55 protein-coding genes and 1 riboswitch (2 of these 56 cut by a window edge) are annotated in these 54927 nt (G+C 65.5%); of the genes, 25 read left to right on the plus strand and 30 right to left on the minus strand.

Annotated features, from left to right (window positions below; all coding sequences use genetic code 11):
- Positions 1 to 122 carry the final stretch of a cupin domain-containing protein gene (locus IB274_RS04070; RefSeq protein ID WP_081516238.1) on the plus strand. It extends 226 nt beyond the left edge of the window, so the window shows 122 of its 348 coding nt (coding positions 227–348); its start codon lies off the left edge, out of view; it ends in the stop codon at positions 120 to 122.
- A 97-nt stretch (positions 123 to 219) separates the two neighbouring features.
- On the opposite strand, the gene IB274_RS04075 is transcribed toward IB274_RS04070, so the two are convergent.
- From IB274_RS04075 to IB274_RS04095, 5 genes are all read right to left on the minus strand, one after another.
- Positions 220 to 987, minus strand: a complete 768-nt coding sequence (locus tag IB274_RS04075) for a crotonase/enoyl-CoA hydratase family protein (protein WP_192430759.1) — start codon at positions 985 to 987, stop codon at positions 220 to 222.
- Between the two features lie 124 nt (positions 988 to 1111).
- Positions 1112 to 2023, minus strand: a complete 912-nt coding sequence (locus IB274_RS04080) for an SDR family oxidoreductase (RefSeq protein ID WP_192430760.1) — start codon at positions 2021 to 2023, stop codon at positions 1112 to 1114.
- Between the two features lie 111 nt (positions 2024 to 2134).
- Positions 2135 to 2428, minus strand: a complete 294-nt coding sequence (locus IB274_RS04085) for a hypothetical protein (RefSeq protein ID WP_192430761.1) — start codon at positions 2426 to 2428, stop codon at positions 2135 to 2137.
- 98 nt (positions 2429 to 2526) lie between these two features.
- Positions 2527 to 3405 carry an alpha/beta fold hydrolase gene (locus tag IB274_RS04090; protein ID WP_192430762.1) on the minus strand — a complete coding sequence of 293 codons (879 nt, stop codon included), beginning with the start codon at positions 3403 to 3405 and terminating at the stop codon, positions 2527 to 2529.
- Positions 3405 to 4187 carry a class II aldolase/adducin family protein gene (locus IB274_RS04095; protein ID WP_192430763.1) on the minus strand — a complete coding sequence of 261 codons (783 nt, stop codon included), beginning with the start codon at positions 4185 to 4187 and terminating at the stop codon, positions 3405 to 3407. Before IB274_RS04095 ends, IB274_RS04090 begins: the two co-directional genes overlap by 1 nt.
- Before the next feature lie 421 nt (positions 4188 to 4608).
- On the opposite strand from IB274_RS04095, the gene IB274_RS04100 reads away from it, so the two are divergent.
- The gene (locus IB274_RS04100) at positions 4609 to 5322 is read left to right on the plus strand and encodes a WbqC family protein (protein ID WP_318652844.1); all 714 of its coding nucleotides are present in this window, start codon (positions 4609 to 4611) and stop codon (positions 5320 to 5322) included.
- A 7-nt stretch (positions 5323 to 5329) separates the two neighbouring features.
- Here IB274_RS04100 and IB274_RS04105 read toward each other — a convergent pair whose 3' ends face one another.
- Positions 5330 to 6016: an LrgB family protein gene (locus tag IB274_RS04105; RefSeq protein WP_192430764.1), complete on the minus strand. Its 687-nt coding sequence runs from the start codon at positions 6014 to 6016 to the stop codon at positions 5330 to 5332.
- Positions 6003 to 6380: a CidA/LrgA family protein gene (locus IB274_RS04110; RefSeq protein ID WP_192430765.1), complete on the minus strand. Its 378-nt coding sequence runs from the start codon at positions 6378 to 6380 to the stop codon at positions 6003 to 6005. Before IB274_RS04110 ends, IB274_RS04105 begins: the two co-directional genes overlap by 14 nt.
- Before the next feature lie 113 nt (positions 6381 to 6493).
- Between IB274_RS04110 and IB274_RS04115 the strand changes: the two genes are divergently transcribed.
- Positions 6494 to 7390, plus strand: a complete 897-nt coding sequence (locus tag IB274_RS04115) for a LysR family transcriptional regulator (RefSeq protein WP_192430766.1) — start codon at positions 6494 to 6496, stop codon at positions 7388 to 7390.
- Between the two features lie 131 nt (positions 7391 to 7521).
- On the opposite strand, the gene IB274_RS04120 is transcribed toward IB274_RS04115, so the two are convergent.
- The 3 genes from IB274_RS04120 to IB274_RS04130 are packed head-to-tail and all read right to left on the minus strand — an operon-like array spanning position 7522 to position 9525.
- Positions 7522 to 8586, minus strand: a complete 1065-nt coding sequence (locus IB274_RS04120) for a hypothetical protein (protein WP_192430767.1) — start codon at positions 8584 to 8586, stop codon at positions 7522 to 7524.
- A gap of 10 nt (positions 8587 to 8596) precedes the next feature.
- Positions 8597 to 9070 (minus strand): cupin domain-containing protein, encoded by a 474-nt coding sequence (locus tag IB274_RS04125; RefSeq protein ID WP_192430768.1) that lies wholly within the window; start codon positions 9068 to 9070, stop codon positions 8597 to 8599.
- Positions 9070 to 9525 (minus strand): flavodoxin, encoded by a 456-nt coding sequence (locus tag IB274_RS04130; RefSeq protein WP_081516248.1) that lies wholly within the window; start codon positions 9523 to 9525, stop codon positions 9070 to 9072. Before IB274_RS04130 ends, IB274_RS04125 begins: the two co-directional genes overlap by 1 nt.
- 145 nt (positions 9526 to 9670) lie before the next feature.
- Here IB274_RS04130 and folM point away from each other — a divergent pair, with 145 nt between their 5' ends.
- The 5 genes from folM to IB274_RS04155 all read left to right on the plus strand — a co-directional run bounded on the left by folM (position 9671) and on the right by IB274_RS04155 (position 12149).
- A complete protein-coding gene (gene folM / locus IB274_RS04135; RefSeq protein ID WP_192430769.1) occupies positions 9671 to 10396 on the plus strand; it encodes a dihydromonapterin reductase in 726 nt (241 codons plus the stop codon).
- A gap of 32 nt (positions 10397 to 10428) precedes the next feature.
- Entirely contained in the window at positions 10429 to 10989 is a 561-nt protein-coding gene (gene folE, locus IB274_RS04140) for a GTP cyclohydrolase I FolE (RefSeq protein WP_192430770.1), read from the plus strand.
- A 1-nt stretch (position 10990) separates the two neighbouring features.
- Positions 10991 to 11362 carry a dihydroneopterin triphosphate 2'-epimerase gene (folX, locus tag IB274_RS04145; RefSeq protein WP_081516251.1) on the plus strand — a complete coding sequence of 124 codons (372 nt, stop codon included), beginning with the start codon at positions 10991 to 10993 and terminating at the stop codon, positions 11360 to 11362.
- Positions 11363 to 11486: 124 nt separating this feature from the next.
- A complete protein-coding gene (locus IB274_RS04150) occupies positions 11487 to 11798 on the plus strand; it encodes a DUF1244 domain-containing protein (RefSeq protein WP_081516252.1) in 312 nt (103 codons plus the stop codon).
- A 12-nt stretch (positions 11799 to 11810) separates the two neighbouring features.
- Positions 11811 to 12149 carry a HopJ type III effector protein gene (locus IB274_RS04155; protein WP_192430771.1) on the plus strand — a complete coding sequence of 113 codons (339 nt, stop codon included), beginning with the start codon at positions 11811 to 11813 and terminating at the stop codon, positions 12147 to 12149.
- 375 nt (positions 12150 to 12524) lie between these two features.
- On the opposite strand, the gene trxB is transcribed toward IB274_RS04155, so the two are convergent.
- On the minus strand, positions 12525 to 13469 hold the full coding sequence (gene trxB / locus IB274_RS04160; RefSeq protein WP_192430772.1) for a thioredoxin-disulfide reductase: 945 nt from the start codon (positions 13467 to 13469) through the stop codon (positions 12525 to 12527).
- 419 nt (positions 13470 to 13888) lie between these two features.
- Here trxB and IB274_RS04165 point away from each other — a divergent pair, with 419 nt between their 5' ends.
- The 3 genes from IB274_RS04165 (at position 13889) to IB274_RS04175 (ending at position 17938) form a co-directional block, all read left to right on the plus strand.
- Entirely contained in the window at positions 13889 to 15820 is a 1932-nt protein-coding gene (locus IB274_RS04165) for a diguanylate cyclase domain-containing protein (protein WP_192430773.1), read from the plus strand.
- 97 nt (positions 15821 to 15917) lie between these two features.
- A complete protein-coding gene (gene cysZ, locus IB274_RS04170; protein ID WP_192430774.1) occupies positions 15918 to 16658 on the plus strand; it encodes a sulfate transporter CysZ in 741 nt (246 codons plus the stop codon).
- Positions 16659 to 16741: 83 nt separating this feature from the next.
- On the plus strand, positions 16742 to 17938 hold the full coding sequence (locus tag IB274_RS04175) for a glycosyltransferase family 4 protein (RefSeq protein ID WP_192430775.1): 1197 nt from the start codon (positions 16742 to 16744) through the stop codon (positions 17936 to 17938).
- Positions 17939 to 17940: 2 nt separating this feature from the next.
- Here IB274_RS04175 and IB274_RS04180 read toward each other — a convergent pair whose 3' ends face one another.
- The 4 genes from IB274_RS04180 to IB274_RS04195 all read right to left on the minus strand — a co-directional run bounded on the left by IB274_RS04180 (position 17941) and on the right by IB274_RS04195 (position 21944).
- On the minus strand, positions 17941 to 18900 hold the full coding sequence (locus IB274_RS04180; protein ID WP_192430776.1) for a DegV family protein: 960 nt from the start codon (positions 18898 to 18900) through the stop codon (positions 17941 to 17943).
- Between the two features lie 306 nt (positions 18901 to 19206).
- Positions 19207 to 20319, minus strand: coding sequence for an NADH:flavin oxidoreductase (locus IB274_RS04185; protein ID WP_192430777.1), 1113 nt, complete (start codon positions 20317 to 20319; stop codon positions 19207 to 19209).
- 69 nt (positions 20320 to 20388) lie between these two features.
- Entirely contained in the window at positions 20389 to 20979 is a 591-nt protein-coding gene (locus tag IB274_RS04190; protein WP_192430778.1) for a TetR/AcrR family transcriptional regulator, read from the minus strand.
- 74 nt (positions 20980 to 21053) lie between these two features.
- Positions 21054 to 21944, minus strand: a complete 891-nt coding sequence (locus IB274_RS04195; RefSeq protein WP_081516262.1) for a LysR substrate-binding domain-containing protein — start codon at positions 21942 to 21944, stop codon at positions 21054 to 21056.
- 107 nt (positions 21945 to 22051) lie between these two features.
- Here IB274_RS04195 and IB274_RS04200 point away from each other — a divergent pair, with 107 nt between their 5' ends.
- A complete protein-coding gene (locus tag IB274_RS04200) occupies positions 22052 to 22459 on the plus strand; it encodes a tautomerase family protein (protein ID WP_192430779.1) in 408 nt (135 codons plus the stop codon).
- Here IB274_RS04200 and IB274_RS04205 read toward each other — a convergent pair.
- From IB274_RS04205 to IB274_RS04215, 3 genes are all read right to left on the minus strand, one after another.
- Positions 22446 to 23186: a nitroreductase family protein gene (locus IB274_RS04205; RefSeq protein WP_192430780.1), complete on the minus strand. Its 741-nt coding sequence runs from the start codon at positions 23184 to 23186 to the stop codon at positions 22446 to 22448. The two genes, IB274_RS04200 and IB274_RS04205, sit on opposite strands and share 14 nt — an antisense overlap.
- Positions 23187 to 23299: 113 nt before the next feature.
- Positions 23300 to 23785: a glutathione peroxidase gene (locus tag IB274_RS04210; RefSeq protein WP_192430781.1), complete on the minus strand. Its 486-nt coding sequence runs from the start codon at positions 23783 to 23785 to the stop codon at positions 23300 to 23302.
- 218 nt (positions 23786 to 24003) lie between these two features.
- Positions 24004 to 24489, minus strand: a complete 486-nt coding sequence (locus IB274_RS04215) for an FKBP-type peptidyl-prolyl cis-trans isomerase (RefSeq protein WP_192430782.1) — start codon at positions 24487 to 24489, stop codon at positions 24004 to 24006.
- Here IB274_RS04215 and IB274_RS04220 point away from each other — a divergent pair.
- From IB274_RS04220 to IB274_RS04235, 4 genes are all read left to right on the plus strand, one after another.
- Positions 24458 to 24790, plus strand: coding sequence for a DUF3565 domain-containing protein (locus tag IB274_RS04220; protein ID WP_192430783.1), 333 nt, complete (start codon positions 24458 to 24460; stop codon positions 24788 to 24790). The genes IB274_RS04215 and IB274_RS04220 overlap by 32 nt on opposite strands.
- 2 nt (positions 24791 to 24792) lie before the next feature.
- Complete coding sequence (locus IB274_RS04225; RefSeq protein WP_192430784.1) at positions 24793 to 25983, plus strand: acetate kinase; 1191 nt, start codon at positions 24793 to 24795, stop codon at positions 25981 to 25983.
- A 61-nt stretch (positions 25984 to 26044) separates the two neighbouring features.
- Positions 26045 to 28171, plus strand: coding sequence for a phosphate acetyltransferase (gene pta / locus IB274_RS04230; RefSeq protein WP_192430785.1), 2127 nt, complete (start codon positions 26045 to 26047; stop codon positions 28169 to 28171).
- Positions 28172 to 28252: 81 nt separating this feature from the next.
- Positions 28253 to 29161, plus strand: coding sequence for an acyltransferase (locus tag IB274_RS04235; protein ID WP_192430786.1), 909 nt, complete (start codon positions 28253 to 28255; stop codon positions 29159 to 29161).
- Positions 29162 to 29369: 208 nt separating this feature from the next.
- Here the strand turns inward: IB274_RS04235 and IB274_RS04240 are convergent, their stop codons facing one another.
- From IB274_RS04240 to IB274_RS04250, 3 genes are all read right to left on the minus strand, one after another.
- Positions 29370 to 30083 (minus strand): OmpA family protein, encoded by a 714-nt coding sequence (locus tag IB274_RS04240; RefSeq protein WP_192430787.1) that lies wholly within the window; start codon positions 30081 to 30083, stop codon positions 29370 to 29372.
- Between the two features lie 85 nt (positions 30084 to 30168).
- On the minus strand, positions 30169 to 30810 hold the full coding sequence (locus IB274_RS04245; protein WP_192430788.1) for an MBL fold metallo-hydrolase: 642 nt from the start codon (positions 30808 to 30810) through the stop codon (positions 30169 to 30171).
- Positions 30811 to 30893: 83 nt separating this feature from the next.
- Positions 30894 to 31913, minus strand: a complete 1020-nt coding sequence (locus IB274_RS04250) for an AraC family transcriptional regulator (protein WP_192430789.1) — start codon at positions 31911 to 31913, stop codon at positions 30894 to 30896.
- A 121-nt stretch (positions 31914 to 32034) separates the two neighbouring features.
- On the opposite strand from IB274_RS04250, the gene IB274_RS04255 reads away from it, so the two are divergent.
- Positions 32035 to 32874 carry a metal-dependent hydrolase gene (locus tag IB274_RS04255; RefSeq protein WP_192430925.1) on the plus strand — a complete coding sequence of 280 codons (840 nt, stop codon included), beginning with the start codon at positions 32035 to 32037 and terminating at the stop codon, positions 32872 to 32874.
- A 330-nt stretch (positions 32875 to 33204) separates the two neighbouring features.
- Here IB274_RS04255 and IB274_RS04260 read toward each other — a convergent pair whose 3' ends face one another.
- The gene (locus tag IB274_RS04260; protein ID WP_192430790.1) at positions 33205 to 34143 is read right to left on the minus strand and encodes an alpha/beta fold hydrolase; all 939 of its coding nucleotides are present in this window, start codon (positions 34141 to 34143) and stop codon (positions 33205 to 33207) included.
- A 163-nt stretch (positions 34144 to 34306) separates the two neighbouring features.
- Between IB274_RS04260 and IB274_RS04265 the strand changes: the two genes are divergently transcribed.
- A complete protein-coding gene (locus IB274_RS04265) occupies positions 34307 to 35179 on the plus strand; it encodes a hypothetical protein (protein ID WP_192430791.1) in 873 nt (290 codons plus the stop codon).
- Positions 35180 to 35305: 126 nt separating this feature from the next.
- Here the strand turns inward: IB274_RS04265 and IB274_RS04270 are convergent, their stop codons facing one another.
- From IB274_RS04270 to IB274_RS04285, 4 genes are all read right to left on the minus strand, one after another.
- Positions 35306 to 38032: a LuxR C-terminal-related transcriptional regulator gene (locus tag IB274_RS04270; protein ID WP_192430792.1), complete on the minus strand. Its 2727-nt coding sequence runs from the start codon at positions 38030 to 38032 to the stop codon at positions 35306 to 35308.
- Between the two features lie 231 nt (positions 38033 to 38263).
- Complete coding sequence (locus IB274_RS04275; RefSeq protein WP_192430793.1) at positions 38264 to 39631, minus strand: DUF1329 domain-containing protein; 1368 nt, start codon at positions 39629 to 39631, stop codon at positions 38264 to 38266.
- A 166-nt stretch (positions 39632 to 39797) separates the two neighbouring features.
- Positions 39798 to 41720, minus strand: coding sequence for a DUF1302 domain-containing protein (locus IB274_RS04280; protein ID WP_192430794.1), 1923 nt, complete (start codon positions 41718 to 41720; stop codon positions 39798 to 39800).
- 207 nt (positions 41721 to 41927) lie between these two features.
- The gene (locus IB274_RS04285) at positions 41928 to 43610 is read right to left on the minus strand and encodes a fatty acid--CoA ligase (RefSeq protein WP_192430795.1); all 1683 of its coding nucleotides are present in this window, start codon (positions 43608 to 43610) and stop codon (positions 41928 to 41930) included.
- Between the two features lie 333 nt (positions 43611 to 43943).
- Here IB274_RS04285 and IB274_RS04290 point away from each other — a divergent pair, with 333 nt between their 5' ends.
- Positions 43944 to 45119: a thiolase family protein gene (locus tag IB274_RS04290; protein WP_192430796.1), complete on the plus strand. Its 1176-nt coding sequence runs from the start codon at positions 43944 to 43946 to the stop codon at positions 45117 to 45119.
- Positions 45120 to 45225: 106 nt separating this feature from the next.
- On the opposite strand, the gene IB274_RS04295 is transcribed toward IB274_RS04290, so the two are convergent.
- Both IB274_RS04295 and IB274_RS04300 read right to left on the minus strand, forming a co-directional pair.
- Complete coding sequence (locus IB274_RS04295; RefSeq protein ID WP_192430797.1) at positions 45226 to 45855, minus strand: LysE family translocator; 630 nt, start codon at positions 45853 to 45855, stop codon at positions 45226 to 45228.
- Positions 45856 to 45884: 29 nt separating this feature from the next.
- Positions 45885 to 47225 (minus strand): DUF1266 domain-containing protein, encoded by a 1341-nt coding sequence (locus tag IB274_RS04300; RefSeq protein ID WP_192430798.1) that lies wholly within the window; start codon positions 47223 to 47225, stop codon positions 45885 to 45887.
- 327 nt (positions 47226 to 47552) lie between these two features.
- Between IB274_RS04300 and IB274_RS04305 the strand changes: the two genes are divergently transcribed.
- The 6 genes from IB274_RS04305 to IB274_RS04330 all read left to right on the plus strand — a co-directional run bounded on the left by IB274_RS04305 (position 47553) and on the right by IB274_RS04330 (position 53291).
- Positions 47553 to 48518: a 2-hydroxyacid dehydrogenase gene (locus tag IB274_RS04305; RefSeq protein ID WP_192430799.1), complete on the plus strand. Its 966-nt coding sequence runs from the start codon at positions 47553 to 47555 to the stop codon at positions 48516 to 48518.
- Positions 48515 to 49279, plus strand: a complete 765-nt coding sequence (locus IB274_RS04310; protein WP_192430800.1) for a DUF1835 domain-containing protein — start codon at positions 48515 to 48517, stop codon at positions 49277 to 49279. Before IB274_RS04305 ends, IB274_RS04310 begins: the two co-directional genes overlap by 4 nt.
- Before the next feature lie 53 nt (positions 49280 to 49332).
- A complete protein-coding gene (locus IB274_RS04315) occupies positions 49333 to 50334 on the plus strand; it encodes a class I SAM-dependent methyltransferase (RefSeq protein ID WP_192430801.1) in 1002 nt (333 codons plus the stop codon).
- 119 nt (positions 50335 to 50453) lie between these two features.
- Entirely contained in the window at positions 50454 to 51911 is a 1458-nt protein-coding gene (locus IB274_RS04320) for an amino acid permease (protein WP_192430926.1), read from the plus strand.
- 44 nt (positions 51912 to 51955) lie between these two features.
- Positions 51956 to 52159: riboswitch (yybP-ykoY riboswitch) on the plus strand.
- Between the two features lie 6 nt (positions 52160 to 52165).
- A complete protein-coding gene (locus IB274_RS04325) occupies positions 52166 to 52747 on the plus strand; it encodes a TMEM165/GDT1 family protein (protein WP_081516290.1) in 582 nt (193 codons plus the stop codon).
- 100 nt (positions 52748 to 52847) lie between these two features.
- Positions 52848 to 53291, plus strand: a complete 444-nt coding sequence (locus IB274_RS04330) for a ketosteroid isomerase-related protein (RefSeq protein ID WP_192430802.1) — start codon at positions 52848 to 52850, stop codon at positions 53289 to 53291.
- 187 nt (positions 53292 to 53478) lie between these two features.
- Here the strand turns inward: IB274_RS04330 and IB274_RS04335 are convergent, their stop codons facing one another.
- Both IB274_RS04335 and IB274_RS04340 read right to left on the minus strand, forming a co-directional pair.
- The gene (locus tag IB274_RS04335) at positions 53479 to 54462 is read right to left on the minus strand and encodes an NAD-dependent epimerase/dehydratase family protein (protein ID WP_138216039.1); all 984 of its coding nucleotides are present in this window, start codon (positions 54460 to 54462) and stop codon (positions 53479 to 53481) included.
- Between the two features lie 92 nt (positions 54463 to 54554).
- Positions 54555 to 54927, minus strand: partial view of a M48 family metallopeptidase gene (locus IB274_RS04340; RefSeq protein ID WP_192430803.1) — the 3' end only. The gene runs 449 nt beyond the window's last position; the window shows 373 of its 822 coding nt (coding positions 450–822); its start codon lies beyond the right edge, outside the window — the gene reads right to left on this strand; its stop codon occupies positions 54555 to 54557.

Here is a 54927-nt window from a genome sequence, read left to right on the forward strand (position 1 = left end):
ACGGCGGCGAGCCGATCGCCTTCCAGGCCGGCGACGCCTTCCTGCTGCCGCAGAACAGCCTGGGCATCTGGGACATCCAGGAGACCACGCGCAAGACCTATGTGATCATCGAGCGCGATTGATCTGCTCTTTGTAGGAGCGAGCTTGCTCGCGAAGCGGATTCACCGGCGACACCAATGCTGGGCGGGTTCGCGAGCAAGCTCGCTCCTACAGACAGAATCAAAACTCCCCGTGCCGCCCTTCCCCGCCGGCGAACCGCTTGGCTCCGTCCACCGTCTCTCCGCTTTCGATCACTGCCATCCCGCCCTGGAACTCGTTGGCCAGCGCCACATCGAACGACAGCTCCCATTGCGCGAACACGCTCGCCCGGTCAGCCAGCATGCACATCTGCGGAAACTCGGCGATCTCCCGCGCCAGCTCCTCGGCTGACTCCAGCGCCTGCCCGCTGGGCACCACGCGATTGGCCAGGCCCATGGCGAAGGCTTCCTGCGCGCCTACCGGGCGACCGGTGAGGATCAGGTCCAGCGCCCGGCCTTGGCCGACAATTCGCGGCAAGCGCACGGTGCCACCGTCGATCAGCGGCACGCCGAAGCGCCGGCAAAACACTCCGCACACCGCGTCCTCGGCCATCACCCGCAAATCCGCCAGCAGCGCCAGCTCCAGGCCACCGGCCACGGCATAGCCCTCGATGGCGGCGATCAGCGGCTTGGACAGCTGCATTCGGCTCGGTCCCATGGGCCCGTCGCCTTCGGTTTCCAAGCGGTTTCGCCGCTCGCCGCCCTCAGCCACCGCCGCCAGGTCGGCGCCCGCGCAGAAGGTTCCACCGGCGCCGGTGAGCACGGCGACGCGGGCCTCCTCGTCCTGTTGGAAGTCGCGCAGGGCATCGGCCAGCGCCTGGGCGGTCGGCAGGTCCACGGCGTTACGCACCGCAGGGCGGGCGATGACCAGGGTGGTCACCGGGCCGTTCTTCTGGATTATCACGCTCATGGCGAACTCCTCGGGCCTGGAAGCGGAAAGCAAAAGGGCCGGCATTGAGCCGGCCCTTTCACCTTACTGCGTTCACCACCGTGGAACAGCCCCGCTGGCCGTTCCACCGGTCAGGCTGGCCGGATCAGCCGGCGTATTTCTGCAGGTTCGCCATCATCTCGCGCAGCGCTTCGACGTTGTCCTTGGGGTGCACGGCGTTGTCGAAGTTGCAGATCTGCGCGAAGTTCGCCGCCACGTCCTCGACGCTGTAGCCCTCGCGCGGGTCGAAGCCCACGCCCAGGCTGCGCTCCCAGCGCACCTTGCCGATCCAGCCGCCACCCACTTCGAACAGGCCGGAGGTTTCCTGGCAGGCTTCGCTGCCCAGGTACACCACCAGCGGACTGACCAGCTCAGGCTTGAGCGCCTCGAACACCTGCGGCGGGATCAGGCCTTCGGTCATGCGGGTGCCGCCGGTAGGGGCGATGGCGTTGACGAAGATATTGTTCTTGCGGCCTTCAATGGCCAGGTTGCGGGTCAGGCCGTAGAGGCCCAGCTTGGCCATGCCGTAGTTGCTCTGGCCGAAGTTGCCGTAGATGCCGGAGGTGGACGAGGTGAAGATCACCCGGCCGTAGCCCTGCTCGCGCATGAACGGCCAGGCGGCGCGGGTCACCTTGTAAGCGCCTTCGACGTGGACCTTGTAGACCAGATCCCAGTCGGCGTCTTCCATCTTGTGGAAGGTCTTGTCGCGCAGGATGCCGGCGTTGTTCACCACCACATCGATGCGGCCGAATTCCTCGACGGCCTGGCGGACGATCTTCTCGCCGTCAGTCACCGAGTCATGGTTGGCGATGGCGGTGCCGCCGGCTTCACGGATTTCCGCGACCACGCGGTCGGCAGCCGAGGCGTTGGCGCCTTCGCCATGGGTGCTGCCGCCCAGGTCGTTCACCACCACCTTGGCGCCGTGCTTGGCGAACAGCATGGCGTGGGCGCGACCGATACCGCCACCGGCTCCGGTAACGATCACGACTTTTCCGTCGAAACGCAGGGCATCACTCATGATTGGGACTCCAGGCAGGATGGTTTTTCCCGGAGTGTCTAGCAGTCGCGATCCGGTCACAACCAAGACGACCGAGGCGAATGGTGTCCGATAAGGCCAAGGGATGATTCGTCAGCGCATCGGCAAGTTCAGCTCTGAGCGTGGGCCCAGCTTGAACAGCCACCAATCGTACTCGCTCCAGAACAGAAGCAGACCGACGGCCGGGGGCAGCGCCAGCGCGCCCAGGGCCGCCGGCACCCAGTTCTGGGTGATCCAGGCGCAATAGCCACCGGCCGCGAAGACGACGGCCAGCAGCACCAGCAGGAGAATGGCGACAGCGGCGAAGTCCCGGCGCAGGTACAGCAGCGCCCGGTACAACCACGAACCCTGCGGCTGGCGAACGGGAATGACGGATCTGAGTGGCATGGCGACGGCCTCCGGCCAAGAAAAGCCGGGAAGCTACCGCTGCCACTCAGGGCCGATCTATCAGGCAGTTCCGAATCTGCGCGCGGATCGGTCCTTACTTACGATGCGCGTTCCTGTCGGAACACCAGATAGTGCTGCAACACCTGCTCGGGCGCCTCGACCTGCGGGTAGTGGCCGATGCCGGGCAGTTCGACAGTATCCGGTTGCGGGATCAGTTCCCGGTAACGAACCACCATGTGTGCGCCAGAGATCGGGTCTTCCGGCCCGTCGATCAGCCGCAGAGGCACGGACGTGCGCTGCATCGCCCCGAGCCAGCGCTCGCGGTGCTGGCGGCGGTCGAGGATGTAGTGGATCAACCGGTGCATGACCCGTGGACCATCGTTGTGGCGGATCAGCTCCCAGAAAGCGTCCAGCTCCGCTTCGGATGGCTGGGTCTGCGGGCCGAACACTTTGGCGAAGTTCTGCGCCAGGCGCTTGCGGTCGAAGAGCCGGCCAAACAGCGAACCGAACGGGCCAAGCAACAGCTTCTGCGATAACACCGCGCGGTGGGTTTCCGGGAACAGCCCACCGTTGAGGAACACCAGCGAAGCCAAGGCGAAACCGCCCTCCTCGTGCCGTGCCAGCAGTTCCTGGCCGACGCTGTTGCCATAGTCGTGTACCAGCAAATGAACCGGCTCGCGTACGCCCAGGTGATCCAGCAGCGCCTGCTGCAGGTCGGCCTGCTCAAGGATGCGGTAGTCATGCCCCTTGGGTTTGGCGGAATCGCCGAAGCCCAGCATGTCGCAGGCGATCAACCGGTAGTGCTCGGCCAGCGGTTGCCAGAGGTAGTGCCAATCCCAGGAAGCGGTGGGGAAACCGTGGACCAGCAGCAGCGGAGCGCCGCTGCCTGCGCTCCAGTAGCGGATAGCGTGCCCACGGAAGGTGAAATCGCTGCCCTGCGCGCGCCAGTCGCGCAGGGCGATGCCGGCCAGCGCCATCAGTCGCGGTAACCGGGGTTCTGCAGGTCCAGTTTGCGCAGCAGCGCCGGCCACGCCAGCGCGCCGCCCATGCCCTGTTTGCTCTTGGTCACGGCGGCGGCCATGGCGCGGGCGCCATCGAGAATCTGCTGCGGGATCATGATCAGTTCGGCGCCGCCGCCCTGGGCCAGTACCTGGATTTCGCAGGCGCGCTGCAGGGTGAACATCATCAGGAAGGTGTCGGCGATGGTGCCGGAGCAAGTCAGCAGGCCGTGGTTGGGCAGGATCATGAAGTTGGCTTCGCCCAGGTCCGCCTGCAGGCGCGCCTTCTCGTCATGGTTCAGCGCGACGCCCTCGTAGCCGTGGTAAGCCAGGCTGGAGAGCACGAACAGCGATTGCTGGGAAATCGGCAGCAACCCCTGCTTCTGCGCGGAGACGGCGATGCCGGCGGCAGTATGGGTGTGCAGGACACAGGCCACGTCATGGCGCACATCGTGGATCGCACTGTGGATGGTGTAGCCGGCAGGGTTGATGTCGTAGGGGCTGTCCATCAGCTTCTTGCCCGCGGCATCCACTTTCACCAGGCTCGAGGCGGTGATCTCGTGGAACATCATGCCGTACGGGTTGATCAGGAAGTCCTCGGTGCCGGGGACCTTGGCGGAGATGTGGGTGAAGATCAGGTCGTCCCAGCCCTGCAGGGCAATCAGCCGGTAACAGGCGGCAAGATCGACGCGGGTCTGCCATTCGGCAGCGGAGACCTGGTCCTTGACGTTCACGGTGGGCAGCGGGTGAGCGGCGTGCATGGTCGGTAGCCTCTTCGTTGTTGTTGTTCGATGGCGCAGTCTAGTCAGCGCGGCGGCGTAACGACTGTCACTGAACTGACAATTTCCTCTGGCAGCGCCTGGCGAATGTTCCCCTATAAGCGCAGGCCGACAACTCGGCTTGCGTCAGCAATTTCCCCACCTATAGTGGCGGTAGTCGCTCCCAGCGGTGTTCGATTTCCCCGGCGCCCGGCGGCTCCCTCCAAAAGCGCTATCCAGACAGTGCGGCAGCCAGTTCGCACGTCAGGGCTGGCGGAAGCGTGCCCGATCTCCACCCCTGCCCCGGCGCCCTTTCCGGCGTCTCCCAGCCATCTGGAAACATTTCGCAATATCTTTCGCAACATTCCTCAGTAGTACCCGGGAGTCGGGAGGAGACTCCAGTTCGGCCAACGAGGCAGCCGACGTGAAACGAACCGCCATCATGCAGCCCTACTTCTTTCCGTACCTGGGCTACTTCAGCCTGATCAAGCACACCGACCTGTTCGTCCTGTTCGACACCGTGCAGTACATCCACCACGGCTGGATCGAGCGCAACCGCATCCTCAATCACCAGGCGGGCTGGTCGTACATCCGCGTGCCGCGGATCAAGCACCACCGCCAGACGCTGATCAAGGACGTGCGCCTGGACAACCGCCAGGACTGGCGGCGCAGCCTGTTCTCCCAGCTGGACGTGTACCGCAAGGTCGCGCCTTATTACCGCGACGTGAGGGAGATGATCGCCGCGTCGCTGGATCACCCCTTCGACGACATCGTCTCGGTGAACAAGACCACCCTGGAGGCCACCTGCGCCTACCTGGGCTTCCCACGGACGATGCCGGTGCTGTCGCGCATGGAGCTGCCGATGGAGCGACCGACCGCACCGGACGAATGGGCGCTGAACATCTGCAAGGCGCTGGGGGGCGTGGAGGAGTACTGGAACCCGCCGGGCGGGCAGAGCTTCTTTGACCGCGGCAAGTACGAGGCCGCCGGGCTGACGCTGCGCTTCCAGGAGCCGAAGCTCACGCCCTACGAACAAAAGCGCCCGACCTTCGAGGCGGGTTTGTCGATCATCGACGTGATGATGTTCAACTCCCCCGCCGCAACCTCACAGATGCTCGATGCCTACGAGCTGAGCTGAATGCCCTTTACAGGCACCAGACCAGGACGGGCGCCAGCAGCAGGTTGAACAGCCCGGTCAGGACCATCAGCAGCCCGGCCGCCGATCCCTCTTCCCCACCGAACTCGTAGGCCCGGCTGGTACCCGCGCCATGGGCGCCAACGCCCAGCAGCGCACCACGGGCCAGGGCGGAACGCAGCGGCAGCAGCTTCATCAGCACGCCGCCGATCATGGCGCCGAATACCCCCGTGATCATTACGAAGGCCGCGGTCAGCGCCGGCACGCCGCCCAGGTCGTGGGACATTTCCATGGCGAAGGGCGTAGTGATCGAGCGCGGGATCAGCGACAGGGTCACCTGGCCGTCCAGCGCCAGCGCGTGGGCCAGCGCCCAGGAACTGCCGATGGCCATGGTCGAGCCAGCCAGCATGCCGGTCAGCAGCGCCGGCCAGTGGCGGGCAAGCAAGGCGCGCTGTTGCCAGATCGGGATAGCGAAGGCCACGGTGGCCGGGCCGAGAAGCGCCACCAGCCAACTGGTGTCTCGGGCGTAGTCTGCGTAACGAACCTGCAGCGGGATAGCCAGGGCGAACAGCAGCACCGGCACGAAGACGATGGGCGACAGCCAGTACTGCTGGAAACGGCGGTAGAGGGTACGGCTGAGCAGGTAACCGCCCAGGGTCACGGCCAACCAGAACAGGGCTTGCTTATCGAGGCTCATGGCGCGATCTCCAGCGGCACATCCACTCCACCGCCAGGGCGGTGGAGAGCATCACCATCACGGTGCTGGCGGTGATCACCAGCAGAATCTTCCAGCCCTCGCTACGCAGCAGCGGGCCGTAGTCGAGCAGGCTCATCAGGGCGGGGATGAAGAACAGCAGCATCTCCGCCAGCAGCAGGCCGGCGCCACCCTGCAGCAGGGCCGGGCGTATCGCCCCGCAGGCGAAAAGCACCAGCAGCAACGCCAACCCGATGACGCTGCCCGGTACCGGCAGTCCGGTGAGGGTGGCGATCCAGCCGCCGAACCACCAGAAGGCGGCGAGCACGGCGAGTTCAAACATCAGGCGGGCGGCACGGCGGAACATGGCGGCGATCTCGGTGCGTGGGGCGGATGAAGAAAATCGGTTGGTGTGGTGCAAAGCCTACTCCCGCACCTATCATCCCCAAAGCGAATAGATCGAATCGGAGCCATTCCAGAATGGAATTCAAGCAGCTGCGCACCTTCGCCGAGGTCGTGCGCCACGGTAGTTTCACCCAGGCGGCGGTGTATCTGAACGCCAGCCAGTCGGCGGTGAGCAAGCAGGTCGCGCAACTGGAACAGAGCCTGCGCGTGCAACTACTGGAGCGCAGTGGCCCGCATATTCGCCTGACTGCCGCAGGCGAAGTGGTGTTGCGCCGCGCCGAGGACATGCTGCGCCTGCGCCGCGAGCTGCATACCGAACTGGACGATCTCACCCAACTGCACCGCGGTGAGCTGCGCCTGGGCCTGCCGCTGCTGGGCGCAGACGCACTGTTCGCCGGACGATTCGCCGAGTACCGACGGCGCTACCCGAACATCGATGTGCACCTGATCGAGGGCGGCAGCAAGACCATGGAAGAAATGGTCTACAGCGGCGAGCTGGAGCTGGGCGGCGGCCTGACACCGGATGACTCCGGCTTCGAATGGCAGCCCTTCTGCAACGAGCCGCTGGACGTGCTGCTGCCCGACGCGCATCCACTGGCCGGGCGCGACAGCCTGGAACTGGCGGAACTCTCCGACACGCCCTTCTTGCTCTATCAACAAAGCTTCACCCTCAACGACCGCCTGCTGCGCGCCTGCCGCGAGGCCGGTTTCGAGCCGAAGGAAGGCGGCCGCAGCGGCCAGGCGGACTTCCTCGGCGCTCTGGTCGCCGCCGGGCAAGGCGCGGTGCTGCTACCGCGCGTGGTGGCAAAGGACTTGGAGCGACCGGGGCTGGTGCGCGTGCTGCTGAGCCGGCCGGACCTGCGCTGGGACATCAGTTTCATCTGGCGTCGCGACGCGTACCTGTCGAATGCCGCGAAGGCCTGGCTGGGGCTGATGGTCGAGATGCCACTGCATCCGCCGGGATCGGAGTGAGGCGAGTTCGCGAGCAAGGGCTGGGCGCCCCATCGGTCCTACGAAGAGCGGATCGGCGCCAAGGCCTTTACCCCGATAGAACGGAGAAGATGCGCTCTCGCAGGATGCTTCTCGCTCAGACGCTGCCCAGCCTACGAACCCGAATCCTCAGGTGAGAAGTCGAAGGTGTCGAAGACGATCACGCCGGCCTGATCGTTGGGCAACTCGCCCTCGATGCGTCCGTCCGGTTGCTGGACCACGGTCATGCCTTCGGCAATCGTCCCGCCGTCCGCGCGCCTGGCCACCTTGCCGGCCACGGGCGTGAACAGCCACGCGCCTGGAGCGCGATCGCGCAGGGTGCGGTTGACGGATTGGAGCTGCGTCCCGGCCGGATAGCTTATCTCACCCAGGGTGAAGTCTCGCGCCAGGTTGGCACTTTCGAAGCCGTACAGCTTGCGCTCGCTGTCCAGCAGCAGCGTGACGCCCGACAGCGGTAGCTGCGCCAGTTGCAGCGGCGCGTGCACGTCTATGCGCCAGACGTTCGGGTCGCGCAGGCCATCGCCGTAGGAGGTGGTGTAACGCATCAGTTCGCTGCCCGGCGGGATGTCCAGGTCGGCAGCACGATTGTCCTCCGCAACCTGGCAACCCATCAGCAGGATCTCCGATTCCGCCCGCACCGCCAGGCGCAGGGGCGCCTGCGGGCTGCAGTGCCAGCCGTCGATCGTGGCCAACGCGACGATGCGCAATTCGTGGACGGGAATTTCCACCGAACTGCCCGGCGGCGCCTGATCGTCCCAGGTCGAGCTGAAGCGCACCGCGAGCGCGGACACTCCATGGACCCGCGTCGGCACCGGGAATACGACCTCTTCGGCTGCCTGCCAGTCATGGGAGCCGGGCAACGACAGACGCGTGCCAGCCGGCACGTCGAGACCACGGATGCGCGCGGGCTCGGTGAGCGTCGGATGACGGGCAGCTTCTTCCTGCCGCATCTCCTCGCCTACCACATGCCAGATGTAAGCCATGTAGGCCTGCGGAACACAGAGCACCAGCAGTAAGACCAGCAGGCTCCAGCAGGCAAGGCGATGACGCCCCCACCACTGTCGCGCGGAGCGGAACAGCACCAGCATCAGCAGCCACAGCAGCAGCACCAGCACAGCCAGCGAGGAAACTCCGAGCACGACCAGGAAGGTCGTGGAAAACAGCGGTACCGGGATCATCCTTGGCCCCTCAGATCAGATCGTTGAACTCATATTCCATCAGGCGCGGCCACTGCCGCTGCGCCTCGACATCATCGGCCAGCAGCCCGAAGCCGGCGAACTCAAAGGCCGGCGAGACGGTGCATCCCACCAGCACGTAATCGCCCAGACAGCGTGCGGCCTGCCAGGCATGCGCGGGCACGGCCCGTTGCGGCAGGCTGCCCTCGCTCACCGGGCCGAGGATTTCGCGGTGCACGTCGGCATCGGGTCGATCGGCGGTCAGCAGCTCCAGCGGACTGCCTTCGTGAAAATGCCAGAGCTCATCGGCGTCCACGCGGTGCCAGCGGCTGACAGTGCCGGCGGGCAGCAGAAACAGAATGGCCGACGACTGCGGCCGGCCATCGGCGCCCACCAGGTCCGATTCGAACACTCGCCGGTAGAAGCCGCCCTCGGGATGCGGGGCGAGCTGCAGGATGTCGATCAGATGGCGGGCGCGGGGATGCATCAGGCCTTCAGCGCGGCGATGAAATCGGCCAGCCAGGGTTCGGAGTCGGTCTCCTGATCCACCGTCTCGCTGCCGTCCAGGCGCAGCATTGGCACCACTTCCTGCACGCCCAGTTCAGCGTACAGCTCGCGCACCTGCTCACCGCCGCCGCAGTAGGTATCGCCGTAGCTGGAATCGCCCAGCGCCAGCACGGCGCCCGGACGACCGCGCCACTCGCCCGGCAGGCGGTCGCGGATGGCATGGAACAGCGGCTGGAAGCTGTCCGGCAGGTCACCCATGCCGGTGGTGGCGGTCACCACCAGGAAGGCCTCGGGAGCGAACTCAAGCATGGCGTCCAGGGTGGCGCGCGGGTCGTACCAGGCTTCGAAGCCGGCGGCTTCGAGCAAGCGCTTGGCGTGGCGCGCGACTTCTTCGGCGGTGCCGTAGACCGAACCGGACACGATGGCGACTTTCATGTTCACTCCCACAAGGCAAGACAAGGCCGCCCATTATGCCCCATCCGTGCCGCACCGCGCCGGGGCTGGTATAGTTTTGCCCTACCCGGCCGCTAGGACATTGTCCGCCGCGGCGCTCCCTGAAGTGGATTTTCGCGAGGCGCGCATGGGCCAGACCCCAGCCCCCATCCTGATCACCGGCGCCAGCCAGCGTATCGGCCTGCATTGCGCAAAACGCCTGCTGCTCCAAGGCCAGCCGGTCATCGTGACCTATCGCCAGGACAAGCCCGGCATCGCCGAACTACGCGAACTGGGCGCCACCTGCCTGCACGCCGAACTGGCCGATGAAGCCGGCATCCTCGCCTTCATCGACGAGCTGAAGTCCTGCACCGACCGGCTGCGCGCGATCATCCACAACGCCTCGGCGTGGATCGGCGACAAGCCCGGCGAGGAGGCCCAGGCCTTCGAGTCGCTGTTCCGCCTGCACATGCTCGCGCCCTACCTGATCAACTTGCGCTGCGCGCCGCTGCTCGAACGCGACGCCGCCGAGCGCGGCGCCCCAGCGGATATCATCCACCTCTCCGACGACGTCGCCCGCAAGGGCAGCGCCAACCGCATCGCCTACTGCGCCAGCAAGGCCGGCCTGGACAACCTCACCCTGTCCTTCGCCGCGAGCCTTGCGCCACGCATCAAGGTCAACGGCATCGCGCCGGCACTGATCCTGTTCAACGAAGGCGACGACGACGCCTACCGCGCCCGCACCCTGGCGAAATCCGTCATGGGCATCGAGCCGGGCCCGGACGTGATCTACCAGAGCGTGCGCTACCTGCTCGACAGCCCCTACGTGACCGGCACTACCCTCACCGTCAACGGCGGCCGGCACCTCAAATGACCCGCCCGGCGCGGGCGCGAGGAACTCCCACCATGATTGAAGACCTGTCTCACCACTACCGTGAGATTCTCCAGGGGCTCGGCGAAGACCCGACCCGCGAAGGCCTGCTGGACACGCCCAAGCGCGCGGCCAAGGCCATGCAGTACCTCTGCCACGGCTACGGGCAGACGCTGGACGAGATCGTCAACGGCGCGCTGTTCGCCTCGGACAATGATGAAATGGTGATCGTGAAGGACATCGAGCTCTACTCGCTGTGCGAACATCACCTGCTGCCCTTCATCGGCAAGGCACATGTGGCATACATTCCCACCGGCAAGGTGCTGGGCCTGTCGAAAGTCGCGCGCATCGTCGACATGTTTGCCCGCCGCCTGCAGATCCAGGAAAGCCTGACCCGGCAGATCGCCGAGGCAGTCCAGCAGGTCACCAGCGCCGCCGGCGTGGCGGTGGTGATCGAGGCGCAGCACATGTGCATGATGATGCGCGGGGTAGAGAAGCAGAACTCGGTAATGAACACCTCGGTGATGCTCGGCGCCTTCCGCGCCTCCACCAATACCCGCCAGGAATTCCTGCAACTGATCGGACGGAGCAAGTGAAATGACGCAATTGCAGCCGGGCATGGCGCGAATCCGGGTCAAGGACCTGCGCGTGCGCACCTACATCGGCATCAAGGAAGAAGAAATCCTCAACAAGCAGGATGTGCTGATCAATCTCACCATCCTCTACCCCGCCGGCGATGCGGTGCAGGTCAACGACATCGACCACGCGCTGAACTACCGCACCATCACCAAGGCGATCATCGCCCACGTGGAGGAAAACCGCTTCGCCCTGCTCGAGCGCCTGACTCAGGAACTGCTCGACCTGGTGATGGCCAATCCGGCCGTGCACTACGCCGAGGTGGAAGTGGACAAGCCCCACGCGCTGCGCTTCGCCGAGTCGGTATCGATCGCCCTGGCCGCCCAGCGCTGAGCCGCGCCTTCGCTTGCACGCCCGTACCAGTCGGCCAACGGGCGTTGCTGGCAGATCGCCCGCCTCTTAGAATCTCGCCAGCCCCGCCATGCGCCTCCGATGCGCCCTTGTTGAGAGACCTGCCATGACCGAGCCGATGAACCTGACCGACGAGCAGCGCACCGAACTCGAAGCCGCCGCCTTCCGTACCCTGGTGCAGCACCTGCGTACCCGCAAGGACGTGCAGAACATCGATCTGATGAATCTTGCCGGGTTCTGCCGCAACTGCCTGTCCAAGTGGTACAAGGCCGCAGCGGACGACATGGGCCTGCCAGTCAGCCCGGATCAGGCCCGCGAAGAGATCTACGGCATGCCTTACGCCGAATGGAAGGCCAAGTACCAGACGGAAGCCTCGCCCGAGCAACAGGCGGCCTTCGACCACGCGAAGAAACACTAAGAGTTTGCCTTGATGACCCTCAACGATTTTCGCTCGCGCCTGCGCAGCGAGCAGCACCTGTTCACCGACACCCTGGCGTACATCGCCGAGCACTACAGCTACACCCCCAGCGCCTTCACCAACGGCAGCGTGGAAAACCCCGCCGGGCAGAACGAAGGTTCCTGCAAGACCCTCGGTTTCGCGATCCTCGAAGGCCTGAGCCAGGAAGAGTCGCTGCTGGCGTTCGGCGAGCACTACCGCGCCGTGCGCGAGAACCCCGAGGGCACCGACCACGCCAATATCCGCGCCCTGATGGTCACGGGCCTGGCCGGCGTCAACTTCGAGCGCCAGCCGCTGTCGCGCCGCGGCTGAGGTTAGCCCGCTCCATGAAAAAGCCCCGCATCAGCGGGGCTTTTTCTTAGGGCTGTGCGCCGGACTCACCCTATAGGAGCGAGCTTGCTCGCGAACCGCACTCTGCCGCCATCGCCGGCAAATTTTTTTCGCAGGTGGGTGGAGCTTGCGATAGCCATGCTGCCCCACACGTCGCCAGCGATGGGTTTCGCTGCGCTCCACGCCATCCTACGTTCGAACTCCGCCGTAATATCGGAGGGATGAGCGTCCGGGAGGTTCGCGAGCAAGCTCGCTCCTACGAAAAGCCCCACCTGCGAAAAGCACCCGCCTCGCTGAGCGGGAAAGAAAAAGGCCCCGCAAGCGGGGCCCCTTCCTGCACGCCGGCACTTCGGGCCGTTACAGGGAATCCAGGTAACGCTCCACATCCAGCGCGGCCATGCAGCCGGCGCCAGCGGAGGTGATCGCCTGGCGGTAGACGTGGTCGGCCACGTCGCCGGCGGCGAAGACACCGGGAATATTGGTCGCAGTGGCATTGCCGTCACGACTGCCGGTGACCACCAGATAACCGTCCTTCAGCTCAAGCTGGCCTTCGAACAGCGAGGTATTGGGCGTGTGGCCGATGGCGACGAACAGGCCATCCACCTTCAGTTCGGAAACCTCGCCATCGTTGTGGCGCAGGCGCACGCCGGTGACGCCCATGTCGTCGCCCAGCACTTCCTCCACCTGGGCATTCAGGCGTAGTTCGATCTTGCCTTCAGCGATGCGCGCTCGCAGTTTGTCCTGCAGGATCTTCTCGGCGCGGAAGCTTTCGCGACGGTGCACCAGGGTGACCTTGCTGGCGATATTGGCCAGGTACAGGGCCTCTTCCACGGCGGTGTTACCGCCGCCGACCACCGCCACTTCGCGGTTGCGGTAGAAGAAACCGTCGCAGGTGGCGCAGGCGGACACGCCCTTGCCCATGAAGCTCTCTTCCGAGGGCAGGCCCAGGTAACGCGCGCTGGCGCCGGTGGCGATGATCAGCGCGTCAGCGGTGTAGGTGCCACTGTCGCCCTTGAGCACGAAAGGCTTGCCGGCCAGGTCAACGCCATGGATGTGGTCGAAGACAATCTCGGTCTCGAAGCGCTCGGCGTGTTCCTGCATGCGCTGCATCAGTGCCGGGCCGGTGAGGCCATGGGGATCGCCCGGCCAGTTGTCGACTTCGGTGGTGGTGATCAGTTGGCCGCCCGCCTGCATCCCGGTGATCAGCAACGGCTTAAGGTTGGCGCGGGCAGCATAGACCGCGGCGCTGTAGCCGGCCGGCCCGGAACCCAGAATGATGACGCGCGCGTGACGATCGGACATGACAGTCTCCAGTGCTGAGGTGGATGAGTCGGGCAAAGAAAAGGGAGCTGCCAAAGCACCAGGGGGAAGGTTGGGAGGGCGGCAGCTCCACGTAAAAGTTTCTTGCGCGAACCGCATGGCCCGGAGACCGTGGGCAATGCGGTGTGACCCAGGTCACAATTCGCATTGTCCTGCAGAACGCCGGGAATCCCTTGAGATAAGTCAGGGATTTCCGCAGTCGCCCCGGACTCTTTGAGATAAGTCAGGGAGCTGCGGATCGACCCTCGAACTTGTTCGATAGCAGATGGCGCGCAGCTTACCGCCGCCGCTGCGTCCTGCTGAAATGTCCAATCTCAATTCCCTTCATAGACTGCCCCTATGCAGCGGGCACCCACTGCCTGGATGGCTAGACTCAAGAACAAAAGGTCACCCGTATCACCATGAACCTTCGCACCCGCCTGCTATGGCTGTGTCTGCCCCTGTTCATCGCGAGCCTTGTCGGGGTCTGGCTGCTGTCGGACATGATCCTGCTCGACCGCTTCGATCGCGGGGACCGCCAGCACCTGGCCGACGAGGTGCGCATCGTCCACAACCGCGTTGCCTACGAGAAACAGCGCAACCTCGACATCGTCCACAGCTACGCGTGGTGGGACGCCAGCTACCAGTTCATGCACCTGCCGCAGGCACGCTTCGTGGAGGACAACCTGGACCAGGACCTGCTGGGCATCCTCGGCTTCGACTACGTGCTGTATGTCGACCGTGACGGGCACATCCTCGCCCAGCAATGGAAGCTCGATGGACTGTCCAAGCGCTTCCCCCGCCAGCAAGTCCCGGACGCCGAGCAACTGCGTCGGAGCATCCTGGCCACCGCGCTGCAACTGGGCGCGCTGGATATCGACGGCGACCCGCGGCACAGCCTCGACCAATTGCTGCAGATCGAAGGCATCCCCCAGTTGCTGCTCAGCTACCCCATCAGCAATAGCGCCGGAACCGCCGAGCCGGCTGGCGTGGTCATCGCCGGCGTGCTGCTCGACGGCGCGCGCATGTACAGCCTGCAGACCCAGATGGGCGCGAGCCTGCGCCTAGTCCAGGACGAGGTGAAAGGCACTGACTGGCGCACCCTGAACATTCCCACCGGGCGCGGCGCCACCCTGCTCAGCCCACGACGCCTGCTGGACGAGAATAGCCAGCAGATGTCCCTGCTCTACCTCGACTCCCGTGGCCGTCCGCAACTGCGCCTGGAACTGACCAGCCCGCGGCCGCTGTACCAGCAAGGCCAGCAATCAGTGCGCCTGTTCCTCTACCTGACCCTGGCGCTGCTCGGCGGCGCCACCCTGCTCGCCTACGTGGCCCTGGAATTCCGCATCATCCGCAGGGTTTCCACGATGAACCGCGAAGTCGCGGGCATCGGCCAGGACGACACCCCCTCGCGCCTGAGCCCGCAGGGGCAGGACGAACTGGGCCTGCTGGCCAGCGAGATGAACCATATGCTTGACCGCCTGGAACAGAGCGAGGCGCGCGACCGGGCTATCCTCGACGCGATCCGCGACGGCTATTTCGAGATGGACACCCGCGGCATCATCCGCACGCTCAATCCGGCGCTGTGCCGGATGCTCGGCTACAGCGCCGAGCAGCTCGACGGCCAGCACTTCGGCATATTACTGCAGGAAGCGGACCTGCTACGCGCTCGCAGCCTCTACGAGCAAGCCCGCGACGACGAACAGGAAACCACCTTCTCCGCGCCCTTCAAGCGCCGCGACGGCAGGCTGGTGAGCTGCGAGACGCGGCTCTCGGCGATCCGCGACGGCCAGGGCGAGTTCCAGGGATTCCGCGGCATCCTGCGCGACATCAGCGACCAGGTGGCCTACCAGAAGCAGCTCATCGACCTGGCCTACCGCGACACCCTCACTCAACTGGGCAACCGCAAGGCGTTCAACGAACAACTGCACCGCGCCGTCGTGCACAGCAACCGGGTGGCCCTGCTGTACATCGACCTCGACCGCTTCAAGCAGGTCAACGACCGCTTTGGCCACGCCCTCGGCGATGCCCTGCTCAGCACGGTCGGCGAGCGCATGCGCAGCAGCCTGCGCCAGCCCGACCAGGCCTTCCGGCTGGGCGGCGACGAGTTCGCCGTGCTGCTGGAGAATGCCGAGCCGGATCAGGCCGAAGCCCTGGGCATGCGCCTGCTGGCCGTGCTCGGCGCCGAATACCACCTGGGCGGCCAAGTGATCGACTTCGTCACTCCCAGCATCGGCATCGCCTTCTACCCTCAGGATGCCGACGACGCCGACGCCCTCACCCGCGCCGCCGACATCGCCATGTACCAAGCCAAGCAGGAACGCAACCGCTGCTATCGCTACACGGCCGCCTGAACGCCGGTCCGCGAACACATACCCGGCAAAACAGACAGCTCGCCGGCCGTTCGCCGGGTCTGCTAAGGTCGCCTACGGTTCAACCCTGGAGAGTCCGATGTCCACCCTGAACGGCCCGCAATACCTCAGCGAAGGCCTGAAACTGATGATGCGCCCCGGCCTGCGACTGTTCGTCCTGCTGCCCCTGAGCATCAACATCCTGCTGTTCGTCGGCCTGATCGGCTTCGCCATCAACCAGTTCAGCCATTGGGTCGACTGGTTGATGCCCAGCCTGCCGGACTGGCTCAGCTTCCTGCAGTTCATCCTCTGGCCGCTTTTCGTGGCGCTGGTGCTGCTGATCGTGTTTTTCACCTTCACCATGATCGCCAACATCATTGCCGCGCCCTTCAACGGCTTCCTGGCGGAGAAGGTCGAAGTGGTAGTGCGCGGCACCGACGATTTCCCCGAATTCAGCTGGGGCGAGCTGATGGCAATGGTGCCCCGGACCATCGGTCGCGAGCTGCGCAAGCTCGGCTACTTCCTGCCGCGCGCCATCGGCCTGTTCATCCTCAGCCTGATACCCGGCCTGAACCTGATCGCCGCGCCGCTGTGGCTGCTCTTTGGCGTGTGGATGATGGCCGTGCAGTACATCGACTACCCGGCGGACAACCACAAGCTGGGCTGGAACGAGATGCTCGCCTGGCTGCGCAGCAAGCGCTGGGCGTGCATGGGCTTTGGCGGCATCACCTACCTGGCGCTGCTGATCCCGGTGGTCAACCTGGTCGCCATGCCCGCCGCCGTGGCCGGCGCCGTGCTGTTCTGGGTGCGCGAAGGCGGGGACAAGGCGCTGGTGAAGTAAACAACGGCACTGCCCGAGCGCCTGTCACCTATCGATCATCGCTCTGTCATCGGCGCGCCACCGCGCGCCGGGACACTGCGAGCATGACTACGACTCCTCTGCGCATCGCGCTGATCAGCGAAACCTTTCCGCCGGAAATCAACGGCGTTGCCAACACCCTGGGTCGACTGGCCTCTGGGCTGTTACGCCTTGGCCACCAGATTCAGGTCGTGCGCCCGCGCCAGCAGGGCGATGAAGGCCGTCACAGCGATGGCGAGCTGGTGCTCACCCGTGGCTGGCCGCTGCCGGGCTATCCCGGCCTGCAATGGGGCCAGTCCTGCCTGCACAAGCTGCTGCGCCACTGGAACAGCACCCGCCCGGACGTGCTCTACATCGCCACCGAAGGCCCGCTCGGCCTCGCCGCCCTGCGAGCCGCGCGGCGCCTTCGGATCCCGGTGATCAGCGGCTTCCACACCAACTTCCAGCAGTACAGCGCGCACTACGGCTTCGGCCCGCTGATGCGCCTGGTGACGCTGTACCTGCGCTGGTTCCACAACCGCACCCAGCAGACCCTGGTGCCCAGCGCCAGCCAGTCCATGGAACTGCAACGGCGCGGTTTCGAACGTCTTGCGCAACTCTCGCGCGGCGTCGACAGCAAACTGTTCAACCCCGCCCGGCGCGATGAAGCGCTGCGCCGCGAATGGGGCCTGGGCGAGCGCGACATCGCCGTGCTGCATGTAGGTCGGCTGGCGGCGGAGAAGAACCTGTCGCTTCTGGGCAACAGCTTCCGCGCGCTGTGCGCGGCGCACCCGCAGCTCAAGCTGCGTCTGGTGATAGTCGGCGACGGCCCGCAGCGCGCGCATTTGCAGAAGGAACTTCCCGAAGCGATCTTCTGTGGCCTGCAGCGGGGCGAGGAACTGGCCCGGCACTACGCCAGCGGCGACCTATTCCTGTTTCCCAGCCTGTCGGAAACCTTCGGCAACGTGGTCCTGGAAGCCTTGGCATCAGGGCTGGGCGTGGTGGCTTTCGACCAGGCAGCCGCCGGCCAGCACATTCGCCACGGGCACAACGGCGTGCTCGGCGTGCCGGGGGAAGAGCAGAGCTTCTTCGAAGCGGCGAGCTGGTTGCTGAGCGACCCGGAGCGCCTGCGCCGGGTGCGCCTCAACGCGCGCCACCACGCCATCCATCAGGCGTGGGACACGGTGGTCGAGCGTTTCGAGGGCTATCTGCAGGCAGCCTGCCGCACAGCCTTGCCGGGGAAGAACCCCGGCGGCCTGGGGCACCCTGAAATCCACAAATAGGATCAGGTGAAGGGCTTGGGCTCGGCGGCGAAGGACAGGCTCATGGCACCCGCGCCGAGGTTGATGCCCCCCGTGGGGCTGAGCATCGCCAGGTGTACCTGGATGCCTTTTGCCTCGCAGGCATCCTCCAGCGCCGCAAAACCGGGCAGATCGCGCAGGGCGGAAGGATCGCCGGCGTAGCTCAGGCACATCTGCGGCGCCAGCAGCTCGCCCGCCTCGACCCGCGCACGGGCGAAGTTGAGCAGCCGCTCGGCGGACTTCTCGTAGTTCGGCGACACCGATACCGGCTTGTCCTCGCCCTGTACCAGACTCAGCACCGGTTTCATGTCGAGCATCGAGCCCAGGCCGAGGAAGGCACCGCGCAGGCGGTCGCCGATGCTGCTGCGGTCGCCCTTCTGGAAGCCCCGGCGGCGGATGTGCCCCAGGTCGCTGGCGACCAGGAAGGTGTTCATCTGCTGGCTGAGCTGTTCCAGGCGGGTACGCACGGCGTTGGGATGCTGGTCTTCGCCGAGCAGGCGCACGCCTTCGGCGGCCAGCACGGCAAGGCCGGCGAATACGGTCTGGCTGTCGATCACCCGCAATGCGAACGGCCCGGCGATGCCCGCGGCGGCGCGGCGCTCCTTGTAGCTCTGCAGCAGGCTGAACGAGGCCTGGGTGGCGTGCTCGAAGATCGGGCTGCGCTGGCTGGTCACGGTCAGGCAGATCACGTAGTCGAAGTCGGTGACCAACTGCTCCAGGAACCAGTCGTGGGTCTGCGCCGGCGTCAGCGGTTCGCTGCCGTCCTCCGGGCCGACCTTGGGCAGGTCCTGGGAATAGAATTTGAGGGTGGTGTCGGGATCGCGGTCATCGACGATGCGCCGCTCGCCCACGCGGATACCGATGGGCAGCACGCGAATGTTGTGGGCAGCAAGGAACTCGGGGGGAAGGTCGCAGGTTGCATCGACTGCCAAGCCGATCCGCATGACTTACTCCTATGGCCGTCTCCCGGCCTATTGTTGTGTGAACGCGTTCATACTCTGCCCGTTTCGGACTGGGAAGTCAGCATGCGGAAAGGTGGGTCTCGGAAAAGTTTTGTAAACGCCTAGGACGGTGCTTTCAGACCATTCAGACAATCAATACTCCGCCATCATCGAGACGCATCTCTAGGAACGAGATTGCTCGCGAACATCGCCCCCAGCGGGGTCCGTTCGCGAGCAGCCGCGCTCTAACGAAGAGCAAAAAGCCCCTGGCACCATCGGCGCCAGGGGCTTTTCACATCCGCTCGCGGATCAGGCCAGCGACATCAGCGCATCGCGGCTGAAGGGCTTGATGTCCGCCAGGCGGCCATCGCGTACCTTCACTGCCCAGTCCGGGTCAACCAGCAGGGCGCGGCCAACAGCCACCAGGTCGAACTCTTCCTTGTTCAGGCGCTCCAGCAGACCGTCGATACCCGACGGCTGGGCGACTTCCTCAGTGTTGCCGAAGAAGGCGAGGAACTCGCTGCCATCCAGGCCGACGTTACCGACGGTGATGGTCGGCTTGCCGATGAGTTGGCGGGTCCACCCGGCCAGGTTGAGGTCGGAGCCTTCGAATTCCGGAATCCAGAAGCGGCGGGTAGAGCAGTGGAAGATGTCCACGCCGGCATCCGACAGCGGCTTGAGGAAGGCTTCCAGCTCTTCGGCGGTCTGTACCAGGCGGGCGCTGTAGTCCTGCTGCTTCCACTGGGAGAAGCGGAAGATGATCGGGTAGTCGGGGCCGACGGCCGCGCGCACGGCCTGGATCAGCTCGATGGCGAAGCGCGAACGGTTGGCCAGGCTGCCACCGTATTCGTCGGTGCGCTTGTTGCTGCCGTCCCAGAAGAACTGGTCGATCAGGTAGCCGTGGGCGCCGTGGATTTCCACGCCGTCCATGCCGATGGCCTTCGCGTCGACGGCGGCCTGGGCGAAGGCGGCGATGACATCCTGGATGTCCTGCCTGGTCATCTCATGGACCAGCACGGTGCCGTCCTTTTCCTTGCCGCTGGGACCGTAACCCGGAACGCTGGCGTCCGGCTCGGTACCCAGGCGGCGCACGGCGCCGACGTGCCACAGTTGCGGGACGATCTTGCCGCCTTCGGCATGCACGGCGTCGACCACCTGCTTCCAGCCGGCCAGGGCGTCTTCACCGTAGAAGCGCGGTACGTTCGGGTAACCGTTGGCGGCCTTGTGGTTGACCGTGGTGCCTTCGGTGACGATCAGGCCGACGCCGGCAGCCGCGCGGCGACGGTAGTACTCGACCACCTGGGCATGGGGTACGCCGCCCGGGGTGAAGTTGCGGGTCATCGGCGCCATCACGATGCGCGTGGGCAGTTCCAGGCCGCCCAGGCGGAAGGGCGAGAACAGGGTGTCTACGGATGCGGTCATTGAGGTCTCCATGACGACCAGGCGACCGGTCGTCTCGTTTTTGGAAAGGAAAATGATGACTCAGGCAGATCAGGCCTGAAGCAGGTGCTCCAGGCGTTCGATAAAGCGCTCCACCGGTTTGAGCGAGGCACTGACTTTCATCCGTGCCAGCACGCCCTGCCAGGCGTTGCCGATGAACTCGGCGAGGGATTCGGCGTTTTCCGCTGCCGGCAGCTCACCAGCGCGCTGGGCGTCGATCAGGCAGCCACGCAAGGTGTCGATGGACTGCTGGAGGATGCCGTCGACCCGCTCGGCGATGGCCGGCGACAGTTCGGCCATCTCGAAGCTCAGGCTGCCGATGAAGCAGTGGTATTCGAGCTTCTCCTGGCGGGCGAAATGCGCCAGCAGTTCGCGGTAATAGGTGAGGATGCGCGCACGCGGGCCCAGTGCCGGGTTGCCCAGCGCCTCGGCGTAGCGCGCCAGGCGCGGTGCGTACAGGTGCTCCAGGGCCTGCAGGGCAAAGTCTTCCTTGCTCTCGAAGTAGTGATAGAAGGAGCCCTTGGGGATGCCGGCGGCCTGGACGATGTCCAGTACGCCGGTGCCGTGGTAGCCGCTGCGGGTCATCGCCAGGGAGCCCTTGGCGAGGATCAGGTCGCGTTTGTCGAGTCGGATGCTGTTCATGGGCGCAAGAATATGACCGGTCGTCTCGCTTTTTCCAGCACCATTGATCGCAGTGATTTTCCTCCAGAAACGAATCAGCGAATCGCCGGGCTTTCCAGCAGCTCTGCCAAGCCTTCCTGCAACAGTTCGCGCAGGCGCTCCACCACTGCTTCCGGCTCGGCTTCGCTGCGATGCAGGCACAGGCCCAGCGGCGCCATCAACGGCAGGCCGGCGCGCTCGGCGTCCAGCCGTTCGACGCTGGCCGGCAGACCGATCGGTGTGCGCAGGCCGACGCCCAGCCCGGCGCCGACTCCCGCCCAGATGCCGGACAACCCGGCACTGGTGAACGCCACGCGCCAGGGGATACCGGCGCGATCCAGCGCCGCCGTTGCCGCGCTGCGCAGCAGGCACGGCGCCTCCAGCATCACCAGTGGCAAGGGTTCCGCGCCGGGAGATGGGAGTGCGTCCGGCGCACCGATCCAGCATTGCGTCACGGCGCCGACGCGCTCCATGTGCGGCGTGCGTTCGCCGGTTTCCCAGGCCAGCGCCAGGTCCAATTCACCGTTGCGCACACCTTCGATGAGTTGCTGATTGCGTGCCGTGCGTACCTCGATGCGCACCTTGGGGTGGGCGCGGGCGAAGCGTGCCAGCACGGCGGGCAGCAGGGTTTCACCGAAGTCTTCCTGCAGACCAAGGCGCACCCGGCCTTCCAGCGAGCCACCGCGCAAGGCGCCGGCGGCTTCGTCGTTCAACTCCAGCAGCCGGCGGGCATAGGCCAGCAGCGTCTCGCCCGCCTCGGTCAGCGCCATGCCACGCCCCTCACGGCGCAGCACCGGAGTGCCGGCCTGCTCTTCCAGCTTCTTCAGCTGCGCGCTGACGGCGGAAGTGGAACGCCCCAGGCGATCCGCCGCGCGGGCGAAGCTGCCCAGCTCGATGCCGGTGACGAAGGTGCGCAGCACGTCGAGGTCGAAGTTGATGCGGGCCATGGCAACCATCCTGATTATTCGAACTATCGGTCAAATATTTCCCGATTTTCCGAATCAAATTGCCGGGCTAGCCTGAACTCGTCAATCACTCACCGAGGAACGGCGCCATGCCTACCGTCCGCATCTCCCTGCTCAAGGGCAAGCAGCCCGACTACCTCCGCGAACTCGCCGACACCGTCTACGACGCCATGCACGAGGCCTTCAACGTGCCGGAGGGCGATCAGTTCGTGATGATCCACCAGCACGAGGCAGAAGAGTTCGTGTTCAACCGTCACTACCTGGGAGGGCCGCGGAGCAACGACTTCGTGCTGATCGCCATCACCATTGGCCGCCCACGGGACTCGCAGATCAAGCAGGCACTCTACCGCCGGCTCAACGCGCTGCTGGGCGAGCGACTGGGATTGGCCAGCGAGGACGTGATGGTGCAGATCACCACCAGCGAGGCGGACGACTGGTCCTTCGGCGGCGGACGCATGGGCGTGCTGACGCGCCCCGATGCGGTCAGTGCCAGCTGACGCGCTGCTCCAGCGGGAAGCGCAGGCGCGGGTTGTAGACGCCGTTGTCGGCAGCCCGCCCGACGGCCAGCAGCATGATCGGCACTGCGCGCCGGGGAATCTGCAGCACCTTGCGCAGCCGCACCTCGTCGAAGCCCTCCATGGGGCAGGTGGCAAAGCCGTGGCTCTGCAAGGCGAGCATCAGGTTCTGCGCCGCCAGCGAGGTGGACTTCACCGCCCACAGCCGCATCTCGGCGTGGCTGTTGGGTTGGCGCATCAGCGCGCGGCGCAGGCCGACCACCGAGTAGAGCGCACGCTTGAACAGCCCGAGAAGGCCGAACGCGCCCTGGTTGTACTGGAAGGGCGCGGTGCGCTGGTAGAAGTCGCGCACCTTGTCCGGAACGTTAGCTTCGGGCCACTGATCGAGGATCGCCGCGCAGGACTCGCGCCAGGTATCCGGGCGCGCCAGCACGGCGATCAGCACCGGAGCCGTGCGCGCCGCATTCTGCCCTAGGCACACTGGCGCCAGCCGGCGGCGCAGCTCGGCATCGCGTATCACCTGGAAGCTCCAGGGCTGCAGGTTGCAGGCATTGGGCGCCAGCACCGCCTGTTCCAGGCAGTCGCGCAGCACGACATCCGGCACCGGCTCGTCGAGGAAACGGCGCACCGCGCGGCGCTGTTCGATCAGGGCGCGCAAGGCATCGGGCGTGGCGGGCAGGCAGGCGGACTCGACGGCAAAACGGCTCATGGCGGGCTCCGGAAGCAGGTCGCCCGATTAAGCCGCCACCATCGGCGTGGAACAAGACGAAAGGGAGAAATGCCGGCGGGATTGGCGCATGCGCCCTCTCCCGCCGGGAAAGATCAGGCGCCCAGCGCCTTCTCGATAGCGTGGATCAGCGCCGGATCATCCGGCGTGGTGCGCGGGCTGAAGCGGGCCAGCACACGGCCATCCGGGCCGAGGAGGAACTTCTCGAAATTCCAGGTGATGTCGCCGGGGAACTCGGCGCCCTCGCCCGCGAGCAGACGGTACAGCGGGTGGCGCTCGGAGCCGTTCACCTCGAGCTTGCCCGACATGGGGAAGCTGACCCCGTAGTTCAGCGAGCAGAACGACTGGATCTCGGATTCGCTGCCCGGCTCCTGCCCGGCGAACTGGTTGCATGGCAGGCCCAGCACCACGAACCCCTGATCCTTGTATTGCTGGTAGAGCTGCTCCAGACCGGTGTACTGCGGAGTCAGGCCGCATTTCGAGGCGACGTTGACCACCAGCACGACCTTGCCCTTGAGCGGGGCCAGCGGCAGATCCTGGCCGTCGAGACCATGCAGCGTCAGATCGTGAAAAGCGCTCATTGCTTGCTCCTTGAAGAGGTAGGCACAAAGTGCCCGCGCAGGGAGCGGACAACGCGTCCGTCGTGCTGCGCAATCCCAGTCGATACGGGAAAAATGCCCTGGCATTCTTTGCAGTTACAGCGACTTGCATGAGAAAGGCGCCCGAAGGCGCCTTTCACGATTGAGCGTAGCAGCTCAATGATGGCTGCACCCGGTCGAAGGCGACCGAGTGACGGCAATCAGTGGTGGTGACCACCTTCGCCATGCACGTGGCCATGGGCGACTTCTTCGGCGGAAGCGTCGCGGATGTCGACCACTTTCACCTTGAAGTTCAGGCGCTGGCCGGCCAGCGGGTGGTTGCCGTCGACGATCACGTCATCGCCTTCGATGTCGCGGATGGTGACGATCTGCATGCCGCCGTCCGGCGCGGAAGCGTGGAACTGCATGCCGACTTCCAGCTCGTCCACGCCTTCGAACATTTCGCGGGTCAGGGTGGCAACCAGCTCGGCGCTGTATTCGCCGTAGGCATCGGCCGGCTCGACGGTCACGTCCAGCTCGTCACCGACCTGCTTGCCTTCCAGGGCCTTTTCCAGGCCGCCGATGATGTTGCTGGCGCCGTGCAGGTAAACCAGCGGAGCGCCACCGGCGGAGCTGTCGATGACCTCACCCGCGTCGTTGGTCAGGGTATAGTCGATGGAAACCGCCTTGTTGGCCGCGATCTGCATGGTTCGAAACCTATCTGATATAGAAGTTGAGCGCGTAAGTTTACGCGGCGACGCCCCCGAATGCGACCCGAAGACGGACGGACGGGATCACGCGGCCCCGCCGCGCCTGCTTGACTTTCATCAGGACGAAGACGGCCACTGGGTGGCAGTCTTGTCCTGCGGCCATACCCAGCATCTGCGCCACCAGCCGCCCTGGCAGTCTCGGCCCTGGGTGCTGGACCCGCAGCAGCGCATGGCGCAGATCGGCCGCGACTTCCCCTGCGGCTGGTGCGCCAAAGATTCCGACAGCAACAAGGAGTAGGCATGCCGGCTCGCAATATCCTGGTGATCAACTGCGGTAGTTCGTCGATCAAGTTCGCTCTGGTTCGAGAGGGCCGCGACGATTTCATCCTCCACGGCCTGGCCGAACGCCTCGGCGCTAATGGCGCCAGCCTGCGCTGGCAGGGCGAGACCGACGAGCAGCCGCAAACACTGGAGATTCCCGGCGCCGACCACAAGGCTGCCCTCGCCCGCCTGCTGCCGCTGGTAGCCCAAGCCGCGCAGGGCGAACTGCATGCCATCGGCCACCGCGTAGTACACGGCGGCGAGCGCTTCACCCAGGCCTCGCGCCTGACCGAAGAAGTGCTCAGCGCGATCCGCGAGACCTCGCCGCTGGCGCCGCTGCACAACCCGGCCAACCTGGTCGGTATCGACGCCGCCATGGCGCTCTATCCGGACCTGCCGCACATCGCGGTATTCGACACCGCCTTCCACCAGAGCCTGCCCGAGCGCGCCTACCGCTACGCCATCCCCGAGCCGCTGTACCGCGAGCAGCACGTACGCCGCTACGGCTTCCACGGCACCAGCCACCGCTATGTCAGCCACAAGGCCGCCGAGATGAGCGGGCTGGCGGTGGGCGACAGCTACTGGCTGTCCGCGCACCTGGGCAACGGCAGCTCCACCTGCGCCATCGCCAACGGCCAGAGCCGCGACACCAGCATGGGCCTGACCCCGCTGGAAGGCCTGATGATGGGCACCCGCTCCGGTGACGTCGACCCGAACCTGCACAGCCACCTGGCGCGCACCCTGGGCTGGAGCCTGGAGAAAATCGACCACATGCTCAACCACGACAGCGGCCTGCTCGGCCTGTCGGGGCTGTCCAACGATATGCGTACCCTGGAGAACGCCCGCGAGCAGGGCCACGCCAATGCGGCGCTGGCCATCGAAGTATTCTGTTACCGATTGGCCAAGTCCCTGGCCTCGCTGACCTGTGCGCTCCCGCGCCTGGACGGCATCATCTTCACCGGTGGCATCGGCGAGAACTCCGCGCTGGTGCGCAACCTCACGGTCAAGCACCTGCATGTGCTCAATCTCGAACTCGATGGCGAAGCCAATGCCCGCTGCGTGCGTGGCGTCGGCGGGCCGATCCACCTGGCGGGCCATCCCCGTGTGCTGGTGATCCCCACCAACGAGGAAAAACAGATCGCGCTCGACACCCTGGCCGTGCTCGACTGAAGATTCATCGGTCGCGCCCCACAAGGGCACAGACCACTCCCGCACGGCTTAAGGAGCCCGGATGCACACCTTCTTCCTCGCGCCGACCGGTTTCGGTGTCGGCCTGACGTCCACCAGCCTGGGCTTGATCCGCGCCCTGCAACGCGCCGGCCTGAAAGTCGGCTTCTTCAAGCCCATCGCCCAGCCCCACGCCGGGGACGACGGCCCGGAGCGTTCCAGCGAACTGGTCGCGCGCACCCACGGCCTCAACGCACCCACCCCGCTATCGCTATCCAAGGTCGAGCGCATGCTCGGCGACGGCCTGCTCGACGAGCTGCTCGAGGACATCGTCGGCATGTACAACAGCGCCGCCGTCGACAAGGACGTGATGATCGTCGAGGGCATGGTGCCGACCAAGCACGCCAGCTACGCCGCGCGTATCAACGCGCACCTGGCGCGCAGCGTGGACGCCGAGGTGATCCTCGTCTCCGCGCCGGACAACGAGACGGTGAGCGAGCTGTCCGACCGCATCGAGATCCTCGCCCAGCTGTTCGGCGGCCCGCGCGACCCGCACCTGGCCGGCCTGATCGTGAACAAGGTGCGCGGCGGCGAGCGCGAGGACATGCCCCGCGACGCCGAGGAAGCCGCGCGGTTGTTCGGCGAGCGCCTGAAGGAACACTCGCCGCTGCTGCGCGACGGCGACGTGCGCCTGCTCGGCTGCATTCCCTGGCAGGACGAGATGAACGCGCCGCGCACCCGCGACGTGGCCGACCTGCTGGACGCCAGCGTGCTCAACGCCGGCGACTACGAGCAACGCCGCGTGCAGAAGATCATCCTCTGCGCGCCCTCCGCGCCCAACACCGTGCACCTGCTCAAGCCCGGCGTGCTGGTGGTGGTGCCGGGCGACCGCGATGACATCATCCTCGCCGCCTGCCTGGCTGCCATGAACGGCGTGCCGCTGGCCGGCCTGCTGCTGTGCTCGGGACTGGCGCCGGACGCGCGGATCATGGAGCTTTGCCGCAGTGCGCTGCAGAGCGGCCTGCCGGTGCTGACGGTGAAGACCGGCTCCTTCGACACCGCCGGCGACCTGTCGCGGATGAACAAGGAAATCCCGGTGGACGACCGCGAGCGCGCCGAGCGCGTCACCGAGTTCGTCGCCGAACACATCGACTTCGAGTGGCTCAAGGACCGCTGCGGCGCGCCCCACGAACTGCGCCTGTCGCCGCCGGTGTTCCGCTACCAGCTGACCCAACGCGCCAACCGTGCCGGCAAGCGCATCGTCCTGCCAGAAGGCAGCGAGCCGCGCACCGTACAGGCCGCCGCCATCTGCCACGCCCGCGGCATCGCCCGTTGCGTGCTGTTGGCCAAGCCCGTCGACGTGCAGGCCGTCGCGCAGATGCTCGGCATCGTGCTGCCCGAGGACCTGGAGGTGGTCGACCCGGACCTGGTGCGCAGCCGCTACGTCGAGCCCATGGTCGAGCTGCGCAAGGGCAAGAGCCTGAACGCGCCGATGGCCGAGCAGCAACTGGAGGACAACGTGGTGCTGGGCACCATGATGCTCGCCCTGGACGAAGTGGACGGCCTGGTCTCCGGCGCCATCCACACCACCGCCAACACCATTCGCCCGGCCTTGCAACTGATCAAGACGGCGCCCGGCTACAACCTGGTGTCCTCGGTGTTCTTCATGTTGCTGCCCGACCAGGTGGTGGTCTACGGCGACTGCGCCGTGAATCCCGATCCTTCGGCCAGTGACCTGGCGGAGATCGCCCTGCAGAGTGCCGCCTCGGCGCAGGCGTTCGGCCTCACCCCGCGGGTGGCGATGATCAGCTACTCCACCGGCGATTCCGGAACTGGCGCAGATGTCGAGAAAGTCCGCGAAGCTACGCGCATCGCGCGGGAAAAACGCCCCGATCTGTTGATCGACGGCCCCTTGCAGTATGATGCCGCCGCCATCGCCAGCGTGGGCCGCCAGAAGGCGCCCGACAGCCCGGTGGCCGGACGCGCCAACGTGTATGTGTTCCCCGACCTGAACACCGGGAACACCACCTACAAGGCGGTCCAGCGCAGTGCCGACTGCGTCAGCATCGGGCCGATGCTGCAGGGCTTGCGCAAACCGGTGAACGACCTGTCGCGCGGGGCGCTGGTGGACGACATCGTCTATACCATCGCGCTGACGGCGATCCAGGCGGACAGCGGCAAGGACGGCTGAAACCCAAGGCACGAGGGATGTGCCCAAGAACGCATCACGCGCCCGGCCGACCGGGTGCCTACGTACAAGGACCATTCCTCGATGTTGAGTTTCCTCCCGCACACCCTGCGCGGCATCCTCGCCACCCTGATCCTGGTGACGAGCACGCTGTGCTGGTGCATTCCGCTGCTGGGCATGTCGATCATCAAGCTGCTGCTGCCCTTCAACGCCGCCCAGCTGGCGCTCAGCAAGATCATGAGCGTGATCGCCGAAAGCTGGATCACCTGCAACAAGGGCTGGATGAACCTGGTCCGCAACACCGGCTGGAACGTGCAGGGCCTGCAGGGGCTGCACTACGACCATTCCTACCTGGTCACGAGCAACCACCAGAGCTGGGTGGACATCCTCGTCCTGCAGTACCAGCTCAACCGCCGCATTCCGCTGCTGCGCTTCTTCCTCAAGCAGGAACTGATCTGGGTCCCGGTGATCGGCCTGTGCTGGTGGGCGCTCGATTTCCCCTTCATGAAGCGCTATACAAAGGCCTACCTCGCCAAGCACCCGGAAAAAAAAGGCAAGGACCTGGAAACCACCCGCAAGGCGTGCGCCAAGTTCAGCCGCATCCCGGTGGCGATCTTCAACTTCCTTGAAGGCACCCGCTTCACCCCGGCCAAGCATGACGAGCAGAACTCGCCGTTCCAGCACCTGCTCAAGCCCAAGGCCGGCGGCATTGCCTTCGTCCTCGATGCCATGGGCGAGCAGCTGCGTACCCTGGTGAACGTGACCATCCACTACCCCGACGGCCGCCCGACCTTCTGGTGCCTGCTGTCCGGCCGCCTGCGCTCGGTGGTGGTGCGCTTCGAGGAGCTGGAAATCCCCCGCCAGTTCATCGGCAAGAGCTATGACCAGGACGAGGGCTATCGCGCCGAATTCCAGCTGTGGGTGAACCAGCTGTGGGAGCGCAAGGACCAGTTGCTGAGCCAGCTGCACCGCGAGTTCCCCGCCAAGGCCTGACTCGATCCGTAGGGCGCATTACCTGGAACAGGTTATCCGCCGAAGTCCTGTCGGCGGATAACGCTGGCGCGTTATCCGCCCTACGAAAGCGACGCCAACGATGGATCACAGCGCGCAGGGAAATCATCGCGGACGGAGCCCGCTCCTACGACCCTTCCCCCTGGCACAAAAAAGCCCGCCAATCGGCGGGCTTTTTCATGGGAGAGGCTTACTGCTGGTACTGCTGGGTCTGCGCGTTCGGCAGGGCCTTCAGGTTCACTTCCACACGGCGGTTCTGCGCGCGGCCGTTGGCGTCGGCGTTGGAGGCAACCGGCTGGTCCGGGCCCATGCCACGGGTGCTGACGCGAGTGCCGTCGACGCCCTGGGAGGTCAGGTAGGAGGCAACAGACTGCGCACGACGCTGGGACAAGTCCATGTTGTGCTGGCGGCTGCCGGTGCTGTCGGTGTAACCGACGATCTCGATGCTGTTCTGGTTGAACTCCTTGAAGGAGTTGGCCAGGTTGTTCAGCGGGGTATAGAAGGACGGTGCGATGTTCGCCGAGTCGGTGGCGAAGGTGATGTTGCCCGGCATGATCAGCTTGATGTCGTCACCTTGGCGCTCGACCTGCACACCGGTGCCCTGCATCTGCTGGCGCAGCTTGGCTTCCTGCTTGTCGGCGTAGTAGCCGTAGCCAGCGGCGGCAGCACCGATGGCGGCGGCGCCGATCATTGCGCCCTTGCCACGGTTGTCATGGTTGATCGCGGCACCGGCGACGGCGCCAGCCAGCGCACCCAGCGCACCGTACTTGGCGGTCTTGCTCATGCCGCCCTCGGCTGGCGGGGCCTGGGTGTTGGGGTCATAGGGGTTCTGGGAGGCGCAACCGGCCATGAGGGCAAGGGCGGTGGCAGCCGCAACCATGGACAGACTACGTGCGGTGAACATGTCGGATGACTCCTCGAAATAGCGAAACACCCATTAGCGGGCGGCAGGTTAGAGCTTAGGTCGTGCAAATAATTCCGTAGCAACCTTAAGCACGGATGAAGGGATTTTCCCGCATCTCGTCGCCCAGGGTGGTATCCGGGCCATGCCCCGTGACCACGGTCGCGTCTTCGTCCAGCGAGTACAGGCGGTCGCGGATCGAGCGCTCGATAGTGGCGTAGTCGCCGCCCCACAGGTCGGTGCGGCCGATGCTGCGACGGAACAGCGTGTCGCCAGCGATCAGTAGCTTGTCCTGAGGAAACCAGAAGCTCATCGAGCCCGGTGTATGCCCAGGGGTGTGCAGTGCCACGCCGCAGCCGCAGGCCAGTTCTTCGTCATCGGCCAGCCATTGGTCCGGCGAAGGCACCGGCGTATAGGGGACGCCGAACATACGGCACTGCATCTCCAGGTTGTCCCAGAGGAACTGGTCATCTTTGTGCAGGTGCAGGGTCGCGCCGGTCTTCTCCTTCATCTGCCCGGAAGCGAGGAAGTGGTCCAGGTGCGCGTGGGTATGGATGATGCTGACCACCTTCAGCCCCAGCGCGTCTAGGCGCTGCAGGATGAGTTCGTGGTCGCCACCCGGATCGACGACGATGGCCTTCTTCGTCAGCGGGTCGCCGATGATGGTGCAGTTGCACTGCAAGGGGCCGACGGGGAAGGTTTCGCGGATCAGGGCAGGCTGTTCGCTCATCGAAGACTCGCTCGGTTGCGGAAGAACACGGCGGGTATTTTCGCCGATTCCGCCCCGCCCTGGCGAGTCGATGGATCGAGTGTTCAGTCGCCCTGGCGGTAGTCCGTGGGCAGCTTGCCCGTCCACTTGCGGAACGCCCGGCGGAAGTTCGACGGGTCGTTGAAGCCTAGCAGCAGCGCGATCTCGTAGAGCGGCAAGTGGGTCGTGGTGAGGTATTGCAGGGCCAGGCGCTTGCGCACGTCGTCGAGCACTTCCTGGTAGGTGGTGCCCAGGTTCGAAAGATGTCGACGCAGGCTGCGGCCGCTGGTGTGCAGGTCGGCAGCGACCGCTTCCAGGTCGGGGAACTCACCGGGGCGCGCCAGCAGCAGGCGACGGATGCGGGTCAACAAGCCTTCCTGGACGTCCAGCGTGGCCAGCAGCGCCTCGCACTGCTGCTCGCACATCTGCACCGTGGCCGGGTTGGCCAGCGCCATGGGCCGCGCCAGGTATTCGCTGGGCAGGCCAATGAAGTGGAATGGCTGGTCGAACAGCACCTCGCAGCCGAACACCTCGGCGTACCGTTCGGCGTAGGCCGGCTCGGCATGGGCAAAGCCGACGCTGACACCCTGCAACGGTTCGCCGACCAGGAAGCGGGCGATGGTGTGCAGGCTGGTCATCAGGCCTTCGGCGGCGAAGCGGCTGGTGGGGCCGAGAGGAATCGACTCGCTGGCGCGCAGGTAGGACACGCCGCCGTCCTCCACCATCTCCAGGTCGTAGGCCAGGCCGAGCACGCGGTAGTACTTCAGGGCGAAACCGATGGCACGGCCGAGGTTGGCACTGGACAACACCGCATAGCCGAGGATGCCGTGGGTGGAAACGTTCAAGCGCTGCCCCAGCAACAGGCCGAAGGCTGGCTCGTTGCAGTGCACCAGCGCGGTACTGGAGAGCTGATGGAAGTCGATGAAAGACAGGCGTCCGTTGGGGCTCTGCAGTACCTCGGGGCGCACACGGGCCAGCTCGAACAGGCGCACACGCGGCACGCCCAGCTCTTCGGCGAGATCGAGAAGTGCCTGCGCATAGGCGACGGGCACCAGTTCGGCGGTGAAGTTGAGCGGTTGTTTCATCGTTGTTCTTATGCTGACCGCTGGCCGGATATGACCGGAAAGTTGGCAGACAATAACCTTGTGACGCTTTCCCTACAAGCCCAGAGTAATGACCATGGACAACCACAACAATGGAGCCGCCATGGCCAGCACCACCCCCGCAGGACTGGAGATCAAGCCCCGGCACATGGACTTCGATCTGCCCGATCCGCTGCCGCGTCACTGGCACGGCGGAGACGCCTTCAAGTCCCATCTGTTCGACGCCATGTCGGTGCTCTTCCCCGACGGCGAACGCTTCTTCATCGACTCGGTGCGGCAGTTCCGCGACCAGATCACCGACCCGGTGCTCAAGGAACAGATCCGTGGCTTCATCGGCCAGGAAGGCCACCACAGCCGCGAGCACCTGACCTACAGCCAGCGCCTGCGCGACCAGGGTTATGACATCACCACCATCGAGAAGCGCGCCCAGGCGCGCATCCGTTTCACCCAGAAGAAGTTCCCGGCCAGGCGTCAGCTGGCCGCGACTGCCGCGCTGGAGCACATCACCGCGATCATGGCCAACGGGCTGCTGACCGATCCGCGCACCATGGAAGGTGCCGACCCGGTGATGCAGCGCCTGTGGCGCTGGCACGCGCTGGAGGAAACCGAGCACAAGGCGGTGGCCTTCGACGTCTACAACCAGGTCTGCGGCAGCCGCAAGCTGCTGCGCCGTGCGATGCGCATGGCGACCTTCTTCTTCGTGCTGGATACCTTCCGCGGGCTGGTGCACATGCTCAAGGTGGACGGATTGCTGTGGAACTGGCGCGTCTGGCGCGACGGCCTCAAGTGGACCTGGGGCAAGCACGGCGTATTCCGCCCATTGCTGCGCGAGTACATGGACTTCTTCAAGTCCGACTTCCACCCCTGGCAGCACAACAACCTCGATGTGCTGTACGAGGTGCGCAAGGAGTACGACGCGCAGCCGCTGGCGCACGCGGGCTGATTCGCCCTGCGCTTCGAACACCGCCCCGCTCTGTCGGGGCGGTTTCGTTTGCGTCCCATCGCAGGCCGTAGGGCGCATAACCTGGAACAGGTTATCCGCCGGCAACTACGCGGCGGGTAACGCTGGCGCGCTATTCGCCCTGCGAGCTGCTGGAGCACACCAAGCAATCGAGAGCATCCGGGTAGGATGGGTGGAGCGCAGCGATACCCATGCTGTCCGCGCGAGGGAATCGATGGCTATCGCTACGCTCCACACCACCCAGCGAAGAGCGATCCGGCAGAACGAAAACGCCCGGCACTTGGCCGGGCTTTTTCACCGAGCGATCAGCCATCATGCATGCAGGAAACGCAACGCATCCGCCGCCGACTCCTCGGGGATTTCCTCCATCGGGATATGCCCGACGCCCGGATAGACCTTCACCTCGATGCCTGGCACGTCGCGCTGCCACATCGGCACGTGGCGCGGCGAAATCCAGCGGTCGCGCTCGCCCCACATCAGCATCGTCGGCACCTTCAGCCCCGCAACACGGTTGGGCGTAGTGGGAAGCTCCTCGCGGTTGGCTTTCACCAGTACACGGAAGATGTCGATCATCGCGCGGCGGTTGCCCGGCCGGCGGCTGATGTCGTAGTAGCGATCAATCACGCCCGGCTTGATCTTGCGCGCATCGCCGTAGACTTCCTTGATGCCCTGCGCCACCAGCGCGCGCGGCATCCACATCGGCATCATGATCCCGGCGCCGGGCAGCACCGCGCTGGCGATCATCAGCGGCACCCTCTGCATGTAGTAGCCGGCCGGGTCGATGAGGATCAGCCGCTCGACACGGTGGGCGTTGGCAAGCGCGTAGTTCCAGGCGATGTAGCCGCCAAGGGAGTTGCCGGCGATGGATACGTGCTTGAGGTCCAGGCGGTCGAGGAACAGGCCGAACACCTTCACCAGGCGCTCGCCGTCGTACTCGCGGTCCTGGCCGCCGCCGGTGAGGCCGAAGCCGGGCACGTCGAGGCGGATGATGCGGAAGTGCTCGGAAAGCTCGGCAACCCAGCCATCCCAGGTGTGCAGCGAGGCCATCACGCCGTGGACCATCACCAGCACCGGCTTGTCCGGGCTGCCTTCGTCGCGGTAGTGGATGTCGAACCCGTCGACGTGGATGAACTTCGAACCGGATTCGGGCGAGGCATAGCGCGCCTTCAGGGCGGCCAGCGGCAGGGGGCCGAAACCATAGCGGGCCAGGCCCTCGGCCAGCGGCGGTTGCACAGACAATGTAGCGGTCATGGACGAGTGACTCCCGTGCTTGTTGTTCTAAAGGCTGAATCACACCACAGCGCCCGCGCCGCCGCGCCCAACCTAGGTAGTGTGATGGCCTGCCACGGGATGACGCAGGCCGCTCGCCCCGCTAACCTAGCCCGACCCGCCCTCGCGCAAGGAAAGCCCGTTCGTGCCGATCCTCACTCGCCGCTCGCTGTGGCCGCTGGCCGTGCTGTTGCTGCTCCTGTGCCGCCCTGCCCTGTCCGCCGACCTGTATTACCTGGGCCAGAAGATTCCCGACATCCAGCGCAACTGGACCAGCGCCGACTACCAGATGCTGATCGATGCACTGAAAAAGATCGACGAAACCCAAGTCAACGGCCTGCCCCGACGCAGCGGCGAATTCACCGGGCCGATCTACCAGCGCATGGTCAGCGAGGAGAATTTTCGCCCGCAGCTGAACATCTACGCCCCGCTGGAGCTGCGGCAAAACGAGGCGCGCGAGGTACTGTTCAAGCTCAAGGAGCTGATGCGCCTGTACTTCAACTTCCGCGCCGCCAAGCAGCCCTACGGCGCCGAGGCGCTGGGCCTGATGAGCTACTCGCTGCGCGAACAGGCGATCCTGTTCAACCTGACGGTGGAATTCTGGATGACCCTGGCGCAGAGCGAGCAGCGCAACCCGGTGCGCCTGCAGGGCATGCAGGAAGCCAAGGCCGCCGCCTCGATGCTCACCAGCAGCGCACTGGACTATCTTGGCCTCACCGCGCAGTTCGACCGCCAGGACCTGGTGCTCTATAGCGCCGAGCTGGCCAAGCAGTTGCCCGAACTCTTCATCCACCTGCCGCCGGAAGTGCGCGTGCAACTGCTGATGCGCGTGGATGAACTCTCGCAAAAGCATGCCTACCCGGAAGTGCGCGAGAACATGCGCGACCTGCTGCCGGTGCTGCAGGCGATCCAGGCAGACGTGCAGAAGCAGCTGGCCGCCCCTGCCAAGGGGCAGCCCGTGCCCAGGGGGCTGGACCTGAGTGCGCCTCCGGAGGCGGAGAAGAAGAAGGGGATGTGAGGCTGCGCCAGCGGATCGCTATTCAGGACCGTAGGGCGCATAACCCGGAACGGGTTATCCGCCGAGTGCCTCGCGGCGGATAACGCTGGCGCGTTATGCGCCCTACGATCTTCAGAGCGGGGTGCCCTACCGCAACAACCCCATCTCCTTCGCCCGCGCCACCGCCTGGGTGCGGCGTTCTACACCGAGCTTGTCGTTGATGTGGCGAGCGTGGCTTTTCACGGTGTGTAGCGAGATGAACAGACGCTCGCTGATCTCCTGGTTCGAGCAGCCCTGGGCGATCAGCTCCAGCACCGCCAGCTCGCGCCCGCTCAGGCAATCGTTGAGCACCGCGCAGCGCTCCGGCGGTGCCGGCAGACGCTCGCGCAGCGCCTCGATGGCCGGGGAAGAAGCCCGCACCGCCAGTTGCTCGCGCAGCCATTCCGGATGTTGCTGCAGCACTTCCTGCAGGGGGATCAGCAAGCCGACGGCCAGGCCGTTGAGGCATTCGCCCAACTCGAACGACGCTTCGCGCTCGCGGCCGCCCTGCAGCAACAGGGCGACCAGCTGGCCCTGGGCGAAACGCGCCTGCAACTGCGCACCGCCTTGCAGGGCGCCGCTGGCCACCGCGCGCAGCCGCGCCTCGGCATCGGCCAGGCGGCCTTCGCGGCGTTCCAGCTGGGATTGCAGCATCTCCACATTGCGCGGCAACTGCGGCGAGCATTCCGGCGGGGTGGCCGGTTCGTCGCCAGTGTAGGTGTCGCGCAGGCGCTCCAGCCAGGCGCTGGCCAGTTCGACCTGGCCCTGGCCAAGCCAGAGTTCGCACTTGATCAGGGTGATGGCCGACAGGTAGTAGACCGGCGGGACGTCCCACACATGCATCATCCGCTCGACCTCGGCGAGGTGGGCGAAAGCGCGGGTGTAATTGCCCAGCCGCCCTTCCAGGCTGGCCAGCACGCAGAAGCCGATCACCAGGCTGATGTCGCGGCAGGCGCGGGCTTCCTCGATGCCGGCCTTGAGGCACTTGCGCGCCTCGTCCGGCTGCAGCGCGAGGCTGCGAAGGTAGCCCTGGTAAAGCATCAGGCGGCCACGCACCGCATAACGGCGTTGGGAAGACAGGCTGGATAGCCGCGCCAGACCCTGGCGCACTTCTTCCTCGGCGCGCAGCACCTCACCACGCGCCTGCAGGACGCGGGCACGGTCGTAATGCACCATGGCCTCGAACAGCGGGTTGCCGAAGCGCTGCGCCAGTTCCAGCGCTTCCCGATTGAGGCCGCGAGCGCGCCACAGGTCGTCACGCACGATGGCCAGATTGCTCAGGGTCGACAGGCACAGCAGGCGCGGGCCGAAGCGCTCCGGGCCGAGGCCGTGCATGGCCTCTTCGCAGTGCCGCTCGGCCGCGTCGATCTCGCCACGGCCCCGGGCGATCACACCGGCCAGCGCCTGCCACTGCGCGAGTAGGTCACGCTGGGCCGTGGCATCGGCGGCGGGCAGGAAGCGCGCCAGTTGCGCCGCCAGCTCTTCGGCCGCATCCAGCTGGCAGGCCAACGCCAGCGCCCAGCTGTACAGCACGATCAGGCGCGGCGTGCTGGCCAGCAGGCTGTCGGGCAAGTCCATCTTCCAGCGCAGCAGCGTGGCGACGTTCTGCTCGGCCAGCAGTTGTTCCTCGGACAAGCTCTGTACCAGGCTCGCCGCAACCTCCGGGTGGCCGGCGCGTAGGGCCTGCTCCACCGCGTCGTCGAACAGCCCCTGGGCGCTGAACCAACGGCAGGCGCGCAGGTGCAGCGCCGCTGCCGAAGGCCCGGAGCCGGGTAGCGGGCGCGCGAGCAGCAGGTCGGAAAACAGGTGGTGATAGCGGAACCACTGGCCCTGCTCGTCCAGCGGCACGAGGAAAACCTGGTGCTGCTGCAGATGCCGCAGGATCGAGGCGCTGTCGTGCGCATCGCGCAGCGCATCACACAGTTCGGCGGAGAAGCGTTCGAAGCGCGCGGTCTGGGCCAGGAATATCTGGACCTCCGGCGACTGCTTGTCGATCACTTCTTCCAACAGATAGTCGCGGATCAGTTCTTCGGCGCCATGCACCGAAAGATCGGGCGCGTTGGCCGCCAGCTGGTCGCCGTGGGCCAGCAGCCACAGGCGCAGCCCGGCGATCCAGCCTTCGCTGCGCTCGACCAGGTTATCGAGGGCATTGTCGTCGAGTTGCGCGCCGTTGGCGCTGACCAACTGCGCGGTTTCCTCGACGGTCAGGCGCAGGTCCTGCTCGGTGAACTCCAGCAGTTGCCGAGACAGACGCAGGCGCGCCAGGTGCCAGTCCGGCCGCTGGCGGCTGGTGACCAGCACGACCAGGCCGGCGGGCTGGTGATTGAGCAGGAATTGCAGGCATCGGTCGAGCACCGCGCCCTGGGCCAGGTGGTAGTCGTCCAGAACCAGCAACAGGGGGCGCTCCACCGATAGGCTGTCCACCAGTTCATCGAGCAGGTCGTCGAGCCAGGCTTCGAAGGCGAACGGCTGGTGGCGCTGGCGCATTTTCAGCAGGGCCAGGGCTTCCTCGCCGAGGGTGGGAAAATGCAGGCGCAGGCCTTCGAGCAGGCGCTCAAGAAAACGTCCGGGGTCGCTGTCTCGGGCACTGAGCCCCAGCCACAGGCTGCGCCAGTGATCTTCCAGCGTCTGACAGAATTCGATGGCCAGCGAGCTCTTGCCGAACCCGGCCGGGGCGGATACCAGTATCAGCCGTCCCTGCAGCCCCGCGGCCATGCGCTGGCACAGCCGCGAACGGGCGACGTGGCCATGCGGCAGCGGCGGTCGGAAGAAGCGGCTGCCGGCCGTACTGGGGGGAACATCGGTCAGACTTGGCAGAGTCGAGAAGTCGGTCATCGGCCTGGCTCTTGCTCTAGCTCTTATAGCGGTCAACGAAGGTCACACTGCCGTCCGAGCCTAGCCGCTCGCGGTCGGGAATAGAAGTCGATTTTGTTACCTTTGCTCACAACATGACCAGAAGCCGTCCTACATTCCGCCCTTCATTCATCTGACAGATGATCTCCCATAAAAAAACCGGCCCGAAGGCCGGTTTTTTTCACCGCGGAACCACCCGTGGGGATCGGGGGATCAGCGCACGCCTTCCTGGCGAAGCGCTGCCGGGGTGAAGTCGCTTTCCGAAGCGCTGTAGTTGAAGTCGTAGGCGGATTTCTCCTCGTTCTTCAGGCCCAGCACCAGGTAGCGACCGGACAGCAGGTCATACAGGGTTTCCGCGGTGTACCACGGTACCTGGTAGTTGTAGTAGTACTGGTTGAACGCCTCGGCTACGCGCCACAGGGTGCCACGACCGTCGTAGTGGTCGATCTCTACGGCCTGCCAGGTGTCCTCGTCGATGAAGAAGTCGCGCTTGGCGTAGATGTGACGCTCGCCCGGCTTCAGGGTCGCGGTCACGTGCCACACGCGGTGCAGCTCGTAGCGGGCCAGGTCCTGGTTCAGGTGGCCGGGCTTGATGATGTCCGAATACTTCAGCTTCGGATCGTCCATCTTGTAGTTGTTGTACGGGATGTACAGCTCCTGCTTGCCCACCAGTTTCCAGTCGTAGCGGTCCGGCGCACCGTTGTACATGTCCAGGTTGTCGGAGGTACGCAGGCCGTCGGCTGCGGTACCCGGGCCGTCGTAGGAAACCTGCGGGGCACGGCGCACGCGGCGCTGGCCGGCGTTGTAGAGCCACGCCAGGCGCGGTTCCTTCACTTGGTCGAGGGTCTCGTGCACCAGCAGCACGTTACCGGCCAGGCGCGCCGGAGCGGTTACACGCTGCTTGAAGTAGAACAGTACGTTGCTCGGCTTGCTGGCGTCGTAGTCCTTCAGGTCGGTACGGAAGACGAACTCGTCCTGGAAGTACACCAGCGAGTAGGAACCGTTGACCTGCGGGGTGGCCTGGGTCACCAGACGGCGCACGTGGCCGCCGCGGTAACGGGTGATGTGGTTCCAGATGACTTCCAGGCCGTCCTTCGGAATCGGGAAGGGGTTGGCCACCTGGAAGTTCTCCAGGCCGTTGCCGCCTTGCAGCAACTTGGTGCTGGTTGCGTTCTTCTTGGTCGCCTCCAGCACGTTATCCGGCACAGTAGCGGTACGGTGCGTGGTGTACACCGGCATCTTGTAGGTGTCGGGGTAGCGCTTGAACATGGCCTGCTGGCCGGGGGTCAGCTTGTCCTTGTACTGGTCCATGTTCTGCGCGGTGATGGTGAACAGCGGCTTCTCGCTGGCGAACGGGTCGCTGAGGAAGCCCTTGCTGTCGGCAGTGCCGGCGTTCTTGGGCAGGCCACCGGTCCAGGCCGGAATCGAGCCATCGGCGTTGCCGGCCTTTTCCGCGCCCATCGGGGTCAGCGTGGTACCGAGCTTGGCCGCTTCGTCGGCAGAGACGGCCGCCATCACCTGTGAGGCGATGAGGCTGAGCGCCAGGGCGCCCGTGTGCAGCAGGATCTTTGTTGTTCTCATTCGTTTATCGTCCTCATTGAGTCTTTGCCCACCGCGCTGGCCGCCCTTGCCGGATGATTTCGCAAAGACGGGGCGCGGTTTTGTCTGCTGCCCCGCGCGGCCGGGTCACCCAGCCGCAGGGATGGCCCGCCGCGAGGGCGGGCCGTTTGCCGGTTGAACGGCCGGCTTAGAAGGTCACCCCGAAGCTCAAGCTGACGAAGTCACGATCGTCGACGGTGGAGTACTTGCCGTCGAAGTAGTTGGTGTAGGCCAGGCTGGCGGTGTAGGTGTTCAGGTAGTCGGCGTCGATACCCAGGCTGACGGCCTTGCGGCCTTCCTCGAAGTTGCCGCCAGGGCCGGGGGAGTAGCCGTCCACGTCGTGGGACCAGGCCACGTTGGGCTTGAGGTTCACACCGGCGAACACGTCGTTGTAGTCCCAGATCGCCCGAGCGCGGTAGCCCCAGGAGTCAGCAGTGGTGAAGCCGTCGCTCTCACATTTGCGCGACACGTTGTTCTGCGGACCAGTGCCCAGGGTCGAGGCGTTCAGCGCTTCGCAGGTCGGTCGGCCGCCAAGGCTGCCGTTCAGCGGGCCGGGACCGAAGACCGGGTCACGGCCGTAGCGAGCATCGTTCTGGCTTTCTAGGCCGCCGACGTGGGTCCAGCCGACTTCGCCCACCAGGGTCAGACGCTCGGCGCCCATGACCTGGTCGAAGAAGTGGGTGAAGGTGGTCTGCAGCTGGGTCACTTCCTTGCGGCGGTAGCCGTGCAGGTCCTGGCCAGCGGTGCCGGTCAGCACGGAGGCGTTGTCGTAGACGTGGTTGCCGCCGATGGAGACCGGGTCCAGGCCCGAGTACAGGATGTCGGTAGTGTTCAACTGTACCGGAGCGTTCGGGCGGTAGCTGATCTCGCCCTGCCAGGCGGTGCCGGTGGGCAGCGTGGTGGAGAAGCTCAGGCCATACAGACGGATGTCTTCGGGATATTCGATGAAGTAGCTGGAGTTGCCCGCCATCGCCGCCGCGCCGGCCTGAGACGCCAGGGTCGGACTGATGGCCGCGATGTTGGTGATCAGCTGGTTGATCTGCGCGACCTTGGAGGCGTCGGCGCCACGGCCGGAGAAGATCGGCAGGCGGCTGTGGTAGTTCATGTAGTAGCCGCCGAACTCGGTGTTCAGGCTGTCGGCGAAGTACTTCAGCGAAAATCCGTACTGGCCGCTGTCACGGGCATCGCGGTCCGGGCCGCGCTTGACCACCAGGCCTTCGTTCCACGGCGACGGGGTCACCGCCAGGTTCGGGCCGAGCAGGCCGTTCAGGGTGCGGATCGACGCCGCGTTGTTGGTCAGCACCGCGAGGTTCTGGGTGCAACCGTCAGCCACCACGTCCGGCTGGGAGAAGAAGGTGCCGCAGTTATCGACAGCAGTCTGGTCCCACTCGAGCTGGTAGAAGCCTTCGGCAGACAGGTTCTCGGTGAGGTTCTGCGAGAGGTAGAACATGTTCACCGGCACCAGGGCTTCCTTGATCTCGGAGCCTGGGCGGCGGAAGGCGGTAACGTCGAACGGGTTGATCACGCTGATGCCGTTCTGGATGAAGGTGCTTTCACCCCAGTTCACCACCTGCTTGCCCAGGCGCACGGTGCCGGGCAGTTCGCCGATGTTGTAGTTGTGGTAGATGAAGGCGTCGAGCAGTTGCGCGCCGGAAGCCTGGGCGGCTTCCTTGCGGTTGTGGTCGGAGAGCGGCTTGAACTCGGTGTTCTCGTCCTTCTGTTCGAAGTCGTACCAGTACTTGCCGCGCAGGAAGACGCCGGTGTCCTGATACTTGAGCTCCAGGTCGTGGATGCCCTTGAAGATCTTCGAGAAGGTCTTGCCGGCCTTGTAGTTCAGGTGACCATCGTCAGAGGTCTGGGACAGGCCCTTGCCGCCGTTGTTCACGCCGATGAGATTGCTGTCCGGATTCTGCGTCGACCAGCTGGCCCCCACGGACAGCGTCGAGTCGAACGAACCTTCGATTTCCCCGATGTTGAAACTGACGGCGGAAGCCGGCGTTGCCAGCGTGGATGCCAGGCTGACTGCCAGCGGCAACCGTGCCAGGCGCCAGATATGTTGCATGGTTTTCATCGACGCTACTCCATGTGTTTTTTGTTATGAGTAGCGGCGACTATAGCCAGCGTCCTACGGTGCTTGATCGCTCGAAAGTGTGATTTATCTTACAAAGGCCCTGACTAGACGCTTGCGCAGGCCCCGAGGTGGCGTAGTCACTGGGCTGCGCTGTGCCAAGCGCTTGCTTGGCACAGCGCCCGAAAACCGTGACTCGCCGGTCGTCGGTCACACCGTGGAGAGGAAAGCGCTGCCGGCCTCCTGCCATTGGGCGATGTCTACCCGGATGCGCTTCTTGTCGAGCTTGCCGACGCTGGTCTTGGGAACTTCAGTAACAACGGCGATCTGCGAGGGAATCGCCCACTTGTTGATGTGGCCCTGCTCGACGAAAGGCTTGAGGTGTTCACGCAACGCCTTGGCGTCCAGCGCCTGGCCATCACGCAGCACCAGCAACGCGAACGGGCGCTCGCCCCATTGCGGATCGGGCACCCCAACCACGGCCACCTCGCGCACCGCCGGGTGACGGCTGATGAGGTCTTCCAGCTCAAGGGAGGACAGCCACTCGCCGCCGGTCTTGATCACATCCTTGATACGGTCGCGGATGTCGATGAAGCCCATGCCGTCGAGGGTCGCCACGTCGCCGGTGTGCATCCAGCCGCCGGCCCAGAGCTCCTCGCCCTTCTCCGGCTCGCGGAAATACCCCTGCGTCAGCCAGGGCGCGCGCAGCACCAGCTCGCCCTGAGATTCGCCGTCGGCCGGGTGGAACTGGCCGTGCTCGTCCATGATCGCTGCTTCCACCAGCGGCACCGGCACGCCGGCCTTGATGCGGTAGGTGGTGCGTTCATCCTCGCTGCCGGCGCAGAGTTCCTGGTTGAGGTAGCCACAGGAAATCAGCGGGCAGGTCTCGGACATGCCATAGGCCGCCGTGAGCTGGATGCCGCGGGCCTTGGCGGCGTCGTACAGCGCGTGGTTGAGGGCGCTGCCGCCGATGATGATCTTCAGCCCGCCGAAGTCGTGGTCCTTGGCGCTGGCGGCGTTGAGCATCATCTGCAGGATGGTCGGCACGCAGTGGGAGAAGGTCACCTTCTCCTCGCGGATCAGCTTGCACAGAAGTTCCGGCTCGTAACGCCCCGGATACACCTGCTTCACCCCCAGCATGGTCGCCACATAGGGCACGCCCCAGGCGTGCACGTGGAACATCGGGGTGATCGGCATGTACACATCGTCGGTGCCCATCAGGCGGATGCTGTCCAGGCTGCCGATAGTTGCGGCCATCGCCAGGGTGTGCAGTACCAACTGGCGATGGGTGAAGTACACACCCTTGGGGTTACCGGTGGTGCCGGTGGTGTAGAAAGTGGTCGCCACCGAGTTCTCGTCGAAGTCGGGGAAGGCGTAGCGCGGGCTGGCGGCGGCCAGCAGGGTCTCGTACTCGCCCACGCAGTTGGGCAGCGTGCTGCTCTTGTCTGCTCCGTCGGTGATCAGCAGGGTCTTTTCCACCGTGGCCAGTTGCCCGGCAATACCCTGGTAGAGCGCGGCGAACTCGCTGTTGACCAGCACGAAGCGGTCATCGGCGTGGTTCATGGTGTAGAGAATCTGCTCCGGCGAGAGGCGGATGTTGATGGTGTGCAGCACTGCGCCAATCATCGGGATGGCGAACATGCACTCCAGGTAACGGTGGCTGTCCCAGTCCATCACCGCCACGGTGTCACCGGCCTTCACGCCAGCTTCGGTCAGCACGTTGGCCAGGCGCGCAACGCGCTCGTTGAAGGTGGCATAGCTGTAACGCACGGTGTCGCGGTAGACGATTTCCCGGCCTTTTTCGTAGCGGCTGCCCGACAGCAGCAGGCTCTTGATCAACAGCGGGTACTGGTAGGCGTTCTGTGCAGCGGGGATGACGCGAGTTTTCAGCATGGCGTACGCACTCTCAAGGCTGGATCTCATCTGGATGAGACCGACTCTAGAGCGCCCCGTGTGTCCATTCATCAGTCAAAAGAGTGATTTGCCGATGACTCTATGGCCACATCCGGTCACGCGGTAGAATCCTGACGCCCGGTCGTTCACGGCCGGTACCTTTACCCGGAGTCCGCGTAAGGCCTGCGAGCTGAAGCAGAACAAGGCGGAAGCAGGCGAGGGAGCGGAGTTTGCATCTTGCAAATGCGCATTCCGACGCCTGTTTCCGCGCAGTTATGCCGACGCGCAGCTGGCCCTACGCGGACTCCTACAACAAGAGCGAAGAGGTTAGTCATGTCCGAGATCGTCATCGTCAGCGGCGCCCGTACTCCCATGGGCGGCTTCCAAGGCAGCCTGTCCGGCGTTTCCGCCGTCGACCTGGGCGCCATCGCCATCCGCGAAGCCATTTCCCGTGCCGGCATCCAGCCCGAGGACGTGCAGGAAGTGATCATGGGCAACGTACTGCCCGCCGGTCTGAAACAGGGCCCGGCCCGCCAGGCATCGTTGAACGCCGGCCTGCCCGCCGCCACCGGCTGCACCACCATCAACAAGCTCTGCGGCTCGGGCATGAAGGCCGTAATGCTGGCCCACGACCTGCTCAAGGCCGGCACCAACAGCGTGATGGTCGCTGGCGGCATGGAAAGCATGTCCAACGCCCCCTACGTCATCGAGAAGGCCCGCACCGGCCTGCGCATGGGCCACGGCGAAATCAAGGACCACATGTTCCTCGACGGCCTGGAAGACGCCCGCACCGGCCGCCTGATGGGCTCCTTCGCCCAGGAAACCGCCGACAAGTACAACGTCACCCGCGAAGAGATGGACGCCTACGCCATCGAATCCCTGCAGCGCGCCCAGGCCGCCATCAAGGACGGCTCGCTGGATTCGGAAATCGTCCCGGTCACCGTCACTACCCGCAAGGGCGAGACCGTGGTGAAGGACGACGAGCAGCCTCTCACCGCCAACCTGGACAAGATCCCCGGCCTGCGCCCGGCCTTCCGCAAGGACGGCACCATCACTGCGGCCAACGCCAGTTCCATCTCCGACGGCGCTTCCGCGCTGGTCCTGATGACCGCTGATGAAGCCGCGCGCCGTGGCCTGAAGCCGCTGGCGAAGATCGTCGCACACGCCACCCAGAGCCAGGACCCGGCCGAGTTCACCCTGGCCCCGATCGGCGCCATGACCAACCTGTTCAACAAGGCTGGCTGGAGCAAGGACGACGTCGATCTGTTCGAGATCAATGAAGCCTTCGCCATGGTCACCATGCTCGCCATGCGCGAACACGGCCTGGACCATGCCAAGGTCAACGTCTACGGCGGCGCCTGCGCCCAAGGCCATCCGGTCGGTTCCACCGGCTCGCGCATCATCGTCACTCTGATCAACGCCCTGCAGAAGAAGGGCGGCAAGCGCGGCGTGGCCTCGCTGTGCATCGGCGGCGGCGAAGCCACTGCGATGGCGATCGAGCTGGTCTGACTTTCGCGTCGGACATGAAAAAGGGGCGCCTCGGCGCCCCTTTTTTGTTCCACAGAACTGGCAGCGGACCTCTTTGCAGGAGCAAGCTCGCTCCTACGAAAAGCTATCAGTGCAGCTCGGTGAACGCCAGCTTGACCCCCAGCCCCACCAGCACCACGCCCATCATCCGGTCGAACCAATGCCCCATCCGGGCGAAGCCCGCGCGCACCCGTTGCTGGCTGAATAATAGCGCCACCAGGCAGAACCAGGCGGCAGTCGCGCAGGCCAGGTACACGCCGTATCCAGCCTGGACCAGCAGCGGCGTGTGCGGGTTGATCACCACGGTGAACAGCGAGAGGAAGAACAGCGTGGCCTTGGGATTCAGGCCATTGGTGACGAAGCCGGCGACATAGGCTCCGCGCGCAGTACGGGCGACCGGCGTCGCAACGGTTTCGGCTGCCGCCGGGCCGGACGGACGCGCCCGCAGCGCCTTGAAGCCGATGTACAGCAAGTACGCCGCCGCCAGCCATTTCAGTGCGTTGAACAGCACGATGGACTGCGACACGATCAGGCCGATGCCCAGCAACGAGTAAGTCACGTGCAGGAAGATCGCGCTGCCCACGCCCAGCGCTGTCCAGGTGCCGGCACGGCGGCCGTGGGCCACGCTCTCGCGCACCACCACGGCGAAATCCGGGCCGGGGCTGGCAACTGCCAGCAGGTGAATGAACGCCACCGTGAGAAATTCCGCCCAGTACATCGCGCCTCCGAACCACCGCCAGGAAAGCCCTAGTTTCTATACGAAGCCCCAGGGCCCCGACAAGCGACAGGTGCCACTCGGTGCAGCACAGGCAACATTTCCAGCGGGCAGACCTGCCAGGGCGAAGGGTGCTGGGCGAACGGAGTGATGCCGTCGAGCAACGCCATGCCGCTGCGCAGCAACCGCTTGTCCGACAGGCGGTCCTCGTCGGCCAGGGCATGGCCGAGCATCAGCGAGACCAGGTATTGCTCCCAGCAATCGAATGCCGCGCGGGCCTGACGGGCCATGTGGCGCAAGGCATTCCACAGGCTTTCCTCGTCGAGCAGCCCGACGCTGAAGGCCATTCGCGCCCCGAAGGCGGCGCGCTCCAGGTCGTAGGCCAACACGGTGCGGCACTCATCGATCATTGCCGGATCGTGACCTTCCTTCAGCAGCGCCCGACGTGCCTGCGTGAAACGCGCCAGCGCGGTTCCGCCGACAGACACCGGCGCATCGGCCACCCTGCCCAGCAGCGGATCGAGCTTTTCGCGGCTGCCGCTTCCCAGCAGCCAGTCCATCCGCGCACGAACCTGCCCGGCATCGGCAGCCCACCAATGCTCGGCCAGCCACAGCCGGTGAAACTCCTTCTCCTGCGGCGCAATCCCCAGATCGTCGGCGCGCACGCCTGCGCTGTGGGCGATAACACACCCCAAAGCGAGCAGCGCACTGCGGGGTGGATGCGCCGCGGGCTCTCGGATGTGCTCCTCCTGCAACACCACCTCGCTCACGCGGATGCCCGCCAGCGGATGGGTTCGCCACAACCCGGCCAGCGAGGCCTTGTCGGTGCGGCAGCCGATCAGTTCCTTGAACGCCCCGATCGCCATGGTGCCGGACGTCCCGTCGCGCCGCAGGATTGCCCGACCCAGCACGAAAGACGCGGCATAGGCCTGCCAGTCGGAAAAGTTGCGGATGGCGTTCTCCGCCACCCAGGCCAGGCACAACAAGGTTTCCGACTCACTGAGATAGCCAAAGGCATGGCATTGCCGCGCCAGCCAGGCGAGGCTTTCGAGGTCGTGGGCGGCAATGGAGATATCCATAGGCAACGCCAGGCCCGCCTTGCTCCAGGCACGCTTCGCCTGCTTGAAGCGCACTCGCTGCTCACCGTCAAAGACGCCGGGCTCGTTGCGCTGCAGCCGGCGGAATTCCTCGTCCAGCGACTGACTCTGGGCTTCGAGCATCAGTTCCTGCAGTGTCCGGCGCGCCGTTACGGCATCGGTGATACCCCATAGCTCGACCAACTCGTTGGCTTGCGCTAAACCGGAGGCCGCATCGCAGTGCGACAGCAGCGCACCGAAGCACAGCAAGGGTTCGGGGCCAGCGGTGCGGAGCAAGTTTCGCCGCCGGGATCGGGGATATCCACTCACCGCTGCACTTCGCAGCCCGACACGAACGCCGAACGCCCGAATGGCCGTGAAGCCGGAGAGAAGCCAACCCATCATCGCCAGTTACCTACGGATTTCGATGGGATCACTCTAAGAAGCTGGCGCGGGACAGTAGATGAGGGAAAACCGAAACGTCTGTCAGACTTTTCACTCAAGCATCTACCATCAATACGCAGCCTCCCCGTCCACGTCCGCGGGCAGACTGGGTTGTCCACGACGGCGGTTCTGCCGAGAATCCCCTTCATCCTGCCCCTTCCGATCAAGGTGTCATCGCACATGAATCCTGCTCGCGCCGTCTTCCTCGACCATGCTTCCCTCGACCTCGGAGACCTCGACCTCACGCCACTGCGCACGCCATTTGGCGAACTGGTCCTGCACGAGCGCAGCGACACGCAGCAGGTCGCCGAGCGACTGAAGGGCGCGCAGGTAGCGATCAGCAACAAAGTGCGCATCGGAGCAGAAGTGTTCGAGCAGTGCCCGGACCTCAAGCTGATCCTGGTGGCTGCCACCGGCACCAACAACGTCGACCTCCAGGCCGCGCACCAGCACGGCGTGACGGTGAGCAACTGCCAGGGCTACGGCACCCCGTCGGTGGCCCAGCACACCCTGATGCTGCTGCTCGCCCTGGCCACGCGCCTGCCGGACTACCAGGCGGCGATCCGCGACGGCCGCTGGCAGAAGGCCCCGCAGTTCTGCCTGCTGGACTTCCCCATCGTCGAACTGGAAGGCAAGACCCTCGGCCTGCTCGGGCACGGCGAACTGGGCGGCGCGGTGGCGAAACTGGCCGAAGCCTTCGGCATGCGCGTGCTGCTTGGCGTCCTGCCTGGACGCCCTGCGCGCCCTGATCGCCTGGCGCTGGACGAACTGCTGCCGCAAGTCGACGCCCTCACCCTGCATTGCCCGCTGACCGATGCCACGCGCGAACTGATCGGCCGGCGCGAGTTGGACCTGATGAAGCCCGGCGCCTACCTGATCAACACCGCCCGCGGCGGACTGGTCGACGAGCAGGCGCTGGCCGACACCCTGCGCCGCGGCCATCTCGGCGGCGCGGCCTTCGACGTGCTCAGCGTCGAGCCGCCCAGGGACGGCAACCCGCTGCTGGCCGGCGACATTCCGCGCTTCATCCTCACCCCGCACAGTGCCTGGGGCAGCCGCGAGGCCCGGCAGCGCATCGTCGGCCAGTTGAGCGAGAACGCCGCCGGCTTCTTCGCCGGCGAGCCGCGCCGAGTGGTGGCGCCATGAGCCTGCATCTGGTCTGCGGCGACGGCGCCGCCGAAGCCCTGCATCGGGCCGTCGAGGCAGGCGTGCTGACCGAAAAGAAAATCCGCGTGATGCCGGACGACCTCGCGGTCGGCCCGCTGAGCGATGTGGACAACCCGCCCTGCCAGCAGCGCGCCGCGTTCTGGCACGAACTGGGCGGCGAAGTCCTGCGCGCGCGGGAAATCGCCATCGAGATGGCCACCGAGGTGAACTGGCTGCGCAGCCCGGACATCGCCTCCGTCACCCTCTGGCATGGCGACAGCGCCAGCGAGCAACTCCTGCTGCGCCGCGTCTGTGCTTTGCTGCCGGCGAACATCATCCTGCGCAGTGTCGGTGCCGGCAGCGGCCAGTGCCGCAGCGAGGACCGCCACGCCATTGCCATGCTCAAACCCGTCGAACTGGCCAACGCCCTGGCCGCCAGCCACGAAGTGGACGTCGCCGAGCGCCAAGGCCTGGCGGCGGACTGGCAGCGCGCCCTGGCCGAAAACGCCCAACTGCGCGTGTGGCTGGATGGCCAACTGAGCGGCACCGGCTACGCCCACATCGACCGCATCCTGCTGGACAGCGCCAGCGAATCCTGGCGCCCGGTGCAGTCGCTGATCGGCCCCACCATGGCCTACGTCGACGGCCTGTTCGTCAGCGACCTGCTGGCCGCCTGGCGCCTGCGCGAACAAGTAGCGGCCGGGGCGCTGGAACTGCGCGGCGACGACTTCTGGAAGAACGCCGAGGTGCGCCTCGCCTAGGCTCGGCCGCGGCAGCCCTGCTAAACTCGCGCCCTTTTTTGCCAGGAGGCCGCATGTCCAACGCCCCCACCAGTGAAGTGCTGCTGCGCCAGATCGAGCGCTTCCAGGGCCGCGTCCTGCTCGCCGGCCTGCCCGCCGACGCGCTGCTCGGTGACCTCCCGCAAGCCCGGGGCTGGAGCTGGCACGCCGGCGAAGCCCGGCGGTTGGAAGGTCGTTATCCCGGCCGCTGCCATTTCGGCGCCACGCCGCCGGAAGGCGACTTCGCGGCCGCCGTGCTGTTCCTGCCCAAGTCCCGCGAACTGACCGACTACCTGCTCGCCGCGCTGGCCAGCTGCGTGCCGGACGGCGAGCTGTACCTGGTCGGCGAGAAACGCGCCGGCATCGAACGCGCCAGCAAGCAGCTCGGTGAATTCGGCCGCGCCAGCAAGCTGGACAGCGCCCGCCACTGCCAGCTGTGGCACACGCACATCGACGGCGCGCCGACCGCGCCGGACCTGCATGCCCTCGCGCAACGCTACGAACTGCCGCTGGCCGACGGCCCGCTGCAGGTCATCACCCTGCCCGGCGTGTTCAGCCATGGTCGCCTGGACCGTGGCAGCGCGCTGCTGCTGGAACACCTGGACAAGCTGCCAGCCGGCCATGTGCTGGACTTCGGCTGCGGCGCCGGGGTGCTCGGCGCCACGCTCAAGCGCCGTTATCCGCAGAGCCGCCTGTCCCTGCTGGACGTCGACGCCTTCGCCATCGAAAGCAGCCGCCTGACCCTGGCCGCCAATGGCCTGGAGGGTGAAGTGATCGCCGGCGACGGCATCGACGCCGCGCCGGAAGGCCTCGCTGCCATCGTCAGCAACCCGCCCTTCCACCAGGGCGTGCACACCAGCTACGCCGCCACCGAACACCTGCTGCGCCAGTCGGCACGCCACCTGGCGTCCGGCGGCGAGCTGCGCCTGGTGGCCAACAGCTTCCTGAAATACCCGCCGCTGATCGAACAGCACCTGGGCCCGTGCCGCATCCTGGCCGAGGCCGACGGCTTCCGTATCTACAGCGCCCGGCGCTGATCCAAGGCTCGCACTACACTCCACCGAGCCTGTCGGATCGGCGCATCGCCGCTCGCCCTGAACTATCGAGGACACCCGTGAACCGAAGAATTAGAGATGACGTCGAACTGACTTTCGCCATGGGGCCGAAGGAGAAGCCGCATCATCTGAAGCGCTCCCTCAAGCCGCGCCACCTGAACATGATCGCCATCGGCGGCTCCATCGGCACCGGCCTGTTCGTCGCCTCCGGCAGCACCATCGCCACTGCCGGCCCCGGCGGTGCGCTGCTGGCCTATGCGCTGATCGGCCTGATGGTGTTCTTCCTCATGACCAGCCTCGGCGAGCTGGCGGCGTATATTCCTGATTCCGGCTCGTTCTGCACCTATGGCAGCCGTTTCATCGACGATGGCTTCGGTTTCGCCATGGGCTGGAACTACTGGTACAACTGGGCGGTGACCATCGCCGCCGAACTGGTGGCGGCGCAACTGGTGATGAAGTTCTGGTTCCCGGAAGTCTCGGGCATGTACTGGAGCGCCGGATTCCTCGGCATCATGTTCATGCTCAACTTCTTCTCGGTGAAGGGCTTCGGCGAGAGCGAATTCTGGTTCGCGCTGATCAAGGTGGTGGCCGTGGTCATCTTCATCGGCATCGGCCTCGCCAGCATCATCGGCATCATGCACGGCATCGACAGCCCCGGCTTCAGCAACTTCACCAGCGGTGATGCGCCCTTCGTCGGCGGCCTGCAGGCGATGATCGGGGTGGCGATGATCGCCGGCTTCTCCTTCCAGGGCACCGAACTGATCGGTGTTGCCGCGGGCGAGTCGGAGAACCCGCAGAAGTCCATTCCCATCGCCATTCGCCAGGTGTTCTGGCGAATCCTGATGTTCTATATCCTGTCGATCTTCGTCATCGGCATGCTGATCCCCTACACCGATCCGAACCTGCTCAAGACCGACAGCAGCGACATCAGCACCTCGCCCTTCACCCTGCTGTTCGAGCGCGCGGGCCTCGCCGCCGCGGCGGGCGTGATGAACGCGGTGATCCTCTCGGCGATCCTTTCGGCAGGCAACTCGGGCATGTACGCTTCGACCCGGATGCTCTACACCATGGCCACCCAGGGCAAGGCGCCGCGCCTGTTCACCCAAGTGTCCGAGAGCGGCGTGCCGCGCTACGCCCTCTACGCCACGACGCTGATCGGCGCGCTGTGCTTCCTCACCAGCTTCATCGGCGACAAGACCGTCTACACTTGGCTGCTCAACGCCTCGGGCATGTGCGGCTTCATTGTCTGGCTGGGCATCGCCGTGTCCCATTACCGCTTCCGCAAGGGCTTCGTCCTGCAGGGCGGCAACCTCAACGACCTGCCCTACCGCGCCAAGTGGTTCCCCCTCGGCCCGCTGTTCGCCTTCACCCTGTGTCTGATCATCACCCTGGGGCAGAACTACCAGGCCTTCGTCGGCGAGCACGTAGACTGGGCCGGGCTGGTCGCCACCTACATCACCATCCCGCTGTTCCTGGCGATCTGGCTGGGTTACCGCTTCAAGAACGGCACCCGCTTCATCCGCTACGAGGACATGGACGTTCGCCCGACCCGCGACTGATCCGACGCGCAGGCTTGCCCAAGTCCCGGGACTTGGGCAGAATGCGCCCCGTCCTAGGGGAGTAGTCTCCCGCGAGCGCCCTGCTCGCCCGGTACGCGTCAACACACTTGGTCCACAGACCATGGCGCGTACGATCCAGGCCTGCAGCGTTCAGGCCGGGGTTTGACAAGACCTATGACACGAGCAACCTGACCCGGGGCGGGCAGGTGGCGCGTGTCATGGTGATTAGTCGACCCGCCCCCTTAGGAAGTCTGATGGAATCCCTCTTCGTCCCAACCCTGATCGTTGCCCTCGCGGAAATCGGCGACAAGACGCAATTGCTCGCGCTCGTCCTCGCCGCGCGGTTCCGCAAGCCCTGGCCGATCATCGCCGGGATCATCGCCGCTACCCTGGCCAACCACTTCGCCGCCGGCGCCGTGGGCAGCTGGGTCGCCTCGTTCTTCTCGGAAAGCACGCTGAGCTGGGTGCTGGCCGTGTGCTTCCTGGCGGTCGCTGGCTGGACCCTGATTCCGGACAAGCTGGATGACGACGAAGAAGGTTCGCTGAAGAAATTCGGCCCGTTCCTCACCACCCTGATCGCCTTCTTCCTCGCCGAGATGGGCGACAAGACCCAGGTCGCCACCGTGATGCTGGCCGCGCAGTACCCGCACTTCTGGCTGGTGGTCATCGGCACCACGCTGGGCATGCTGATCGCCAACGTACCGGTCGTCCTGGCGGGCAACTTCGCCGCCGAGCGCCTGCCGCTGAACCTGATCCGCCGCCTGGCCGCCGCCGCCTTCGCCATCCTCGGCCTGGCTGCCGTGTACCACGCACTGAAGCTCTCCGGGGTGTTCTGACCGGCCGCTTTCGTCGGGAGGCTGGCGCGCCGGCCAATGCCTGTGTATCGCCCGCGATACACAGTGGCGCCTGAAGCCTCCCACGACAAAGGATGTCACCATGCCGGAAAAAGACCTGAAGAAAGTCGCCCGCCACCACATCGACCTCGCCTGGAACAAGGGACATCTGGCGCTGGTCGAGCAGCTGCATAGCTCGGACTTCATCTACAAGAGCGCCTTCACCGCCCAGCCGCTGGACAACGCCGGCTACCGGGCGCTGGTGGAGGAGATCCGCAGTGGCATGGAGGACCTGGAAGTGGCCGTGGAGGAATGCATCCGCGAGGGCAACAAGGTCTTCACCTGGAGCACCCTGATGGGCAGCATCGCCCGCCCGGTGCTGGGCTACCCGGCCAGCGACCGCATCGTCAGCATCTCCGCCATGGGCTTCTGGACCTTCAACAGCCAGAACCAGGTGCAGGAGCTGTGCACGCTGTTCGACATGGAAAGCTTCCGCGCGCAGATGGGACTGCCCAACCGTCCCTTCGCCGAGAAGGCGCTGCCCTGACAACGAAAAAGCCCGACCATGCGCCGGGCTTTTTTTGTCTGCTTGCCACCCTGGTCGCGCTCTTGCAGGGAACTCCGTAACAGCTTTTCGTAGGACCGAGGGGGACGCCCAGTCCTTGCTCGCGAACCGGAGCCGCTCGGTGCTGGGCGGATCGCGAGCAAGCTCGCTCCTACAAAGACAGCCGGAGTCAGAGGTAATCGTTGGCGTGGAACCAGGAAATGGCCCGTTCCAGCGTATCCTCCAGCGGCACATGAGATTCGAAGCCCAGCTCCTCGCGGGCCTTGCGGCCGTCGAGGAACTGCCCGCCGGCCATCACCTCGATGGCGGTATCGTCCAGCAGCGGCATCTTGCCGGTCAGCCGGTAGCGCCAGCGGCCCAGTGTCGCCAGCGCACGGGCGCGGTGCAGCGGCATCGGAGTCGGTGCCGGCTTGCCCAGTAGCTTTGCGATGGTGGCAGTCAGCTCACCCATCTCGATGTTGTGCCCGGTGAGCAGGTAGCGCTCGCCCACCCGACCGCGCTCGAGCGCCGTGAGCAGGCCGCGCCCGGCCTCGGAGGCATCGATGACGTTCCTCCGGCCCGGTACGTAGTGCAGCATCTCGTCTCGGCCGATGGCGGTGATCAGGCGCCCGGTGGTCGGGCCGATGTCCAGCTCGCCCAGCACCATGCCAGGAATCCCGATGACCACCGGCAGGCCGCCACGGGCCTGCTCGCGGGCCTGTTCGTCCAGCGCCCACTTGCACATCACGTAGGCGCTCTTGCCGGTGGGCAGTCCTTCGTAGAACAGCCCCTCATGCCCGGGCAGCCCCTGCGGGTGCGAGGGCATGGCGAAGGCCGAGCCAACATAGAGGATGCGCGGCACTTTCGCCTGCAGGCAGGCGGCGTAGAAATGATTGGTCAGGTCCAGTGCGCTGGCCACTTCCTCCTGCCAGCGACGCGGGCGCACCGGGTAATAACCGGCGCTGAAGATCACCGCGTCCAGCCCACTGAGCGCGCGGGCCATGCCCTGGTGATCGAAGAGTTCGGCTACCCGGCACTCAGGCTCGAGGTAGGCCAGGCGCTGGATCTGCGACGAGGGTCGGTGGATCAGCACCAGCTGGTGGCCGGCCGCCTTGATCGCGCGGGCGGCGTGGTGGCCCAGGAGCCCGGTGGCTCCGAGTACAGCGATTTTCACGGGTGCTCCCTGTTCACTGGATAAAGCGGCGCAACTTACGCCGCTCCTGGCCGTTCGAGAGAATCACGAACCCCTGCTCTCAAAACCACTGCTTAATGGGTCTTGGCCTGCTCATAGAGCGGCATGACCTTCGGGATGGCGGCCTGCAGGTTGGCCATCCGCGTACTGTCCGCCGGGTGCGTGCTGAGGATTTCCGGCGGAGCTTCACCGTTCGACGCCTGGCCCATCTTCTGCCACAGGGTCATCGCGGCGTTGGGGTTATAACCGGCTCGCGCTGCCAATTCCAGGCCGATCAGGTCAGCTTCGTTCTCATTCTGCCGACTATTGGGCAGCGTCAGGCTGTATTCGACCACCTGATGGGCCATGTCCACGCTGCTTTGACCCAGTCCCAGCAGCGCGCCGCCAATGCCCAGCCCCATCTGCTCCGCGTAGGCGCGGGACATCGCTTCACGACCGTGCTCACGC

This window comes from Pseudomonas sp. PDM18 (assembly GCF_014852585.1).
GTDB lineage: Bacteria > Pseudomonadota > Gammaproteobacteria > Pseudomonadales > Pseudomonadaceae > Pseudomonas.

What these genes read in the sequence shown, in the direction of transcription:
- IB274_RS04075 (WP_192430759.1), bottom strand. Translation starts at nt 987, where the DNA reads ATGAGCGTGATAATCCAGAAGAACGGCCCGGTGACCACCCTGGTCATC.
- IB274_RS04080 (WP_192430760.1), bottom strand. Translation starts at nt 2,023, where the DNA reads ATGAGTGATGCCCTGCGTTTCGACGGAAAAGTCGTGATCGTTACCGGA.
- IB274_RS04085 (WP_192430761.1), bottom strand. Translation starts at nt 2,428, where the DNA reads ATGCCACTCAGATCCGTCATTCCCGTTCGCCAGCCGCAGGGTTCGTGG.
- IB274_RS04090 (WP_192430762.1), bottom strand. Translation starts at nt 3,405, where the DNA reads ATGGCGCTGGCCGGCATCGCCCTGCGCGACTGGCGCGCGCAGGGCAGC.
- IB274_RS04095 (WP_192430763.1), bottom strand. Translation starts at nt 4,187, where the DNA reads ATGCACGCCGCTCACCCGCTGCCCACCGTGAACGTCAAGGACCAGGTC.
- IB274_RS04105 (WP_192430764.1), bottom strand. Translation starts at nt 6,016, where the DNA reads ATGAGCCTCGATAAGCAAGCCCTGTTCTGGTTGGCCGTGACCCTGGGC.
- IB274_RS04110 (WP_192430765.1), bottom strand. Translation starts at nt 6,380, where the DNA reads ATGTTCCGCCGTGCCGCCCGCCTGATGTTTGAACTCGCCGTGCTCGCC.
- IB274_RS04115 (WP_192430766.1), top strand. Translation starts at nt 6,494, where the DNA reads ATGGAATTCAAGCAGCTGCGCACCTTCGCCGAGGTCGTGCGCCACGGT.
- IB274_RS04120 (WP_192430767.1), bottom strand. Translation starts at nt 8,586, where the DNA reads ATGATCCCGGTACCGCTGTTTTCCACGACCTTCCTGGTCGTGCTCGGA.
- IB274_RS04125 (WP_192430768.1), bottom strand. Translation starts at nt 9,070, where the DNA reads ATGCATCCCCGCGCCCGCCATCTGATCGACATCCTGCAGCTCGCCCCG.
- IB274_RS04130 (WP_081516248.1), bottom strand. Translation starts at nt 9,525, where the DNA reads ATGAAAGTCGCCATCGTGTCCGGTTCGGTCTACGGCACCGCCGAAGAA.
- folM (WP_192430769.1), top strand. Translation starts at nt 9,671, where the DNA reads ATGGGCCAGACCCCAGCCCCCATCCTGATCACCGGCGCCAGCCAGCGT.
- folE (WP_192430770.1), top strand. Translation starts at nt 10,429, where the DNA reads ATGATTGAAGACCTGTCTCACCACTACCGTGAGATTCTCCAGGGGCTC.
- folX (WP_081516251.1), top strand. Translation starts at nt 10,991, where the DNA reads ATGACGCAATTGCAGCCGGGCATGGCGCGAATCCGGGTCAAGGACCTG.
- IB274_RS04150 (WP_081516252.1), top strand. Translation starts at nt 11,487, where the DNA reads ATGACCGAGCCGATGAACCTGACCGACGAGCAGCGCACCGAACTCGAA.
- IB274_RS04155 (WP_192430771.1), top strand. Translation starts at nt 11,811, where the DNA reads ATGACCCTCAACGATTTTCGCTCGCGCCTGCGCAGCGAGCAGCACCTG.
- trxB (WP_192430772.1), bottom strand. Translation starts at nt 13,469, where the DNA reads ATGTCCGATCGTCACGCGCGCGTCATCATTCTGGGTTCCGGGCCGGCC.
- IB274_RS04165 (WP_192430773.1), top strand. Translation starts at nt 13,889, where the DNA reads ATGAACCTTCGCACCCGCCTGCTATGGCTGTGTCTGCCCCTGTTCATC.
- cysZ (WP_192430774.1), top strand. Translation starts at nt 15,918, where the DNA reads ATGTCCACCCTGAACGGCCCGCAATACCTCAGCGAAGGCCTGAAACTG.
- IB274_RS04175 (WP_192430775.1), top strand. Translation starts at nt 16,742, where the DNA reads ATGACTACGACTCCTCTGCGCATCGCGCTGATCAGCGAAACCTTTCCG.
- IB274_RS04180 (WP_192430776.1), bottom strand. Translation starts at nt 18,900, where the DNA reads ATGCGGATCGGCTTGGCAGTCGATGCAACCTGCGACCTTCCCCCCGAG.
- IB274_RS04185 (WP_192430777.1), bottom strand. Translation starts at nt 20,319, where the DNA reads ATGACCGCATCCGTAGACACCCTGTTCTCGCCCTTCCGCCTGGGCGGC.
- IB274_RS04190 (WP_192430778.1), bottom strand. Translation starts at nt 20,979, where the DNA reads ATGAACAGCATCCGACTCGACAAACGCGACCTGATCCTCGCCAAGGGC.
- IB274_RS04195 (WP_081516262.1), bottom strand. Translation starts at nt 21,944, where the DNA reads ATGGCCCGCATCAACTTCGACCTCGACGTGCTGCGCACCTTCGTCACC.
- IB274_RS04200 (WP_192430779.1), top strand. Translation starts at nt 22,052, where the DNA reads ATGCCTACCGTCCGCATCTCCCTGCTCAAGGGCAAGCAGCCCGACTAC.
- IB274_RS04205 (WP_192430780.1), bottom strand. Translation starts at nt 23,186, where the DNA reads ATGAGCCGTTTTGCCGTCGAGTCCGCCTGCCTGCCCGCCACGCCCGAT.
- IB274_RS04210 (WP_192430781.1), bottom strand. Translation starts at nt 23,785, where the DNA reads ATGAGCGCTTTTCACGATCTGACGCTGCATGGTCTCGACGGCCAGGAT.
- IB274_RS04220 (WP_192430783.1), top strand. Translation starts at nt 24,458, where the DNA reads ATGGAAACCGCCTTGTTGGCCGCGATCTGCATGGTTCGAAACCTATCT.
- IB274_RS04215 (WP_192430782.1), bottom strand. Translation starts at nt 24,489, where the DNA reads ATGCAGATCGCGGCCAACAAGGCGGTTTCCATCGACTATACCCTGACC.
- IB274_RS04225 (WP_192430784.1), top strand. Translation starts at nt 24,793, where the DNA reads ATGCCGGCTCGCAATATCCTGGTGATCAACTGCGGTAGTTCGTCGATC.
- pta (WP_192430785.1), top strand. Translation starts at nt 26,045, where the DNA reads ATGCACACCTTCTTCCTCGCGCCGACCGGTTTCGGTGTCGGCCTGACG.
- IB274_RS04235 (WP_192430786.1), top strand. Translation starts at nt 28,253, where the DNA reads ATGTTGAGTTTCCTCCCGCACACCCTGCGCGGCATCCTCGCCACCCTG.
- IB274_RS04240 (WP_192430787.1), bottom strand. Translation starts at nt 30,083, where the DNA reads ATGTTCACCGCACGTAGTCTGTCCATGGTTGCGGCTGCCACCGCCCTT.
- IB274_RS04245 (WP_192430788.1), bottom strand. Translation starts at nt 30,810, where the DNA reads ATGAGCGAACAGCCTGCCCTGATCCGCGAAACCTTCCCCGTCGGCCCC.
- IB274_RS04250 (WP_192430789.1), bottom strand. Translation starts at nt 31,913, where the DNA reads ATGAAACAACCGCTCAACTTCACCGCCGAACTGGTGCCCGTCGCCTAT.
- IB274_RS04255 (WP_192430925.1), top strand. Translation starts at nt 32,035, where the DNA reads ATGGCCAGCACCACCCCCGCAGGACTGGAGATCAAGCCCCGGCACATG.
- IB274_RS04260 (WP_192430790.1), bottom strand. Translation starts at nt 34,143, where the DNA reads ATGACCGCTACATTGTCTGTGCAACCGCCGCTGGCCGAGGGCCTGGCC.
- IB274_RS04270 (WP_192430792.1), bottom strand. Translation starts at nt 38,032, where the DNA reads ATGACCGACTTCTCGACTCTGCCAAGTCTGACCGATGTTCCCCCCAGT.
- IB274_RS04275 (WP_192430793.1), bottom strand. Translation starts at nt 39,631, where the DNA reads ATGAGAACAACAAAGATCCTGCTGCACACGGGCGCCCTGGCGCTCAGC.
- IB274_RS04280 (WP_192430794.1), bottom strand. Translation starts at nt 41,720, where the DNA reads ATGAAAACCATGCAACATATCTGGCGCCTGGCACGGTTGCCGCTGGCA.
- IB274_RS04285 (WP_192430795.1), bottom strand. Translation starts at nt 43,610, where the DNA reads ATGCTGAAAACTCGCGTCATCCCCGCTGCACAGAACGCCTACCAGTAC.
- IB274_RS04290 (WP_192430796.1), top strand. Translation starts at nt 43,944, where the DNA reads ATGTCCGAGATCGTCATCGTCAGCGGCGCCCGTACTCCCATGGGCGGC.
- IB274_RS04295 (WP_192430797.1), bottom strand. Translation starts at nt 45,855, where the DNA reads ATGTACTGGGCGGAATTTCTCACGGTGGCGTTCATTCACCTGCTGGCA.
- IB274_RS04305 (WP_192430799.1), top strand. Translation starts at nt 47,553, where the DNA reads ATGAATCCTGCTCGCGCCGTCTTCCTCGACCATGCTTCCCTCGACCTC.
- IB274_RS04310 (WP_192430800.1), top strand. Translation starts at nt 48,515, where the DNA reads ATGAGCCTGCATCTGGTCTGCGGCGACGGCGCCGCCGAAGCCCTGCAT.
- IB274_RS04315 (WP_192430801.1), top strand. Translation starts at nt 49,333, where the DNA reads ATGTCCAACGCCCCCACCAGTGAAGTGCTGCTGCGCCAGATCGAGCGC.
- IB274_RS04320 (WP_192430926.1), top strand. Translation starts at nt 50,454, where the DNA reads ATGGGGCCGAAGGAGAAGCCGCATCATCTGAAGCGCTCCCTCAAGCCG.
- IB274_RS04325 (WP_081516290.1), top strand. Translation starts at nt 52,166, where the DNA reads ATGGAATCCCTCTTCGTCCCAACCCTGATCGTTGCCCTCGCGGAAATC.
- IB274_RS04330 (WP_192430802.1), top strand. Translation starts at nt 52,848, where the DNA reads ATGCCGGAAAAAGACCTGAAGAAAGTCGCCCGCCACCACATCGACCTC.